Source organism: Companilactobacillus nuruki, assembly GCF_002872255.1.
Taxonomy (GTDB): domain Bacteria; phylum Bacillota; class Bacilli; order Lactobacillales; family Lactobacillaceae; genus Companilactobacillus; species Companilactobacillus nuruki.
In genome coordinates, this window is sequence record NZ_NIPR01000010.1 from 1 (window position 1) to 49248 (window position 49248).

The window sequence follows — 49248 nt, forward strand, 5'->3', positions numbered from 1 at the left end:
TAAAGATAATATTCTCATCTTTCATTTCAAGAGCGTTTCGTATAGACTTATTACTTAGGGACATCATTCAAATTCCTTTCATTGTGAAGCTGTAGAGGGTAGAACATCTAAAGGTATGGATGGTGTCTTTTTGATGTTCTAAAATAGTTTTATTAATAAATGGTATACAAAAATAGAGTTGATGGCAAAATGCCTATCAACTCTATTTATCGTACAGCCTGAATTTCAAATTTGTTCGGAAAGAACATTGTTGATATCAATACAGACTATTTTTATATATGTTTAAAAACGTAGAATAGAATCATTTACACTTGCCGTAATTTTAAGTAAGAATCCTAATATTCATTACGATTTCTGTTTTCTTTTAAATTCTTTAACCGTTCGATCAAATGACGATTATTATAATTGAAAATTAGTTTTGATGAGAAGTAATTGAACAATCCCACAATAACTTGATCAATTGCTTTAATAATTAAATTATTCCAAGGAAACACAAGAACAGCCACGATCATGAAAAAATCATCAAATACCAATGAGAATATTCGTGATATTAAGAATACTAAACCTTCACGGAAGAGCTTTTTCAAGTTTTCCATTTCGGATTTAAAAACGTATAACTTGGTAACAAAGAAAGAAAAGAAATTCGAGATGAACCAAGCAATAGTATTAGCTATCCACAACGTGATATGAAAATAATTATGTGATAAATCAAATATACCAATATTTATTAATGATGCCAAAAATCCAAAGAAACAATAAACTAAAAAATTACGATATTTTTTTAAAAAGTTCATCTTTAAAGGTCCATTTCTTGAGCCTTTTTATATATTTGCTCGGCCATATTATCAAGATGTTTAATATCTTCTTCTTCAGGATCTAATTCGATTTTTACTAGGTCGGCACCTTTAGTGGCACCAACGGCGTCAAATACCTTATCGAATTCTTCAACTGCACGACAGAAATCCTCATAAAATGTATCGCCAGAGCCACAAACACCATATACTTTTCCAGTCAAATCAAGGTCCTTCATATCATCGTAAAAGTCTAGAGCTTCATCAGGTACGATTCCTTGGTCATAAGTATAACTGGCAATTACACAGATATCGGAGCTTTCAAAATCTGCTGCATCAGTTTGAGATACTTCACTCATTTCGACATCACAGCCAAGGTCTTCAAATTTTTCTGTTAAAACGTATGCGATATCCTCATCATTACCAGTAATACTGGCATATACGATTTTTACTTTTGTCATATTAATATGTCGCCTCATTTATATATATCTTGAGATATTATAGCAAAAATTAATATGGTCGGCTATCTAATTCCAAAACTACTAGAATGTTATAATAGTATTAATATTTTTGAAGGGACATGTAAAAAAGTGATTACATTAAAATCTGCAAGAGAAATAGAAGGAATGCGTAAGTCCGGAGAATTATTAGCTAATACTCATATTGGTTTACGCGATATCATCAAACCAGGCATCTCTTCAATGGAAATTGAAAATTTTGCCAATGACTATATCGTATCTCATGGAGGACGTCCATCTGAAAAGGGGTTTGAAGGTTATAAATATGCCACTTGCGTTTGTGTCAACGATGAGGTCGCTCATGGTATTCCACGTAAAAATTTAATTCTAAAGAGTGGAGATGTCTTGAAAGTAGATATGACCGTCAACTTGGATGGTTATGAAAGTGACTCATGTTGGACTTATGCCGTAGGGGATATTTCTGATGAAGATCAAAAATTAATGGATGTTACTAAAAAAGCATTATATTTGGGCATTGATCAAGCGGTTGTTGGTAACCGTTTAGGTGATATTGGTTATGCAATTCAGCATTATGTTGAAGATGAGAATCATATGGGAGATGTCCGTGATTTGATTGGTCATGGTATTCAGCCAACAATGCATGAAGCACCAAATGTTCCTCATTATGGTGAAGCTGGTCAAGGTTTAAGATTACGTGAAGGTATGACGATTACAATTGAACCAATGGTTAACTTAGGTACATGGGAAATTAAAGATAAATTCGTTAAAGCTGATGGTTGGGAATATTTTGTATCCGCTGATGGAACAGATTCTGCACAATATGAACATACAATTGCTATCACTAAAGACGGCCCTAAGATTTTGACATCGCAGGACCCCGATTATGATGCAAAGTATTTACTATAATAATTGGTGTGAATAATGGAAAAAAATAAACAGCAGGTGCCACTATTTAAACAACCGATTTCTAGAAAAGAAAAGTTAACCGGTTTTGTAAAATCTGTTACTCAAGCCATGACGGATTCAAATGTTCCAATGGCTTCCAAAGCAATTACATATTATATTCTTTTGGCATTGTTTCCAGCAGTAATTGTTGTTGGTAACTTGATCCCATTATTACGTTTGGATAAACCAACTGTTATCAGCTATATTGAATTTATCTTACCTGATGATTTACATCATTATTTATTGCCAACTATTGTCAAAGTGCTATCAAACTCTAATAAAGGTATTTTGTCAGTAGGTATTATTGTGGCACTTTGGGCGATTTCTCGTGGGTTAAATATTACACAAATGACCTTGAATGAGGCTTATGGACTGGATGTTAATAGCCTGTTTGTTGAAAAAACTTTTTTGAACTATATCATTCGTCGTGGTTTAGCTTTTGTAACAACGGTGATGTTATTGATGATTGGTATGGCAGCAATTATAACGTTTACATTTGGCCAACTTTTTTTAAATTGGCTCATTCCATTGCTACGAGTGAATTCACGGATTTTAGATGAATTTACAAGATGGAAATGGCCGTTCGCAATTGTTATAATGTTTTTGATCGTTTTTGCTTTATTTTATTTTTTACCTAACGTTCATCTGAAATTTTATTACATAATAACGGGAACGATTATTACCAGTATTGGCCTTTTGGGTTTGTCACAGCTATTTTCATATTATTTGAAATACTTTGGCTCAGCTTGGGATAATTATGGTGCAATCGGCGCTATTATTGTGTTCTTATTGTGGATGAATATGTCAGTGACGATCTTTTTATTTGGAAATGCAATTAATGTGGCTTTTGCTGAATCGATTGGTGGTCCATATTTAAGGATAAGTACTGGTAGATTAACTAGTTATTTGCAGTCGCATGAAAAGGAGAATAATTAATGAAAGTCAGAAAAGCAATTATACCAGCAGCAGGATTAGGAACAAGATTTTTGCCAGCAACTAAGGCACTAGCAAAGGAAATGTTACCAATCGTTGATAAACCAACTATTCAATTTATCGTTGAAGAGGCCAAAGCTTCAGGTATTGAGGATATTTTGATTATCACTGGTAAAAACAAACGTTCAATTGAGGATCACTTTGATGCTGCACCTGAATTGGAACAAAACCTTGAATCAAAACATAAGACAGAACTACTAAAGGTTGTTCAAGATACAACTAATTTGGGTGTTAACTTGTATTACAGTCGCCAAGCTCATCCAAATGGGCTAGGAGATGCTGTTGCACAAGCTAAGTCATTTATTGCCGGCGAGCCATTTATTGTTATGCTAGGCGATGATTTGATGGAAGATAAGGTTCCATTGACAAAACAATTGATTAACGATTATGAAAAAACACATGCTTCAACAATTGCCGTTATGAAGGTTCCAGAAAAAGATGTTTCTAAATATGGTGTCATTGATCCAGAAGGTGAAAATGAACCAGGACTTTATAATGTTAAGAAATTTGTTGAAAAACCTAAAACTGAAGAAGCTCCAAGTAATTTAGCTATTATTGGTCGTTACTTGTTAACACCAGAAATTTTTGATTTATTAGAAACTCAAAAACCGGGTGCTGGTAATGAAATTCAATTAACTGATGCCATTGATCGTATGAATAAAACCCAACGTGTCTTTGCACATGAGTTTAAAGGTAAGAGATATGATGTCGGTAATAAGTTTGGTTATGTTAAGACTAATATTGAATACGGTTTAACTCATCCCGAGGTCAAAGATGAATTGAAAGATTATATTTTGGGTCTTGCTAAGGAATTACAAGCTGATGATAAAACTGCTAATAACAAAAAATCTTCAAAATAATTAACCGAGTAATAGGCAGTCATCAGTAACTCTGAAACCAAAGAGTTGCTGGTGGCTGTTTTTGTTATTAAAAAAAATGGGCATTTCATAATATTCTTTTTTATTCAAAAGAAGTAAAAATTCCCAATTTTTTAAACCACGCATTGAAGTTGAGGTTTTCAAAATGATTTCATCATCATTAACTTCTAGGTCAACGACAGCTAACCTGTTATTGTCGACTTCAATAAAGACACGATTATTTTTTTTGAAATCATTTAACAATAAGATTAAATCAATAGTACGCATAAGAATTCTCCACCGTTTTATTTGTTTTTATTGTTTAATTAAATTATCATTAAGGCTTAAGGATATTCTACCAAGTTTGAAGGGAAAAGGATTATGGATCCGATTGTAATTATTGATGCAAAGAGAACAGCTATTGGTAAATTTAGAGGTCAATTTGCTAACTTAACTGCTGTTCAATTAGGAACAAAGCTTGTTTCAGAAATATTGAACAATAACAAGATTGACCCCAAATTAATAGATCAGTTTATTTTTGGCAATGTATATCAAACTGGAATGGGCCAAAATACTGCTCGTCAAATTGAATTAGATGTTGGTGGTCGAGTGGATGCTACTGCTATGACAATCAATCAAGTTTGTGGATCGGGTATGAAAGCTATCTATGAAGGCATTTCCGCTATAACAATGGGAAATGCTGAAATTGTTATAGCCGGTGGTGCTGAAAGTATGTCTAATGCGCCTTTCTATGCCCCTAGAACTGGGAAAATGGAAGTCAGTCCTAAATTGTCAGATACTCTGTTTAATGATGGTCTAAATGATGCGTTTAATCATATGCCAATGGGTATTACAGCAGAGAATGTGGCCAAAAAATACCATATAACAAGAGAACAGCAAGATGAGTTTGCCTATAATTCACATCAAAAGGCACATCAAGCAAAAGAAAAATTGGCTCAAGAAATTTTACCAATTGAGGTTAATGGAGAACAAATAACAACTGATCAGTCGATCAGACCAACAACAACTTTAGAACAAATGGGTAATTTACGAACGGTTTTTGATAAAAAGGGAACCGTAACAGCCGGTAATTCTTCGCCAATCAATGACGGAGCGGCTGCACTTATTCTAATGCGTGCTAGTCGTGCTAAAGAATTGGGTCTTAATTATGTAGCTGAGATTACTGGATATACTGAAATTGGAATAGATCCTAATTATATGGGGTATGCCCCTTATTATGCGATAGAAAAGTATTTCAAACGCTATCAAGTTCAAAAAGATGATTTTGATTTGTTTGAAATAAATGAAGCTTTTGCTTCACAAGCGGTTGCAGTTAGTCGTGATTTGGAGATTCCAGCCAATCAATTAAACATCTACGGTGGAGCGATTGCATTAGGACATCCACTGGGAGCAACTGGTGCGCGAATGATTGCTACATTAATCAATTCATTACAGCAGGAAAATAAAAGAACCGGATTGGCCTCACTTTGTATTGGTGGTGGCATGGGTATGGCTATGGGTGTGAAATTAGTATGAAAATCTATGAATTGACTGATGAGCAAAGAATTAAATACCTGATAAAGAATGGTTATATAACAGAATCTCAAGCTGAATTGTTACGATGTCGGCAAACCATTTCGACCGATGTTGCTGATAGTCTTAGTGAGAACCAAATTGGCAGTTTCAGTTTACCTTATGGATTCGCAACAGATTTTTTAGTTGATGGAAATGAGTATTTGGTTCCAATGGTAATTGAAGAGCCGTCAGTGATTGCTGCCGCTTCAAATGCCGCAAAAAGAATAAAGAATAGTGGCGGATTTAGAACTTTTCCAACTGATAGGATTGTATATGGACAGATAGTTTTAGAAGATATATCCGATGAAATTGTTGCACAATTAGAAAAACAAGATTCTGAAATATTTGAATTTGCTCAAAAATCTCATCCAAGTTTGATTAAGCGTGGTGGCGGTGTAGTATCTTTGAAATTTAATCGCTATGACAGCTTTTTTGAAATTGAACTGGGAATTAATACTGTTGATGCCATGGGAGCTAATTTAGTTAATTCTATTCTGGAAAAAACAGCCCATAAAATATCTGATTTAGTTTCTGGGGATATTTTGTGTAGCATTTTATCTAATAGTGGTCAGGGGCAGGTTATTACAGTTGAAACAGACATAGATTTTGCCCAATTAGCTACAAAAACGATGTCAGGCGATGAAGTAGCGAATAGGATAGTCAAACTATCGGATTTTGCTAAAGAATCCGTTAAAAGGGCTATTACCCATAATAAAGGTATCATGAATGGAATTGATGCAGTTCTTCTGGCAACTGGAAATGATTTTCGGGCCCAGGAAGCGGCAGCACATAGCTTTGCCTATGAATCGGGGCATTATCAACCATTCAGTGAATGGCATTTAAAAAATAATAAGTTAATTGGAACTTTAAAGATGCCAATTGAATTGGGGAGCGTTGGTGGAGCCATCAAAGCCTTACCATTGGCGCAACTTAGCCTAGAAATTATGAAAATAAAAAATAGTAAGCAATTGCAGTCAATTGTTGGTGCAGTTGGATTAGCCAATAATTTGTCAGCACTAAGAGCCTTAGTAACAACTGGTATTCAAGCAGGGCACATGGGACTACAAAGCAAATCTTTAGCCGTTTCTGCGGGTGCAGTTGGTTCAGAGATCCAACAAGTCTCACAAATCTTGAATCAAACTAAGAATTATACGCTTGAAGATGCAAAAAATATTTTGTTGGAGTTGAGAAAAAAATAATGAGTATAGGTATTGATAAAATAGGCTTTTATGTACCAAAAGAATATATTGATATTGTGGAATTAGCTCAAGCCAGAGATGTTGATCCTAATAAATTCACCATAGGTATAGGTCAGGATAAACAAGCAGTGCCAGAACCTTACCAAGATGCAGTCACAATGGCAGCTAGTTCAGCTGATAGTATTCTAACTGCGGAGGATAAAAAAGATTTAGGACTTTTGATTGTTGGAACTGAAAGTAGTGTGGATGAATCTAAATCAACTGCCGCTTTCTTAATGGACCTTTTGGAATTGCCAGAGGATATTCGTTCGTATGAAATCAAACAAGCTTGTTTTGGTGCGACTGCTGGTCTACAGGCGGCTTATGATTTTGTTAGCTTGAATCCGGATAAAAAGGCTTTAGTTATCGCCTCAGATATTGCTCGCTATGGGATTAAAACTCCTGGAGAGGTAACACAGGGAGCTGGGTCAGTGGCAATGATTATTAGTCAAAATCCAAGAATTTTGAAATTAGATCATAAATCAGTTTATATGACACGTAATGTTGGCGACTTCTGGCGTCCAACTTTTTCTAAAACAGCGTTTGCTCGTGGAAAATATTCTAATGAGGTTTATGTAGAATTCTTTGAAACTCTTTGGAATAAATATCAAACTAAATATGATGTTACAGCTGACGATTTTTCGACGATGTTATTTCATATTCCTTATACGAAGATGGGAACTAAGGCCTTAAGAACAGTAGAGAAGAGTGTTTCTGCTGACAAATATAAAAAATTAACAAAGCATTATCAAGAGAGCATCAAATTTAGTCGTGAAATCGGTAACCTATATACGGGTTCACTTTATTTAGGATTATTGTCTTATTTAATAAATGCTGCTCAGGAGAATGAAAAAGTATTATTATTTAGCTATGGTTCGGGTGCTGTCGGAGAATTGTATAGTGCTGAGATTCAACCAGGCTTTGAGAAAATGATTGATAAAAATTTAATCCTGGATGAAATGAAAAGTCGTCAAAAATTGAGTATACCCGATTATGAAAAAATTTATCAAGTAGAGTACAAAAATGGCACAATGGTAGATCCAAGTGAGGTTGATACCAAATTTTATTTGAGTGCCATTAAGGAGAATGAACGTTTATATAAAAAGTTAAAATAAAATGTTGTAAGCGCTTACCGATTGTGATATATTAAAGACGTGGTAAGGATGAAGTGCTAGAACTGTAAAACTAAGAAAGGATTTTGATTAAGAAGATTTTATCGTTTCTAGGAGATGGTAGGATTAGAAATAAACAAAATAAGATTGAAGTATTACAGCTCAACGGCATTTGAGGGACTAGTGATAAAAGTTAACATAAGATCGACCTAATTAAGATAGTCGCACGAATATCAATACATAATTCATTAGGATCCTTTAGTTGAACGAATTATACAAAAGTACATAGTAAGATATGTTTCAGGTAGTAAGATTCATTTTATTAGATTCATTTAAACATTGATGAAACTGCAGTAATTTCATCTTGCCACTTATATCTAACTAGGGACCCTTCGGAAGAAGGGTTCTTTTTTATTGGATTTTTTAGGAGAGTTAATTATTGTAAACGCTTTCTAAAGATGCTATATTATAGATGTGGTAAAGATGAAATGTCATAAACTGTAGCCCTAAAAACATTTTGATTCAGAAAGTTTTATCGTTTCTGATGGTAAGATTAGTACAAAGCAAAGGAAAGTTAGAGTTTATACAGTTAAAGGACATTCTTGGAACTGGCGACAAAAGTTAACATAAGATCGACCTAATTATATAAGTAGTCGCGCAAACTCAATACATGATTCGCTAGGATCCATTAATTAAAGTACATGTTTATATAGAAAGATATGTTTTTCAAAGTAGTAAGATTCATTTAAAGTTTAGATTCATTTTAACGTTGATGAAACTACAGTAAATTTCATCTTACCACTCATATCTAACTAAGGGTCTCCTCATAATAGAGGGGGCTCTTTTTTTATAGGTAAATTTTTCAAGTTTATTTAATTTTATAATTATGACTTTTTAATGAATTTTTTATCAGAAAATTGTAACCGCTTCAGAAAAATGATATATTATAAATGTGGTAAAGATGAAGTGCCAGGAACAGTAGCTCGTAAGAGTTTGTACAGTTCAACGGCATTTTAGAAACTAGCGGCAAAAGTTAACATACGACAGATTATTATTTTAATAAATCTCACAATCTCAATACGTGTTTCGCTAGGATTCTTTAGTTGATTAAAAGATGCATATTTACAGAGAGATATGTTTTTAGTAGTAAGATTCTATTTGATGAAACTGCAGTAGATTTCATCTTACCACGCATATCTATGGAGGCCTTCGATGAGAGAGGGTCTCTTTTTTATACAAAAAAATCGATTTAACAACTATTTAATAGTTATTAAATCGATTTTTCATTTAATATTTTACGATTATCCGATTACTTGAACAGTAATGTTTTGACGACCAAATTGTAATGCTTGTGAGTTAGGCATAGCTATATCTAATTGATTAGGATTACTATAAGCAAAGAGGCCAGTATCATTAACAACACGATCATAAACTGTACCGTCGTTTGCTGTAATTCTTAAGTGTGTTCCCTTAGGGAATTTTGACAAGTTAGCTGCTACACCGCTGTAACCCATACTTGAGCCTAAAACAGCAGGGTCATAAGCAGTTGCTGACATTGTCAATGTTTCTTTAACGTTATCATTTGTAAGGAATTCAGCTTTAATCCAACAGTTTCCCAAGTTATACCATAAGTTTCCTGAAACATCAGTTTTACTTCCGGCAACTTTATAAGCACCACCATCGTTTACAGAACCTACATAATTTCCGTTAGGGGCATCATAGATATTAACGTTGCCACCATTACCTTTAACATACATGACAGTATCTAAGGGTGTTTCAACTGAATTGGTTGAAGAGTCATTTGATGAAATCCATTGATTTGTACTTACCTGATAGTAAGTAACGCCATCAACGGTTGCAGTTTGATTGAATTGCCATGAGGTTTGATTACCTAATGCTGAACCTGTAGCGGAAACATTTCCTTCGTTATCAGGTGTTGAATAAACTTGTGCGCCATTGGCATTTGAGACATAAACGACACCACTGGTATTTGATGTTGAAACAGTTGCAGCATCAACAGTTTGTGTTTGTACACTTACCCCAATCAATGCGAGTGTTGTTACTGTAAAAATAGATGCTACAAAATTTTTGATCTTCATTATAAAATGATTCCCCCGAATTAAAAACGTGAATTGTTTTACTAATTTTCTCAACGGAAATAATCATATAACGTCTGGACCATGAAATGTTGAATATTACCCAACTGTAAATTAGTTATAATGAGGCTGTAAAGACTATGTAATTGAATTGAAATACAAATATGTCAAAAAAATGAATTTATTTTTTAATATATTTACTTATACCATCTAACATATCATCGATGTTGTTAACCATGATACCGTTCATTTTAATTAAACCGACGGTATAATTGTTAATATAGGCAAAGGGATTTTCACCCAATCCCTTTACGGCTTCAAGCTTCTCAGGATTTTCAAAACCATGCTGACGTAAGTCAGTGTATACCCCGATAACAGGGATATCTTTACCAAATGCCAGGCCAATTTCTGAAGCAACGCCGTCGTCCATTGTGTCACCGTCTAAGATTGCTACTACCAAATCAGAGGAAAGTAATTCTTTATTATCTTCCTGAGCAATTTTGATTGAATCGGCATAGTTCATTTTGTCATTAATGTCACCATTTTCTTGAGGAAGATAAACCTCAATGCTTTTATCCATCTTTCTGATTTTGTCGACCACGAATTCATTGAACATACGATCTGCTAAAGCAAATAAACCATTGGCAAAATAAATTTTCATTTAATAATCCCTCTTTCTATTAATCGTTCTGTAATATCTTATCATTATTGATAATAATGATGGGAAAATTATATCGAAACATAACAGTAATTGAATAAGAAAATGTTTCGACTTTTGATAATATATTTTACATATAGGGAATTAATTCTATTGTTAAAACAATATACAATATCCAACGTAAGATTTAATTGGCATAAAGTCCTTTATTATATGAAAGAATGAAATCCAATAGAATTGGAATGATAACATTAATAATTCTGGGGACGGGTATTTTAATATTCAAAATAAAGGTGAGGGAACTGTCAATTAGATCCTGCTATTTCACAAATTCGTGTTTGCATTATCAATGAGACACTAATTTTTCAATAATATAATAAAAACGTCATGACATCCCCTTGTCATGGCGTTTTTAGTTAATTATTCAACAACTTGAATCCAACCCTCTGGAGCTTCAACGGTACCGAATTGAATACCAGTTAAGGTTTCATATAGTTTCTTGGTTACGGGACCAACTTCAGTTTCACTGTAGAAGACATGAAGGTTGCCATTATGTTCTAAACCACCAATTGGTGAAATAACAGCTGCGGTTCCACAAGCTCCAGCTTCCTTAAATTTGTCTAGTTGATCTACGTAGACGTCTCCTTCTTCGGCACCAAGTCCTAATCGGTTTTTGGCCAACCAGAGTAGGGAATATTTAGTAATACTTGGAAGAATTGAAGGTGATTTAGGAGTAACAAAAACATCATCCTTGGTAATTCCAAAGAAGTTAGCAGAACCAACTTCTTCAATTTTTTTATGTTCAATAGGGTCCAAGTAAACGCAGTCAGCAAAACCATTGTCATGTGCTTGAGCACCAGGATATAGGCTGGCAGCATAATTACCACCTACTTTGCTTTGACCAGTTCCCTTGTGGGCTGCACGATCATATTGAGAGGTAGTAAAGTTAACTGGTGTTAAACCACCCTTAAAGTAATTACCAACAGGCATTGCAAAAATAGTAAAGATATATTCTGGAGCGGCGTGAACTCCAATTTGTTCACCAGTACCAATAATTAATGGACGAAGATAAAGCGTAGCTCCGTTACCATAAGGAGGAACAAAATCAGCATTAGCCTTAACAACTGATTTCACAGCTTCAACGAATTTGTCTTCAGGAAAGACAGGCATCAAGAGACGTTCACAAGAATCTTTCATACGTTTTGCGTTACGGTCGGGACGGAATAATTGAATTTTGCCTTCAGGTGTTCGATATGCTTTCATACCTTCAAAAGCAGCCTGTCCGTAATGTAAGACTGGTGAAGCCTCACTGATATGTAGTGTACTGTCTTCAGTTAAACCAGCATTTTGCCATTCGCCGTCTTTCCAATAAGCAGTAAATCGATAAGGTAAATCCATATAATTGAAACCTAAATTGTTCCAATCAATTTTCTTTGCATCAGCTTTTGCCATTTTTTGTATCTCCTTTGTTAAAGTAAATCTAATAAATTAAAGAATTATTAAATTAATTAGATTCATCATAATTAACATGTTCCTTAGTGTCAACAACAAATTTAATTTCTTAAATAAATTATCAGAGGTTATTTTTGGTAACTTAATTAATTGATAGATACAATAGGCTTGAGGTTTAATATCAGAAGGTGAAGATATGACTAAAAAGAGGATTATTTGGATATCTATATTAAGTATATTAATTTTTATAGGGGGACTTCTAGGATTTAGTAAACATACTGAGGCAGTTAATAAAAGTAATTATATACAAAGTTCGACACCGACAATTTTTTTTCATGGTTATGGTAGTAGTTTTAATGCCGAAACTCAGATGACTGAGGCAATCAAAGATGCTGGAGCCACAAGTAAAATCGTTCGAATCAATGTTAGTCCTAATGGATATGCCAAATTGATAGGTACGATTCCTAAGGGAACAAAGAATTTGTTAGTTGAGGTCAATTACGACAATAATAAAATGACCAATTATCATACAGCAGGTCTATGGGCCAAAAACGTAATTAAATTATTGCAGGAGAATCTTAAGTTTAAGAGTGTTAATTTGGTAGGACACTCTATGGGAAATATGGCAATTAATTATTATATTTTGGATAATGCTGGGAAAAAAGGGTTTCCAAAAATTAATAAAGTAGTTGATATTGCTGGCCATTTCAATGGAATTTTAGGTATGAATGATAAGCCTAATCAGATGAAACTATCAAATAATGGAAAACCTAAGAAAATGGATAAGGACTACAAGGAATTATTAAAATTAAGAAAAATTTATCCTCAGAATATCGATGTATTGAATATTTATGGGGATAAAGGTGATGGAACTCATTCAGATGGAGCTGTTAGCAATGCTTCATCGAAGTCGTTAAAGTATTTAGTTAGTGGAAGAGCACGTTCGTATCACGAAAAGAAAATTGTTGGAAAGCAAGCTCAACATAGTAAATTGCATGAGAATAAACAAGTGGATAGGATATTGATTGATTTTTTGTTTAAAAAGTAGTTATTTATTTAAATATTTTTAAGAAAAGAAAGCTGTCACTAAACCACATAAATTTGCAGTAAAAATAGAAAAAAAACAGTCCCTAATAATCATATTTCGATTAATGAGGACTGTTTTCTTCTCTCTATTTTAAAATACATTTTTAATTATTATAATCATCTTGATAAATGTATTTATGCAATTTTAAATATTGTTCTTCTAATTTTTTCTCATTCTTATTATCTTTTGGATAGTAGTAGCGACGTCCGATTAATCCTTTGGGCATATAATTTTGTTGGGCAATTTGATGTGGAGATGCAAAGGGGGAATCTATTAAACCGCCACCAGTGATTTCTTCTGAATGTTTGTAATGCATGTCACGTAGTCCCCTTGGCATAGGGTGTTCATTGGGATGTTCAGTATCTTTATCCAATTTTTCCCAAATTTCATCAAATGATCCAGACTTTGGAGAAATACACATCAACATGGTGGCAAACATGAGCGGATACTTGGCCTTTGGCATTCCAACTTTTTCTGCCTGATTAGCGGCAATCACTATTTGGGTAACTTGTTGGGGATTAGCCAAACCGATGTAAGTATAAGGAATCTCGCGTAATCTACGAACGACCGATGGCAAATCATTATTCTTCAATAATACAGCTAAATAGTATAGAGCAGCATCGGTATCAGATCCCGCCATTGAATCGGAATAAGCAGAAAGATAATCATAATGCTTGGTAGCCTTTTTATCATAATTAAAGTGTTGTTGCTGAGCAAATTTTTTCACATTTTCAGAGGTTATATTGGGACTAATGGCATGAATTGTTTCTAAAGCATTCAAAGCAATTCTTAAATCACCATCAGCTGAAATAGCGATCAAATTCAATGCTTCAATTTCAAATTGTTCATCAGTTAGTTTATAGATATCAGTTACAGCCCGTTTCAGCATGGTTGTGATATCTGCATCGCTTAGAGATTTAAACTCAAAGATTTGTGAACGGGAACGAATAGCCGGAACAATCGACATGATTGGATTTTCAGTCGTCGACCCGATTAACATAACATGACCATTTTCTAAATAAGGTAGTAAAAAATCCTGTAAAGTTTTAGTCATTCTATGGATTTCGTCAATTAGCAAAACAAAAGAATCATCAGGATATTGATTGATTTGGTTAGTCAATTTGGCTTTATTATCGGTTGAAGCATTGAATGATTCAAAAGGATAATTATTTTGTTTGGCAATAATTTTAGCCAAAGTAGTTTTTCCAGTGCCAGGTGGCCCCCATAATAGTAGAGGAATATTTACATGTTGGTCAATTATCTGTCTTAATGGTTGTCCAGGACTTAACAGTTCCTGTTGACCGACCATCTGACTTAATTCCTGAGGTCTCATTTGATCAGCCAAGGGTGTTTTAAATGACAATTTTAATTCCTTTCTTGTGCGACTTTAAAACTATTGAACAAATGGATACCAACCTGCTAAAGCAAAACCTATCAAAGCTGTAACAAGGCAGAAGATAACCACCGTCCAAATTAGAGGTCGATTAATTGTTTTTTGAGATTTTCGTGCAAAGGCAATTTCAGTTAAAGCAATGAAAATAATTGCTACAATAATTTTAACTACCAAAAGAGTAGGCTCAACTGACCACGCTCTGAGAGCTAATTTGATACCAGTAGCAATAATTACTAAATAGCCAACTCGAGTAATCATTTCGTAAATCTTAGTATTTTTACTCGTAAATAAAGCCAAAAGAATCATTACAGCCATCACTAGCCAAGTTATTAAATGTGTCCACAACCAAATCATATAAAAGCCTCCTATAGTTATTACCATAGTAACATTAGAATTAGATGAAGAACCGTAATTGATCTTGAACTGTTGCTTCTTGTATAACATTTTTACTTAATTTTGTACCAATAATTGTTATGTTTTTCTGTGATTAAAATAAATAGTCTGTATTGATTATCAATCGTGTTTGAAAAAACAAGATTGATATCGATACAGACTACTTTTTTATCTATTTATGCTTGTTACAATTTCAAATAATTACCCCTTCAAATTATCTTTACGTTTCAAATAATCCTCATGAGTAATATTGCCCTTGGCATATTCTTTATCAAGTGTTTCTAAAGCAGTAACTTTATGAATATTATGGTTATTATTAATTAAATAAGCTATTAAAAGGACAATCAGCAGGAAGACGATACCATATAATCACATACCACCGCCCATGAAGTCCATGCCGAAAAGCCCATGGCAATCTGCATAGTTCATCATGATCTTTATCTCCTTTGAATGTTTATACATTTATTATAAGGAGGTTGGATTTGACTGGCAATTTAAATGATCTAAGTTAAATCGTACTTTGACGGAAAATCAAATTAGTAGCTAATTCCATTCTTTTGGCGACATGACGTGGATTATTCAAGAGGTCTTGCATCAAGTCAACTGCGGCAGCCCCCATTTGTATAGTAGCCACATCAACAGAGCTAAGCTCAGGATTGACGTAATTAGCAACAGAGGTGTTGTTAAAACTAAAGATACTTACACGCTCTGGAACATTGATATTGGCCTCTTGGAGAGCTTTTAATGCACCGGCCGCCATCGGATCATTAGAAATGAAAAATGCATGTGGTAAGTGATCTAACGATTGGATGGCTTTTTTCATTTGTTGATAACCTGAATCCTTACTGAAGTTTCCCTTAAGGCAGTACTCAGGATGAAATAATTTATACTTTTGTGTTGCTTCTTTAAAGCCAAAGTAACGAAAATCAGGAATGGTACGTAAGTTATCAGTCGATTTTTCCTCGCCATAGATCAAACCAATATCTGAAATGTCTTGTTCAATAAAGTAATCAATGACCTTTTTTATGCCATATTTGAAGTCGGTCACGATAGTGTCAAAACCCTCGGGAAATTGATCATCGTCAATAAAGACCAGGTTGGGACAGATACTTCGTAATTGATGGACTTGATTTTGACTGAATTTACCTACTGCAAGGATGCCATCAGTATCGGTAGGAATCTTATCCAGATCATTGTGAAAGATTCGAGTCACCTCAAAGCCGTACGTTGGAGCTTGTTGTTCGATACCTTCACGTACTGCCATATAGTAGATATCGTCCTGTTCTTTAGTTTCACTATACCATTGGACTAACGCAAGGTGTTTTACGAAGTGAGTGCTTTTATGACTGGCCTTTTGGTAATTCAGATTAGTTGCAATTTTAAGAATGTTGGATCTAGTTTGATCGGTAACGGATAAGGTCAAGTCATTGTTAAGGACCCTAGAAACGGTCGCTGGTGAGACATTAGCTTTCTTGGCAATATCGCGAATGGTTGCCATTAATCTAGACTCCTAATGAATTTGTCGAAAGCTTTTTGTCCTTGGTCATTCCATTTGAAGACACCAGCATCTTCAAGAACTCTTGCAAAAACTAAGCCCGTTTCTTTATCAACGATTTCAGTGACATTATTATCGTTAAATTCATATTTTTTCTTTAATTGATCAGCCCAGGTTTGGTGATATTCGGCCATTTTGTTAGGGCGATTTAGTAAGTATCTTTCAACCTCTTTAAGTTCAGTTTTTAAACGCGCTGGTAAGATGGCACGTCCCATAACTTCAATTAAACCGATATTTTCTTTTTTGATGTGTTGAACATCCTTATGAGGATGAAAAATTCCATCAGGATAGTCAGTTGAGGTTTGATTGTCACGTAAGACAATATCTAGGATATATTGATCACCTTTATGATAGGCGATAGGGGTCACAGTATGATGGCGAGTTTCATTGGTAAAAGCTCTGACATCAACGGATTCATCACTATAATTCATCCAATTTTCGTGAACTAAAGTAGCGGCTTTGACTAATTTATCGGGATCAGAACCTGTTAGACGAATGGTCGACATTGGCCACTTAACGATACCGGCTTTAACACCTTCAACGGGAATTTCAATTTCTCTAGCAATCGGTGCTTTCATCATTGGAAAATCGTGACGACCACCTTGGTAATGGTCATGCGATAACATTGATCCACCAACTATTGGTAAGTCAGCATTACTTCCAACAAAGTATTGTGGAAAAATCTTAGTGATTTCTATTAAGTTATTGAAGGTATGTTGATTGATGATCATTGGTTGATGAATTTTATTTAAGAAAATAGCATGTTCATTGAAGTAAGCGTAAGGAGAGTATTGAAAACCCCAAGTTTGTCCACCAAGTGTAAAACGGATAATTCGATGATTACTGCGAGCAGGATAACCTAGGCGACCTTGATAACCTTCGTTTTCTAGGCAGAGTTGGCATTTAGGATAGCCAGTCTGTATTTGTTTTCCAGCAAGCGCAATAGCCTTAGGATCTTTTTCAGGCTTAGATAAATTAATAGTAATTTCGAGATTTCCGTAATTGGTTGGGACTGTATAGGAAATATTCTTGGCGATTGCCTTAACTTTGATATAGTCATTAGTTTGACTCATTTGATAAAAGTAGCTAGTCGCATTTTCTGGATCTTTTTGGTAGAGATTCCAAAACTTTTCGTTTAGCTTGGAAGGTAGTGGAGTGATAAAGTCCATTAGTTGATCATTGAGAATTTCTTTAGCAGTTTGATCGTTTTCGATTTTATTATTTTTAATAGCTGTTTCGATCAATGCGGTTTTAAGATCATCATTTTCTTGATGATTATCATCTCCGACCAAAGCACAAACGCGATTATAAAGGTAAGTACGATCTAATTCTTGATAAGCATTATCAGCTAATACTATTTGATCGACAAATTTATCGACACAAGACATTATTTTTCCACCTCGGAGATTTTAATTTCTCTAGGTCCGTCGGAAATTTCAGCAATATAAAAATCACAGTCATAACCAATTTTATTTTTGTAAATTTTACCAACGTTTGTTTGAAAGTCATCTAAGTTATCTTTATTGACAAACGCGATTGCACAGCCACCAAATCCGGCACCAACCATTCTTGCTCCAAGGACTCCAGCTTGCTTCCAAGCTGCTTCAACGAGAGTATCGAGCTCAACACCAGTTACCTCATAATCGTAATGAAGTGAGATGTGAGAAGCATTAACTAGTTTACCGAATGCAATTAGATCGTTATTTTTAAGATACTTGATAGCCTTTAAAGTTCTTTGATTTTCAAAGACTGCATGGCGGGCACGACGAATCAAAATATCGTCATTAATTAAATATGAATTGCGGTCGAACTCATCAATTGATAATTCGCCAAGGGATTTGATATCTAGCTTTGTTTGAAGAAGTGCTAGAGCCTGTTCACATTGACTTCGACGTTCGTTATACTTGGAGTCTGCTAGAGCACGGTGTTTGTTAGTATTCATAATAACAATGACGTGATTGCCTAATTCGACAGGGGCATAGTGATATTCCATAGTATTAGTATCTAGCAAAATTGCTTGGTCCTTTTTGCCCATTCCTACAGCAAACTCATCCATAATACCAGAGTTTACGCCGATATAATTATTTTCATTTTGTTGTCCCATTTTAACAAGATCGAGTTGATCTATTCCTAGCTGATAAACATCATTTAAAATATTTCCCATCAGTAATTCGATTGAGGCAGATGACGATAATCCAGCTCCGTCGGGTAAGTTTCCTTGTATATAAAGATTGAATCCATAATCTAATTTATAACCGGCTTTGGCAATTAGGTAAATCATCCCTTTGGGATAGTTTGCCCAATCATCTTCTTTTTTATATTCAAGATTATCTAAAGAAACAGAAATAATACCAGTATCAGGTAGGTTTTCAGAATACAATTCGATGGTTCTGTCCTCGCGTTTTCCAAAGGCAGCATATGTACCTAAACTAATGGCACAAGGAAAGACGTTCCCACCATTATAATCAGTATGTTCGCCAATTAAATTAATTCTTCCGGGTGAGAAGAATAGCTTATCGGCCGTTTTTTTAAAAGTACTTTCGTAACCTTGCAAAATTTTATCAGTATCCATAATCAGTCTCCACTTTTACTAAATATTTACTTAACAAAATGATAACGCTTTCCAAATCTTGAAACAAGGAGATTTAATTTATTAATTCAAATAAAATGTTATGATTATATGCATGAATGCCCGTAATAGGGAAAAGAGGAGAAATTAATGAAAACGGCAGTGGTAACTGATACAGCGTCTTATTTAACACCTGAGCAGATCAAAAAATATAATATTACTGTCTTGCCAATCACGGTTATTTTGGGAGACAAGCAATACAAGGAAACTGAAGAGTTGACTGACCAAGATTTTTTTGATTATCTTAGAAACGAACCTGAATTGCCAACAACTGCCCAAGTATCAATGGGGCAGATTCAAGAGGCCTATGATCATCTAGTAGATGAGGGCTATGATACAATTATTTCTGTTCATTTATCCTTGGGAATCACGTCTTTTATGGATAATTTACGAATGTTTGTTAAAAGTTACGATAAGGCTAAAGTTTATCCATTTGATTCAATGGCTGCTAGTGCCGCGGAAGGTGATTTGGTAATGCTGGCAGGACTATTGGCTCAAAAAGGCACTGATCCAGAAGAAATTATGAATCAATTGACCGATTTGAGAGATTCTACTGATGTTTACTTTGCGGTTAATGATTTGAAACATTTAAGTAGAACCGGACGTTTGAGTAATCGTTCAGCTATTATTGGTAGTTTATTAGATGTCAAACCTTTATTGACCTTCAAAGATGGTAAGATCTTTGCTATTGGTAAAGAACGCACCATGAATCGAGCTTTTAAGACGATTTCTCTAGAAATTCAAAAATATATGCAAGAACACCCAGATTGGAAAGTACATATTACTGTTATTGATTCTAATAATCGAGAAACTCAAAAGAAATGGGCACTTAATTTCGGCAATAATTTTCCGCAAGCACGTATCTCGACAAGTCATTTAGGACCTGCTATTAGTGTTCATACAGGCGAAAAAACTATGGGTGTTGTTTGGGATAAGGACTTTGAAAATGAAGACTAGAATTATGATTTATGTTGATGATGTTGATATGAACGTAGAATTTTGGATTGATGAGTTTGGTGCTCAAATAGTAGCAAGACAGACTTTAAATGGTGGATATCAAAATGTAATCGTAGGGATATCAAATGAGGTTGAATTATCCATTTTTCCTAAAGACTATATTCGTATTTATTCACCGGAAGTATCGGAGAATGTACCTTCTTTAATGTTCTTCTCAAGTGATTTTGATAAATTACATGATAATTTATTAAGTGCAGGTGAGATAACTGAGGTCAATGGAGTTTTAACCTTTAATTTTATAGACCCAGAAGGTAATTATTTTGTAGTTGCTAAATCATAAAGCAATTTATATTCATAAGAGAATACTGTTACAAAGGGTTTAATGTTTAAAAAGACAAATCTAGTAGAAAATTAGATTTGCCTTTTTTGTGTTGGTATAGATTTCGAGGATCAGTCAGCAAAATTATTGCAAGATTTATTGCTGATTAATAAACTGATATTAGTGAAAATAGAGGGGATTTTTAAATGAAAATTAGTCTACAAGATAAATTAATAAATCAAATTACTAGTTATATTCAAATTTTGCCGGCTAATTATAAATTACCATCGGAGCGCCAATTAGCAGAAACGTATCAAGTTTCTAGAAATACTGTTCGATTAGCACTGTTAAATTTGGAAGAAACGGGATTAGTAAGACGGATTCATGGTAAAGGAACTTTTGTCAGTCGAATTAATCTTGAAAGTGATATAGAAAGTAGCTATAAGTTTGATCAACAAATGCGACTTCTAGGGAAAGTGCCTTCTACTAAAATAATTAATTTTAAGAAAAAGGAAGCCAATGAGTTTTTTGCCGAGAAATTGGATTTAAAGATTGGTGAGATGATGTTTCAAATTGATCGTTTAAGATTAGCCGATAATGAACCAATGATGTGTGATCGAAGTTTTTTACCGTTTAAATTATTTAAGGAGTTAACTAAAGAAATGCTAGAAAATAAATCAATGTATGATGTTTTTTCTAGCAAATTCAATCAAAAAGTAAATTATGCTGATGAATATTTTTCAGCTAGTTCAATTGGTAATTGTGATAGTAAAATTATGAAGTTGCCGCAGGGAACGTCCTGTTTAAGATTGAAAAGAAAGGCCTATAATTTGGACAATCAAATTATTGAATTTACTTTAAGCGTGGCTCGAAGTGATGAGTTTGCCTATCATGTGCGCCACCAGATTCAGGAGTAATCAGGGGCAGTTATTCCTATTCAAATTTATTGAGATACAAAATAAGCTACATTGACTTTATATTCAATTCAGTCAATATAGCTTATTTTACGTATTTATTTGATTCATGAAGGGTGGAAAACTTAAATATTAGCGGCTGCGGAATAATTAGGAGTTAGTTCAGTCAAAGCAACAATGTCATCGCCTGCTTTAACAGTATCCTTATTTAATTCGTCAACGTCACCATAGGACATGGTATTAGTAATTACAATCATAACAGTTGGATCATATCCAGCATCTTTAATCTGTTCAATATCAAAGGTACCGAGTAGATCACCTTTTTTAACTTTGTCTCCTTGTTTGACGTTTGTTGTGAAGTATTTACCCTTTAGGTTAACAGTATCAATACCTAGATGAATCAGAACCTCAGCACCATCAGTAGTTTTGATACCATAAGCATGTTTGGTTTCATAAGCAACGGTCAAAACTCCATCAGCTACGGCATAAACTTTACCGTCAGTTGGTTTAACAGCAGCACCTTTACCCATTATTTCGGCAGAGAAAACTTGATCATTAACATCTGATAATTTAATTAACTCTCCGTTTACAGGTGCGGCAACCATTTCATCGGCAACGGCAATAATTTTATCATCATTTTGAGGAGCCTTTTTTGTTGTAGTAACTTTATCAAATTTCATTCCATAAACGTAAGTTAAAATAAACCCTAAAGCAATACTGATAGCAATACTAATAAAGAATGGTAAATAATATTTTGGTGGGAAAGAAATGAATCCGATAATTCCGGCAGCACCAAGAGCACTTGAGAGAACATGGAAGATACCAATAAAGATACATGCAATTCCAGAAGCAATCATGGCACAAATAAATGGATAGCGGAGTTTTAAATTAACACCAAAGATAGCAGGTTCAGTGATACCTAGTAAAGCGGATAATCCAGCTGATGAAGCCAATCCCTTTTGTTTTTCGTCTTTAGAAATAAAGAAGATAGCCAAACATGCGGCACCTTGGGCTGCGTTAGCCATTGAAGCAATAGGGAAGAAGAAATCGCCACCGGTTTTGGCAATATTAGTTAACAATTGAGTTTCAATAGCAGGGAAACTTTGATGTAAACCAGTAACAACGATAGGTGAATAAAAAGTACCAAAGATAGCGGTACCAACAAATCCAGTTGTATTATATAACCAAACAATTCCATTGGTTAGTCCGTCAGAAATAATTCTCATAATTGGTCCAACACCAATAAATGTCAATAGTCCAGTAACGATGACGGCAATTAATGGAGTGAAAATAAAATCTAAAGTAGCAGGCATATGCTTATGAAGCCATTTTTCAATATTGGCTAAAATATAAGCGACTACCAAGACTGGTAGAACTTGACCTTGGTAACCTGCTTGAGCAACTTTAATTCCAAAAACATTCCAATAAGTCATCTTGCCAGCAGCCATAACGTTGGCTACATCGTAACCATTAACTAAGGCAGGCATAACCATTGCCATACCGATCGCAGCTCCTAGATAAGGGTTACCACCAAAACGTTTCGTGGCAGAGAAACCGATTAATACTGGCATGAAAGCAAAGGGAGCTGATGCTAATAGATTAATTAATTCCGCTACACCCTTTAGTCCAGGATACGTTTGAACAACTGATAAAGTGCCGAATAGATTAGGTGAGGTCAAGACATTGTTCAAGGCCATCAATAAACCACCAGCAACAAGAGCAGGAATTAAAGGAACAAAAATATCAGAAAGAACTTTTACGAATGCCATTATTGGGTTAGATTTTTTACCATTAGCAGCTAAGTTTTTTAAATCGTCCGGAGTAACACTTTTAAGTCCGGTTTTTTGAATTAAGAAATCATAGACTTTATCGACATCCCCAGGACCAATGATAATTTGGTATTGGCCGTTAATGCTAAAAGTACCTTTGACATCGTCATCGTTATCAAGCCCCTTTTGATCGATTTTTTTTTCATCTTTAACGACAAGGCGCAAACGAGTAGCACAATGAGCTGCGGCTACTAGATTGTCTTTGCCGACGTATTCTATTACCCGATCGGCAACTTTTTCATGATTCATAATAAATCCCTCCTAAAACAAATGTAAGCGTTTCGATAACTTAATAGTACTTGTTTTTTATAAAATGTCAAACGTTTAACAAAAATATATTATATTAAAATTAGTAACCGCTTAACAAATTGATATAATAGTAATTTAATATATGATATACGATTGACATTAAATAAAAAAGCAGGTTACAATGTAGCCAATTAAGGAAAGTATGAGAGAGAAAAATGATTACAAACTGGACAACAAAATTAAGATACTTACCATATAAAGAATGGCCAGATAGTCAAATTAAAGATATTAAACAAAAAATAGCTCAATCACATTGGCGACTAGGCTATCATATTCAACCAACAACTGGATTATTGAATGATCCAAATGGTTTTTCTTATTTTAATAATCAGTGGCATTTATTTTATCAATCATTTCCCTATGGCTCTGTTCATGGATTAAAAAACTGGACTCTTTTAACATCGAATGATTTAGTTCATTGGCAAGATCATGGTCCATTATTATTGCCAGGTGATAAACAAGATAGTCATGGGACGTATTCTGGTTCAGCAATCAATGTCGATGACAAGTTATTTTTGATGTATACCGGAAATGTTCGAGATAAAGACTGGGTTCGTCATCCAAAGCAAGATGGTGCTTGGATAGATAAGAATAATCAATTGACAAAGATCACCACACCATTGATTGACCAGCCTAGAGAGGGATTCACTGACCATTTTCGTGATCCACAGATTTTGAAACATGACAATAAATATTATTGTCTGATTGGTGCCAGAAGAAAAGATGATACAGGACATGTTTTGGTTTATCAGGCGGAGACCGTGACAGGTCCATGGACCTATAAAACTGAGCTAAAGTTCACAGATCAAAAAATGGGTTACATGGTTGAATGCCCTAATCTAGTCTTTGTTGATAAAAAACCGATTTTGATTTTTTGTCCCCAAGGGATTTCTCAGGATGTATTAAAACATGATAATATTTATCCAAATGCTTATATAATTGGGGATAGTTTTGATTGGGATGATTTTAGTTTCAAAAATCCTAGTCGAATTAAAAATCTGGATGATGGATTCGATGTGTACGCCACAGAGGGATTTAATGCTCCCGATGGTCGAACTTTGGCAATTAGTTGGATTGGATTGCCTGATACTACATATCCCTCAGATGTTGAAGGATGGGCTAATTGTTATAGTCTTGTTAAAGAATTGAAAATTAAGGATAATCAACTTTATCAAATACCAGTTAATGAAAATTCTAGTTTATTAAAGCAAAAAATTACAACTGACAAAATATCGCCGCAAACTAAAATATCTGGATTGATTGTGAATGATGAAGGTCTTTTAACTATCAAAACGGATCAGGCCGAAGAACTACAAATCTCATTTGATACTAACAATGGTAAAATAAAAGTTGATCGAACCAAAGCGGGTCTTCTTGTAGCAGCGGATCATGGTACTACTAGAGAATCCATTGTTGATCCCGGTAAAATTGAATTCGAACTTTATTTAGATAATACTGTTTTTGAATTGTATATAAACCAAGGTCAAAAAGTTTTAACGGGAAGAATTTTTCCAAAAGGACAACAATTTCGACTTGCTTCTAAGAGTGTTCAATTGCAGAAAGAACAATTAGAAAAGATTTATTAAGAGGTAAGTAATGGCAACATTAGATGATATTGCAAAAATGGCAGGAGTTTCGGCGACGACTGTTTCACGGGTTATTAATAACTATGGATCATTATCAGAGAAAACTAAAACGAAAGTTTTTGCAGCGATGAAGGAGTTAAATTATCAGCCTAACAGTCTCGCCCGATCATTAAAGGGAAAGAAGACACAGCTTATTGGGGTAATATTGCCAGGAGTAGGCAATCCATTTTTTGGACAAATGGTTGAAGAGATAGAGAATCAACTTTTTAATAAGGACTTTCGAATCATCCTTTGTAATGCTGGAAATGATGCTAAAAAAGAACGAGCTTATCTAAGAATGTTAATTGCTAATCGCGTTGATGGTATCATTGCTGGTTCCCATAATTTAAATATTGAAGAATATCAAAAGGCAGATTTGCCAATTATTTCATTTGATCGTTATTTATCGGAAAATATTCCTATTGTCAGTTCGGATAATTATCAGGGCGGACAATTGGCCGCACAGGCTCTTTTAGCTTCCGGCAGTAAGAAACTACAGATCATAACTGGTCGTAACCGTCCTAATAGTCCTACTAATGATCGATTAAATGGATTTAAGAATATTATCAAACAACATGATTTACAGCTTGATTTAACTGAAATTGACTTTTCAGCAACACCAAATATAAAAAGTCTAAAGATCAAGGAATTATTAGCTAAAAAAACTATTGATGGGATTTTTTGTACAGATGATTTAACCTCGCTATTGGTCATGCGACAAGCTAAGAATCTAAATATTAGTATTCCTAATGATTTACGCTTAGTTGGTTATGATGGAACCAATTTTATTCAGGACTATCATCCTGAATTGACGACTATCATGCAGCCAATATCTGATATTGTTACGATGATGATAGACTTGTTATTGAAGCGAATTGATGATCCAGAATGTCAATTGGAAAAAAACTATACACTGCCAGTTAAATTGATTGCTGGCACAAGTACTATTTAACAAAAAAATACCAATCCGGCAATTATTATAAATAATTGTTGAATTGGTATTTTTATAGGAGAGATTTTATTTAATCGTCTGTTACAAATAGGATTTTGGTTCTTATTTGTATTAACGTCTAACCATTTTAACAATGGTTTCAACATGTGGAGTTTGTGGGAACATGTCAACAGGCTGAAGATAAACTACTCGATATTCTTTAGTTAAACTAACCAAGTCTTTGGCTAAGGTTGATGGATTACATGAAACGTAAACTAATTTATTAACCGGATTGCGATTTAATGCTGAAATCAATTTGTTGTCAAGACCAGTACGTGGAGGATCAACAACTACCGCATTGACTTCTTTGCCATCCTTTAATAGTTGAGGATAAATTTCATCAGCTGATCCAACATAGTAGTCAGCGTTTTGAACGTCATTTAATTTGGCGTTTTCTTTGGCATCCTCGATAGCCTCAGGAATAATTTCGATTCCATAAACATGTTTTACCTTGTTAGCCATTGTGATACCGATTGTTCCGACACCGCAATAAGCATCAAGTAGAACATCGCGAGAATTTGGTTCTAAAGCCTGATTTACAAGATCATACAGTTTATCAGTTTGAAGAGAGTTAAGTTGCAAGAAAGCGCGAGGTGAGAAGTTAAATAAATAACCATTAATATCTTCTTGAAGATATTGGTCACCCCAGAGCAACTTAGTTTCATTACCCCAAACGCCAGCCTTGTCCTCTTTGTTGATATTTTGAGAGATCGAACTAATCTCAGGTATTTCCTTTTGAATTCTTTCAATTAATTGGCGCTCTTTAATGAATTTAGGAGAACGGGTAATGAAAGTTAATTGTAACTGGTTGAATTCAACTGATTCTCTAATTACAATCATACTTAAGATACCAGATTTAGTTTCAGGATTGAAAACAGGAATTTCTAAATCTTTGATCATTTGGACGATTTTTCGCATAGCGGACATAGTTAGATCCATTTGTGTTGGCATTTCGGTTAGATCTACTAATTCCTGGGTACCTGTTTTGTAAAGTCCACAGCGAATCTCGCCATTGATTTCTTGAATTGGAAATTGGGCCTTGTTACGATATTTCTCTTGTTGAACTGAGGCTGCTGTTGGTTTGATCATATATTTATCATGAGCATATGGCTTATATTTATCAAGTGATTCACGAAGAATATTAGATTTGAAATTAAGTTGATCCTTATAATTGATATGTGCAAACTCTAAACCACCAACTGAATCTGCTAGTTCTGGTGTATTAGGATTTCTAAAGGGACTGGCTTTTCTAATTTTGTGGATACGTCCGTTCAAGAAGCGATCATGAATATCAGTGATCTCACAGACGATAACATCTTCAGGAACAGCCCTTGGTACGAAGACGATGACGTGTTTGAAGAAACCAATTCCTTCGCCATTGATTCCGATACGTTTGATTGTCAACGGAAATCTGTCACCGACTTTTAATTCTTGTGTAATATTATTTGTGTTCATAATTTTTCCTTTGGATAGTTTTGAGATAAACTTACTCTTGAGAGTATAACATGGTGAGGTAAGAATATATTGGCAAAAGTTACGAAAATCCAAGCACAGAAACGAAAGGGACGTTATAATGTTTATCTTGACGGAAAATATGCGTTCCCAGTAGCAGAAACAACTTTGATTGAATTTCGTCTAATGAATGGTACGGAATTGACTGATTCACAGATCAAAGAGATTCAAGATCGGGAAAATATTAATAAAGCATATGGCGATGCAGTAAATTATTTGAGTTATCAATTGCGGACTAAAAAAGAAATTAAAGATTATCTATATAAGAAAGAATATCATCGAGATGCTGTAGATTTGGTTATAAAAAAACTTGAAGAATTACGTTATTTAGATGATGAATCTTATGCAACTAGTTATATTAATACTCAATTAAAAACGACCTCAAATGGTCCTAAAATAATTGAACAAAAATTAGTTCAAAAGGGTGTTCCAGATAATTTAATTCAAGATAAACTATTTGAAATCAATCAAGATACATTATTAGAAAATGCAATTGAATTTGCCAAGAAACAAGTTCGTAAACAAAAAAGAGCATCATTTCAACAAATGCTGACAAAAATTCGTCAAAGCCTTTATCAAAAGGGATTTAGTAAAGAAATTATTGAAGAAACGATCAATGATTTGGAACTTGAACCAGACGAAGATGAGGAACTAGATAAATTAAAAGCTTTGGTTCAAAAGGTTAGACATCGGTATGATAAACCTGAAAAACTGATTCATTATTTAATGACTAAGGGTTATCACTTTGATGAAATTAAACGTGTCTTGTCTGATAATTAAGAATGTTATCTTTAAATAGTTTCACAGCTCTGTTATAATTTTTTTGGATAAGATTTAGATTTTAGAAAGCTGGTAAGTTATGCAGATTCCTAGAGAAGGGGATTACGTAGCAATCCAGAGTTATAAGCATGATGGTCACCTACATCGTACTTGGCGTGAAACAATGGTGTTAAAGACAAGTGAAAACGAAATTATTGGTTGTAATGAGAATACTCTTGTCACAGAAGCAGATGGACGTCGTTGGGTAACAAGAGAACCCGCATTAGTCTACTTTCATAAGAAATATTGGTTCAATATTATTACTATGATAAGGGATAGTGGCGTATCTTATTACTGCAATTTGGCGACACCATTTGCTTTGGATAAAGAGGCCATCAAATATATTGATTATGATTTAGATGTTAAGGTCTTTCCAGATGGGGAGAAACGTTTATTGGATGTGGATGAATATGCCGCACACAGTAAAATGTGGAATTATCCACCAGAAATAGATACTATTTTACATGATAATGTCGACGTTTTAATTGATTGGATCGATAAGGGCAAAGGACCATTTTCACAGGCTTATGTTGATCTTTGGATGCAAAGATATAAGGAACTGTCACACCATTAGGATTGCTATATCCTATTAGACTACCGAATGGTAGTCTTTTTTTTTACACTAAATTAATTATAAATTTATAAACAATTGTTAAAATAAGAACAATATATCTGTAAGGGGAAAACTGAGGAAGTATTGTCGCTTTAGCAATAATGGTCTTAAGTGTGGGTTATAGCTATCCAATTTGGGTTAATATTGGCTTTTTAGGATTATTCTTTTTGGGATTTTTTATCATTAGTTTAATTAGACGAAAAAAGAGCTAATCGATTTAAACATTGATTAGCTCTTTTAGGTTTTATTTCAACTTTTTACTATCATCAAAAGTAATACCAGATAAGAAGTCTTTAATTCTAGTAGTAGGGTGCTCAAAGAAATCTTTGGGAGAACCATCAAAGAGAATTTCACCATCTTCAACGAAGACAATTTTGTCAGCAACCGAACGCGCAAACTGCATATTGTGAGTCACAATAATCATTGACTGATCCATTTTACTTAGTTCCTCTAGAATTAACAAAACCTGAGTCTCTAGCTCAGGATCTAAAGCACTAGTTGGTTCGTCCAAGAGAATGTATTCTGGGTTCATAGCCAAAGCTCGACAAATTGATATACGTTGTTGTTGACCACCAGATAATTGACTAGGATAACGATCAGCGTATTCGGCTAATCCTACTTGACTTAGTAATTGACGAGCACGTTTTTCAGTTTCTTCTTTGGATTGTTTCAAAACCGTAATTGGTGCCGTTGTGATGTTTTCAATAACGGTTAAATTAGGAAAGAGATTCCAATTTTGAAAGACCATACTGGTTTTCTTACGGATATCAAAACTCTTTTTCTTAGTGACTGGTTGAGCGTAGTCTAGAGAAATATCAGAAAAACTCAAAGTTCCGCTATCAGGTCTGACTAATAAATCTAATGACCTTAACAAGGTAGATTTACCAGAACCAGAAGGTCCCAAGATGACCGTTGTTTTGCCATCAGGGAAATCGACAGAAATATTTTTCAGAACTTCTTTACCATCGTATGTTTTAATAACATTTTTTAATGAGATCATTAGGCTTCACTTCCTTTAACGTATCTTGAGGTTCTGCGTTCGAGATAATGTTGTAGGAAAGTAAGCAATGTGCAGACGACAGCATATAAGAAAGCGGCTAACGAGTACATTAGTAATGGTTGGTAATTTTTAGCAGTGATCTGTTGACTGACCTGGAACATTTCCAAGATAGTAATTGAACTAGCCAAAGAGGTATCCTTTACCAAACCAATAAAAGAGTTTGATAGTGGAGGTAGAGCAATTCTGACGGCTTGTGGCAAAACAATCTTCATCAGAGTTTGTTTGGTTGTAAAGTTCAAAGTAAAAGCAGCATCCCACTGATCTTGAGGTACTGACATCAAAGCTGAACGAATTGTTTCAGAAGCATAAGCTCCAGTATTTAGTGAGAAACCAATTACTGCAGCGATGAAAGGTGATAATTCGACTCCAGCACTTGGTAATCCAAAAAAGATAATAAACAATTGAACTAATAGCGGAGTAGAACGGAACAACCAAACATAGAAATCGGCAATTGCTCGTAAAACTAGCCAAGGATATTTAACCAACTTATTTTCGCTTGGTTGGATGAATTTAATCAGAGCAGTTAGGACCGCTAAGATTAACCCTAGAATAAAGGAAATGATGGCTAATGGAATGGTGTATTGCAACATTGCCGAGATCATTTCTGGTAATGACGTAATGATGATATGCCACATGAAATAAAGAACCTCCTAGTAAAATTTAATACTTATTTTTTAGTAATATCTTCGCCAAAGTACTTAACTGAAAGTTTCTTCATTGTACCATCTTTGAATAATTCATTTGTTGCTTTAGTTACTTGTTTGCTTAATTTAGTTGATTTCTTGTTAAAGATAGGTGCAATTTTTGAAGCTGGTAGTTTACTTTCAGGAATAACGATGTATTTAAGATCGGTATTCTTGTGATCTTTTTTCCATGTTAGAAAGGCTTCTTTAGAATTAAATGCGCCCTTAACACGTCCCTGATCGATCATTGACATTGATGTTTGGAAATCACTTGAAGGTACTACATCAGCACCGAATTTTTTAGCATGATTATAGTTATCAGTACCAGTTCCGGCAGCAATTTTTTGTCCCTTAATATCATCAACAGAATTGATACCTGAACCATCCTTAGTGATAATTACTGATCTTGAGTAGATATAAGGTGTTGAGAAAAGATATTGTTTTTCACGTGATGGATTCTCAGCAACATTATTGATAACTACATCAAAAGTGTTTGAGTTTAAACCAGCAATCAATGAATCCCACTTAGTAGGTACAAATTTAGCTTTCATACCTAGTTTCTTGGCTACGGCTTTGCCATAATCAACTTCAAATCCTTTGAGTTTACCATTTTCACGGTATGAATATGGTGCATATGTTCCTTCAAGTCCAATTGTTAAAGTTCCAGGTGTCTTAGTATCGCTGGACTCTTTTTTACCACAGCCAGTTAAAACCAAAACTAAGGCCACAATTGTAGTTAATATTAAAGCAATACGCTTTTTCATTAGTTAAATCCCCCTATTAAATTAAAAAATCATCATTTACTATTTTCGCATAGATTAAAGATTGTTAGAAAGAAAATGTCTCCTAAAAATTAAATAAATCGGTAGAAAGATATCTCTCTCCATTATCTGGTGCTACGGTAACAACTTTTTTGCCCTTGCCGAGCTTCTTAGCTATTTCAATGGCACCAAAAATGTTTGCTCCAGCAGAGATACCAGGTAGAAAACCTTCATTTTGACTAACTTTTTGTGCCATCTTGATAGCTTGATCACTGGTTACTTCTATAATATCGGAATAAGCATTTTGATCAAGTGTGTCTGGTATAAAACCAGCGCTGATTCCCTGAATTTTGTGTGAACCAGTTTTACTGTCTTTTAGAAGTGGTGATTCAGCTGCTTCCAGTGCATAAATCTTTACATTGGGATATTTCTTAGTTAATGCGTGACTAACACCGGAAAGAGTACCACCAGTACCAACTCCTGCAACAAAAGCATCAATTTGTTCATTATCAAAAGCACTAATAATTTCTTTACCAGTGGTTGCTTCATGAATAGCAGGATTAGCAGGATTTTGGAATTGCATAGGCATAAAGTAACCATTTTCGTTAGCTAAATCAGTAGCTTTCTTAATAGCCCCCTTCATACCTTCAGATCCTGGTGTCAAAATAAGTTCAGTTCCATATCCTTGCATCAACTTACGACGTTCGATGCTCATTGTTTCAGGCATTGTAATGATTAAATGATATCCCTTGGCAGCTGCAACTAATGAAAGACCTATTCCAGTGTTTCCAGATGTTGGTTCCACCAAAGTATCTCCAGGTTTTATCTTTCCAGCTTGTTCAGCTGCTTCAAGCATTGATAAAGCAATTCGATCTTTTATGGAACTGCCAGGATTAAAGAATTCTAATTTAACATAAACATCTCCAGCGTCCTCTGGAGTAACATTATTTAGTTTAACTATTGGAGTATTTCCAATAAGCTCAGTAATATTTTTAGCAATTTTTGTCATAATTATATCTCCCTTAACAAGTAGTTAATTTGTGTTCAGTAACGGTTTTTAACCAGTTATTGTAAAAATTTTGTTGCGTCTGTTTCCATGAAAAAATAGGTTTGTGATCAAGTGGTGAATAGTAGTTATTAGCTGGTAAAGGATGTTTAATTTTTTCACTGGCTAATTCACGATGATATTCTTTATCCAAACTATCTTTTTGATATTCTAAGTGTGAAAAAAGAAAAGTTTGATGCTTAATAGTTGATTCAACTAAAGTAAATAATCCGTTCTCGCTGATTGCATCAATCTGTAGAGTCGATTCATTATTTATTTGTTCATGATTCATTTCTGCATAACGAGCATGGGGAGCAGGAAAATTATTACTAATATTATCTAATAGTGTGGTCGATGTAATAATTTGATTTTGAAATACTCCGAATGTTTTATGGGGAAGAATCATTTTATCTATGTCGTATAAACGATTAAGGGCAGCCATGGCGCCCCAACAGACATACAATTGAGGAATATTCATTCGATTTAATAAATCGATCAATTGATTGATTTCATCTGAATATGAAAGTTTGGAAAAATCTAATTTCTCAACTGGAGCACCTGTAATAATAAAACCATCTAAAGTTGATATATCTTCTAAATTTAATGGCTTCATATTTTTTGTTATATTTAAATCTAGTTTGCGATTAATATAGCGGGTGGCAGAATAATAGAATTTCAAATCGACATCCTTTCCCAAAGCTGATTGGAAGTTAATCATTGTTTCAAATTTATTTTGCATCAAATTTAAAACACCAACTTTAATTTGTTCCAAAAGTAACTCCTTTCTAAGCAGTTAAGAATACAAAAAAAGCGGAGCTGACTAATGTCAACTCCGCTTGATAATTTAGTTTTCACTACTTGTTTATCAATTGAGTGGTATTAGACATGTTGAAAAAGTATAGTAATGTTCATTCATTACTACACAACAACATGCTTTAACTTGTTTTTGATTAAAATTCAACATGTCCAATTCCTCCTACAATTAAGATGTCTCAAACTTACAATTAAAAAAATAATAAGTCAAGTATTATTTTTTCTTTTCAGTATAAATTGATAATGATTCAAATTCCAAATATGAGGCCAGAGTTAGTGATATAACTAGGGCTAAGACCAGCCAACCAAGGGTTCTACCCAGGATTATTGTTAATGGCATAAATTTTGCTATTAGATAAATGCTGGCAATAGATAAACAAAAATCAACTGCTAAATTTGCACTGATAACGAATTTACTACGTTCTAGGATGAAAAAGTTCAATAGTTCCTTAAGAATTTTGCGAGTGGAACTACGATACATTATCAAAACAGGACGCTGTGCAATAACTTTTACAGCAAACATACCGAAGGCACCAACAAAGCCACCAACGACTATGCGCCAAGATAATGCATGTAAAACGAGGGAATTATATGACACCCCAATAATTGATAAACACAAAACGTAGGGGATGATGAAAAAGAACAAATAGATTATGGCAATTTTTTTATTAGACATTTTTGAAGACTCCCTATATACTAATGGTCTTATTTTATCATTAAAAAGGAACATTGTTGAATACATTAACACCTGTTATAATTGTTTTGTTTCTATTCTAAATTTTTCAAATGAAAGAGAGTGCGAGTTAAATGAGTGGTGACTCTTCTGGAGCGTCGCTTTCCGGGCAGCTGATTTTAATAATTGTATTAACAATTTTAAATGCTTTTTTTGCAGCAGGCGAGATGGCGATTGTATCCGTTAATAAAGCGTCTGTGGAGGAAAAATCCAAAGAGGGAAATCGAAAAGCTAAGAGAATTTTTCAACTAGTTAGTGAACCGAATACCTTTTTGTCAACTATCCAGGTTGTGATTACTTTGGCTGGTTTTATATCATCTGCAAGTGCAGCAACAACCTTTACATCGAGAATGCAATCTTTACTAGGAGATTTTCCCGGTAGTCGAGAGCTTTCAATAGTAATTATAACGGTTATTCTATCGTTTATTATTCTTATTTTGGGAGAAATGTATCCCAAACGTATAGCGTTACAACGGCCATACCAAACTCTTAGTTTCACTGAACCGTTGATAAGTTTCTTCAATATGATCCTGAAACCTTTTAATTGGCTATTGAATGCTACAAATAATGTACTATTAAAAATAACGCCAATTGATTTTAGTAAAAAGCAGGAACCGATTTCTCGTGATGAAATGGTTGCAACGCTTAGAAGTTCACGTAATAGCGGTACGATTAATCCTGACGAGTATCAAATGTTACAAGGAATTATTCGTTTTGGCGATAAGACAGCTAGGGAGATTATGGTACCAAGGACTGATACTTTTATGATTGATATTAATGATTCAGTCGATGAGAATATTGATGCTATCTTGAGTCAGCCGTATTCAAGAATTCCGGTTTATGGTGCAGATAAAGACAATGTGATTGGAATAATCCATATTAAAGACCTATTGAAGAGATCTCGTGAAGTTGGTTTTGATAAAATTAGTCTAAAAGCAATTATGAAGGAACCATTGTTTGTTCCTGAAGCAACTAATATAGATAGTTTGCTGGTTAAGATGCGGAGTACTCAAACTCAAATTGCCATGGTTGTCGATGAATATGGTGGAATTGTTGGATTAGCAACAATTGAAGATATTTTGGAAGAAATTGTTGGAGAAATTGATGATGAATATGACCCAATTACAAAAAACTTTCAAAGATTAGGTGCTAATAAGTTTTCAGTAGTTGGATTAATGACGATTGAGGATTTTGATGAACTATTTGATGAAGAGATTCATGTCGATGATGTTGATACAATTGCTGGTTATCTGATTATGAATATCGGAGAAATACCAGATGCTAAACATCCTAAATCATTTACACTAGATGATGGTCTGATAATTACGTCTGGTGAACTCAATGGTTCAAGAATTGAGAATGTTATCGTTACTGTTCCCGATAATAAAATTAAGAATGTAACTACAAACATGTACAAAGAGAAATACTAACTTGTATTTCTTTTTTTTGAGTAAAAATATGTTGTAACATATATAGATGAATAATAGATTTAAATAAAATTATTAATGTATAGGAAGGAAACGCGAAAATGAGTAACCTTTTCTGGTTAACTGTCCAATTTTCGCTCTAAAATAATGGATCAAAAACAATTACAACAAGAAGTCAACAAGCGTAGAACTTTTGCCATTATCTCTCACCCGGATGCTGGTAAAACTACTATTACTGAGCAAATGCTTTACTTTGGTGGGGTTATTCGATCTGCTGGTACTGTTAAAGCTAAAAAGTCTGGTCAATTTGCAACTAGTGATTGGATGGAAATTGAAAAGAAACGTGGTATTTCTGTTACTAGTTCAGTTATGCAATTTCATTATCATGACAAAGATATTAATATCTTGGATACTCCAGGACATGAGGACTTTTCAGAAGATACTTATCGAACTTTGATGGCGGTTGATGCTGCAGTTATGGTTATTGACTCTGCTAAGGGTATTGAACCACAGACTAAAAAGTTATTTAAAGTTGTAAAAAAACGTGGTATTCCCATTTTTACCTTTATGAACAAACTAGACCGTGATGGTCGTGATCCTTTGGATTTGATTGCTGAATTGGAAGAATTACTTAATATTGAAGGTTGTGCTATGAATTGGCCTATTGGTATGGGTAAGGAATTAAAGGGACTATATGATATTCGTAACAGTCGCCTTGAACTTTATCGAAAAGATGGGGATGATCGATTCCTGCCATTAAACGATGAAGGAAAATTGGCAGAACCTAATCCAATTGAGGGAGAAGGCGTTTATGAACAAGCTCTTGGCGAAGTGGATTTGATCAAAGAAGCTGGTAATGAGTTTGATCTTGAGAAGATTAAAGCTGGTAATCAAACTCCAGTCTTCTTTGGCTCAGCTTTAACAAACTTTGGTGTTGAAACATTCTTAGATACATTCTTGGATATGGCACCAGCACCAGCAGCACATAAAGAACAAGATAGTGAAGAGATTGTTAAGCCTGATGATCCTGAATTTTCAGGCTTTGTTTTTAAAATTCAAGCTAATATGAATCCTAACCATCGTGATAGAATTGCCTTCGTTAGAATTTGTTCAGGGGAATTCGTTCGTGGTATGGACGTTACTTTGAACCGTACTGGTAAAGTGATGCGTTTAAATAATGCGACTGAATTTATGTCTGATCAAAGAGAAACAGTCAAGACAGCTGTAGCTGGAGATATTGTGGGATTATACGATACTGGTAATTTCCAGATTGGCGATACAATTTATTCGGGTAAAAAAGCAGTTCAGTTTGAAGATTTGCCACAATTTACACCGGAAATGTTTATGGAAGTTCAAGCTAAGAATGTTATGAAGCAAAAATCATTCCATAAAGGTATGCAACAGTTGGTTCAAGAAGGTGCAGTTCAACTTTATAAAAAATATACAACTAATGATTATATCCTAGGTGCCGTTGGTCAACTTCAATTTGAGGTTTTCCAATTTAGAATGAAGAATGAATATAATTGTGATGTTGTAATGAAACCAATTGGTTCTAGAATTGCTCGTTGGATTGATCCTGAGCAATTAGACCAATCAATGTCATCTACTAGAAATATGCTAGTGAAAGATTTAGATGATCAACCATTGTTCTTATTTGAGAATAAGTTTGCTGAAAATTGGTTTGTTAATAAATATCCAGATATTAAGTTAACTTCAAAATTATAGAAAATCGCTGAATAGCGGTTTTTTTTATTGTAAAATTTTAATGGTAGTGTAAAAACTCACAATAAAAAAGGAGGCTTAATATACGTTCAATAAACTTGAATAGCGTGATATCGGGGGAAACTATTCGATAGCTTAAAAATACGATTCTAACTACCAATTATATTTTTAAACAATAAATGAAATTTAATTGTATTTTTTTCTGGAAATTTCTCTTTGTTGAGAGTAAATTTTGCAATCAAGTATAAGAAACCTTTAGAATCTTAATGATATTTCTTTAAGTCAAGTAGCAAAAAATTACAATTTATTTTCGAATGTTTAATTCTTGTTACAAAATCCAAGTTTTATTGAAACTACTTTTTTTAAATAGTAGTCTATAACTAGATTATTTATTAAGGGGAAACCATTCTATGTCTAAAAAAAATCTACTCACTAGTGCTTTAGTACTTGGCACATTAGCTGCAACTGCTACACCTTCTGTAGTATCTGCTGCAACAACAAACGATGCAGATTCTGCAACATCTCAAACAAGTACAGAACAAGTAAATAACAAATCACAAGATAATAGTTCAAACGTCATTGCTGGATCAAGCGTTAAAAAAGCTGATACAACAGTTGCTACATCAGCTGTTGTTCAAGCCGCCAGTGAATCAGCATCTGCCGCTTCAAATACTACTGCAATTATTCAAGCCGCTTCTGGTGTAACAGCAGCTCAACAACAAGCTTTCTTAGCTCAAGCTGTTCCAATGGCTCAAAAGGCTGCTTCTCAATATGGTCTTTATACATCAGTTATGTTGGCACAAGCTATTCTTGAAAGTGCATGGGGTACCTCAACTTTAGCTACTCAAGGTTATAATTTGTTTGGTATTAAGGGTGACTATAATGGCGCTTATGTAACAATGCCAACATCAGAATGGAGTGCTTCACAAGGCTGGTATACGATTTATGCTAACTTTAGAAAGTACCCAAGTTATTATGAATCATTTGCTGACAATGGTAACAAGCTACGTAATGGTGTTTCATGGAACTCAAGTTATTACAGTGGTACATGGAAAGAAAATACTAGCTCATATAAGGATGCAACTGCATGGTTACAAGGTAGATATGCAACTGCTCCTAACTATGCTTCATCATTGAATAATTTGATTTCTACTTATAATTTGACTCAATATGATGGAACTCCAGAAACAAATGGTGGTTCACAAACTGATAATAATGTTATTAGTGTTAATAATAAAAATGGTGGCTTTGTCTCACTAGTTGCTTTTGATAGCAATGGAACTGCTTCAAAAATAACTAATCGTGGTTTAGCTAATAATACACCTTGGTATACTGATCAAACTAGATCATACAATGGTCATACATATTATCGTGTTGCTACAAATGAATGGGTAGAAGATACATATTTAGCTTAATGAATCAAAAGTCTCTATAATTAATAGATTAATTCTATTTAATTATAGGGATTTTTTTACTGTATTTTACGACAGAAGTTGCTCTCAAATAAATACTCGCTTATTATATTTAGATGAACTTATTGAGAAGAGTGGATTAAATGAATGAAAAATTAACTTGGAAAAATTTATTTTTTATCGGTTCAATGTTATTTGGACTTTTCTTTGGAGCTGGTAATTTAATTTTCCCAGTTTTCTTAGGACAACAAGCAGGGAAGAACGTATTTTATGCAATTATTGGTTTACTTATCACTGGTGTTGGGTTGCCACTTTTGGGAGTGGCAAGTATGGGGATGACTGGCAGTAACAGTGTCTTCGATTTAGCAGAGAAAGTAAATCGCCCATATGCTTATATTTTTACTATTTTATTGTATTTAACTATGGGACCATTTTTTGCAATCCCACGCCTGGCTACTATTTCTTATCAATTGGGAATTGCTCCCTTTGTTAGTAAAAATCAGCAAAGTTTGTTTTTATTAATATTCTCGGCAATTTTCTTTATTGGAACTTTTTTATTATCAAGAAAACCTAGTAAATTAATGACCTATGTTGGTAAATGGTTAACACCGATATTTTTAATTCTATTGGGAGTTTTGGTTGTGACGGCATTCGCTAAACCAATGGGTGGGCTAGACTCGTTGCCTCAAGGACATTATGCTAGTGATCCTATTCTAACTGGTTTTACAGAAGGTTATAATACTATGGATGCATTGGCATCATTGGCCTTTGGAGTGGTAGTAATTGATACTATCAAGTCACTAGGGGTGAAGCATCCAGGACAAATTGCTAAAGATACTATTAAATCTGGCTTGATAAGCGTCGTTTTGATGGGAATTATTTATATGTTTTTAGCTTTAATTGGAACGATGAGTGTGAATAAGTTACCATTAGCACCAAATGGTGGAGTTACATTAGCCCAAGTCTTCAATTATTATTTTGGATCATTTGGGAGTTTACTGTTAGCATTAATTGCCATCATTGCCTGTTTGAAGACCTCGATAGGCTTAACGTCGGCCTTTGGAGAAACAGCCAAGGAAATGTTTCCAAGGTTCAATTATCAAGCAATTTTGATTGTGGCTATCGGGTTGTCGTTCATAGTTGCTAATATTGGGTTAACACGTCTGATCAATTACTCGACGCCAGTATTAATGTTTTTGTATCCATTGGCAATGGTATTGATTCTTATTTCTGTATTTACACCTTTAATTGGTGATTCAAAATGGATCTTTGGAATGACAACGTTATTCACTATGATTCCAGCTCTTTTTGCTGGAATTAATGCTTTGCCAAAAAATTTGAAGAACAATGAATTTGTAAGTTGGATTTTAAATTTGAATAATCATCTACCATTAGCAACTATGAGTTTGGGTTGGGTAGTTCCAGCATTGATAGGATTAATCATCGGTTGGTTGTTTAGTCGTTTTTCAAGAAAATGAATCATGAAATATATTTTAGCTGTTGTATATTTTGTTATTCAAATAGTTTTAATTATTCAAAATAAATAGTCTATATTGATTTTCAACAATGTTTACGAAAGAACATTGATTGATATCAATATAGACTATTTTTGAATATTTAAGAATTCAGAATTGAAAATTTTAGATTTACTGCAATGTCTAATTTCAAGCTAACTAGTCTTAAATTTCTCTGATTATCATAACTCTGCCAACATTTTATTAGCAGTTGGTTCGTTTAAAATTACATCGGTAAAATAATTTCCAATGAGGGCAGCATTTAAAGAAGCTGATTTGAACTTGTCGTTAACGATGGCAACTCTAGTAGGAACCTTCAGAACTTTTTTAAAGCTGATTCCAAAGACTTTATCATCCTCCTCATTGACCAATAACTTACCATTTTTATCAATTGGACGACCATAAACCAAAGCAGCAACCGTATTGGAGTTAACATTTGGGAAAAGAATATTTTTGCTGTCATGCCAAGAATCAATACTGTTGATCGAATCCAAAGTTCCGACACTAGTAAAAATTAAGTCCAATTGTTGTGCTGTAGCGAGGCTAGGCTGAATTGCTGGTTCCAAGGCCAGCAATCTACGAACATCCTTATTAATAATATAAAGTGGAGCATCAATTGTTAGATATTTACCATTGTATCTTGTGGCCACTTTTTGAACCATTCGCATAGTCCCAGCCAAAGAATTATGTTTGCCATTTTCACCAATAAATTGAGTGAAGACCATATTGTCTTTTGACAAGGTTTGAAATGAATCAATTACGTGATAAATCGTGTCTCCCCAAGTGAGGCCGATTATTTTTTTGCCTTCAATTAAGTTCTGTAAGTACTTAGCGGCAAATGAATAAAAACGATCGTTTTCATGTGCAATGTCTTCAGTGTTTTTTAGGACATAGAAATTTGAATTAGGGAATTTGTTTTGAAGCTGATTTTCTAAGTCAGAACTTCGTGAAAAGGGTGAACTAATATTAATTGTTACGATTTTTTTATCCACTGCTTCGGATAAGTATTTTGAAATTTTATAACGACTAATATTATATTTTTTAGAAATGTCACCCAAGTTTAAATGGTTTAAATAGTAGTCTTGAGCCAAATCTACCAATAGTGAAGTGTTTTCTTCCTGAGCCATATGTGAATCTCCTTTGCATATATAAGTTACCTTATTTAACCAATGATTTCAATTTTAAAAGTTTGTGAAACTTGTGAAATTATTTACATTTTTTAAAAAATAGAGTAGTATTAGAGTTGAAAAATATTAAAAAATAATAATATTTTTTAAATATTTAAAAAGAGGCGACACCTATGAATATGGAATTAGTAAAAAAAATACATAAGGCACATACAGGTGTTCTCCAAATTGATGGGGAATTACCAGTTTCAACTATGGAAGAACTCGGTGAAGCATATACTCCTGGCGTTGCTGAAATCAGTAAGATAATTGCTAAGGATCACAATTTAGCACATGAATATACTGTTAGTGGTAAATTGGTTGCTATTGTAACAGATGGTTCAGCGGTATTGGGTCTAGGTGACATCGGACCTCAAGGTGGCTTGCCTGTAATTGAAGGGAAGGCATTATTATATAAGCGTTTAGCTAATGTCAATGCAATTCCACTTGCTTTGGATCAAGTGGATATTGATGAATTTGTCCAAACCATTGTTAATATCAGTAAAAGTTTTGCTGGTATCCATTTGGAAGATATTGCTGCTCCAAGGTGTTTCGAGATTGAACAAAAGCTTGCAGAGAGACTTGATATTCCGGTTTATCATGATGACCAAGAAGGAACAGCTATCGTTGTTTTGGCTGGTTTAATCAATGCTGCTAAAGTTGTCAATAAGAATTTACAAGATCTAAAAGTGGTTATTAATGGTGTCGGTGCTTCAGGTCTTGCTACAGCAGAATTACTACTTGAAAGTGGTATTAAAAAGATCATTCTTGTTGATAAGAAGGGTGTTATCAACAGTACAGAGACAAGTTTGAATGATTATCAATATGATTTAATGAAAAAAATTGATTTCCAAACTGATGCTACAACTTTGGCTGAAGCTATGGACGGTGCTGATGCATTTGTTGGATTATCAGTTGGCGGTTTGGTAACTAAGGAAATGGTTGAATCAATGAATGATGGAATTGTTTTTGCACTTGCTAATCCTCAACCAGAAATTGAACCTGATTTAGCTAAAGCCGCTGGTGCCAAAATTATTGCTACTGGTAGTTCACAGCATCCTAATCAAGTTAATAATATTTTGGCTTTCCCAGGATTGTTTAGAGGTTTATTGGAGAATCATGTGGAACACTTCAGCCCTGCAATGGAAGCTAGCGTGGCAAAGGGATTGGCAGAAATGATTTCTGACCCCAAACCTGAGAAGATTATTCCGGGAGTATTTGATAAGAACGTTGTTAAAACAGTTTCAGATGCAGTTACAAAATTTGTAAAAGGGGAATAAATTATGCAATTAAACTCTGTTCCTGATGAAAATCAACATAAAAATATTTTTCAGAAATTTATGGCTCTAAATGTCGGCATTGTACCAATGCCACTATATATATTATTATTGATTGCTTATACATTACTAACTGTTACTAATCAAATGCCTAATGACATGATTGGTGCAATTGGAATTATGACGCTATTTTCATTCATTCTTGAGGAAATTGGTAAACACATTCCTATTTTAAATTCTCTTGGTGGAAAAGTTTTGGTTGTTACGTTTCTACCATCTTTTCTGGTTTATATGAGTTGGTTACCAAAGAGCACAACCAAAGTTGTAACTGATTTTATGAACAACAATAACTTCTTAGCTGTCTTTATTGCATTATTGATCGTTGGTAGTATCTCAGCTATGAATCGTAAGACTCTAATTCAAGCTAGTATGAGAATTATCGTTGTTCTTTTGATCTGTGAGGTTGTTGGACCACTTGTTGGTATGGGAGTCGGAATGTTATTAGGGCTCTCTGCATACAAGTCATATTTCTTCATTGTTGCTCCAATCATGGCCGGTGGTGTTGGTGAAGGTGCCTTGCCATTATCACTTGGATATGCCGCAATTATTTCAATGGGGCAACAGAATATTTTTGCTCAAATTTTGCCATGTGTTATGTTAGGTAGTCTGGTAGCTGTTATTGAAGCTGGTATTCTACGTAAAATTGGTGAGGTTAAGCCTTCATTGACTGGTAATGGTCGTCTTGTTGAATCAGATGATGGTGGCGATCTTGGCAGTCTATCTTCAAAATCAGATACAGCTAATATTACTAAGATGTTAGTTTCAGGTATCTTAGCCATCACACTTTACCTATTAGGTGTATATATTAATTCTATTATTCATTTGCCAGCTCCAATTGTTTTGTTAATTGTAGTCATGGTTGCTAAAATGCTTGGTTGGATTCCTGATTCAGTTCAAGAAGGTGGTAAATCACTTTACAGTTTGACTGTTAAGGGTATCTCTCCATTATTACTATTTGGTGTTGGTGTTGCGATGACACCTTGGAAGTCTTTGGTGACAGTCTTCACTAATATTCCAATGTTAATTACTATTTTTATTACAGTTACAGCCATTGTTGCAGCAGCGTTCTTCAGTGCTAAATTCTTGGGAATGTATCCAGTTGACACAGCCATTGCCGTTTCTTGTTGTTCAGGTCAGGGTGGTACAGGTGCCCTAGCAATTCTAGCTGCAGGGGATCGAATGAACTTAATGCCATTTGCTCAAGTTGCTGTACGTCTTGGTGGAGCCATTACTGTTACTCTTTCAATCTTTTTAATGAGATTCTTTGCTTAGGAGATAATCTTGGATATAACTACATTAAATTTAAAAGATAACTATTATTATCAACAATGGCAGAATTTGGTTCAAAATGAAGGTCTAGTCATTGAGAATTTGGCAGATATTACTGAGACTTTAGGTATTTATGATGGTGATAAATTGATTGCAACCGGATCATATTTCGAGAATGTTTTGAAATATTTAGCAATTGATCCAGATTATCAAGGTGGAAATACCTTCAACAAAATAGTTTCCACTTTGATCAATGAACTAGCAGCTCAAAATGTCTTCCATATATTTGTCTTCACTAAACCAAAATATAAGAAGAGTTTTGAATATTTGGGTTTTCAGATTATTGCTGAAACCGAATTCTCAGCCTTACTTGAAACAGGTGACTATTCGATTGGTCAATATATAAAATCTCTTCCCAAAGTCACTGGACAAAATATTTCGGCGATAGTTATGAATGCCAATCCGTTTACTTTAGGACATCGTTATTTAGTAGAACAAGCATCTAAACAAAGTGATTATGTTTATCTATTTGTTGTTAATCAAGATGCATCTTTGTTTACTACTCAAGAAAGAATTGATTTGATCAAGCAAGGGGTTGCGGATTTAGGTAATGTAATCGTCGTTAGTGGTGATCAATACATGGTAAGTTTCGTAACTTTCCCAGCCTATTTTATTAAGAGCCGTGCAGATGTTGCCAAGTATCAAACACAGTTGGATGCCAAGGTGTTCAAGCGTGTTGCCTCTGCTCTACATATTAATAGAAGATTTGTAGGCAATGAGCCATACTCGCCAACAACGGAAATATATAATCGATCAATGAAACAGATTTTACCTCCAGAAATTTCTTTAGATATTTTGGATCGTAAAGCGATTGATAACGATATTATTAGTGCCACTAAAGTAAGAAAAGCCATTCAAGAAAGTAATTTGGAAGCAGTTCAAAAATACGTTCCAGAAACAACATTCAAATTCATTAAAAATAATTTACCAGTATTATTAAGGAGGATTCATAATGGAAATTAAGCATACTGCATTAGCAGGTACCCTTGAATCAAGTGATATTCAATTCACTCTTTCGAAGGGTACGGGAGTTGAGATTAATCTTGATTCACAAGTTGAAAAACAATTTGGCAAACAAATTAAAAAAGTCATTACTGATTTATTGTCAGAATATGGTATTGAAAATGTTAATGTTCGTGCAGTCGATAAGGGTGCTTTGGATTGTACAATTAAAGCACGTTTGATTGCTGCAATTCAGCGAGCTACAGATACACAAAATCAGCCAAATTGGGAGGTACTTGGATAATGGAACGTTTAAGAAGAACTATGATGTTTGTTCCAGGTAACAATCCAGCCATGATCAAAGATGCTGGTATCTATGGAGCAGATTCAATTATGTTTGATCTAGAAGATTCAGTTTCTTTGACAGAAAAAGATACAGCAAGAATGTTAGTTTTTGAAGCTTTGCAAAATGTTGATTATGGTAATTCAGAATTAGTAGTTAGAATCAATGGTTTAGATACTGATATGGGTAGAGCCGATATCTTTGCAATGGTCAAAGCTGGTGTAGAGGTAATTCGTTTACCTAAGACCGAGACTCCTGAAGATGTTATTGAAACTGAAAAAGTTATTGCTGAAGCAGAGAAATTCTTTGGTATTGAAAATGGACGTACTCATATGATGGCAGCCATTGAAAGTGCTGAAGGTGTTTTGAATGCTCCACTTATTGCTAAAGCATCAGATCGTTTGATCGGTATTGCTTTAGGTGCTGAGGATTATGTGACAATGATGAAGACACATAGATATCCAGATGGAGCTGAATTATCATTTGCTCGAAATATGATTCTTCATGGTGCCCGTGCTGCTGGAATTGCAGCCTTTGATACAGTTTATTCAGATGTTGATAATACTGAAGGTTTCAATCATGAAGTTGAAATTATTCATGAACTAGGATTTGACGGTAAATCAGTTATTAATCCTCGTCAAATTCCATTAGTTAATGCTATTTATGCACCTAGTGAAAAAGAAATTAGAAATGCTAAAGATGTTCTAAATGCAATCGAAGAAGCTCATAAAAAGGGCTCAGGAGTTATTTCTTTACGTGGTAAGATGGTTGATAAACCAGTTGTTGCTCGTGCACAAAGAACTATGGCTTTAGCAAAAGCATCACATTTAGTTGATGAGGAGGGTAATCTTTATGCTGAATAAAGTAAATCGTGAGATTCCTGATGATATTTTAAAAGAGAAGAATTATAAACCATTTGAAACTACTGAAATTGGTAATCCTGAAACTACTTATGTTGCACATCAAGTTAGAGTTTCTCAAGGGGATGACAAATTAGTTGATTCAATTCCTGAAGTTATTGAAAAAACTGGTTTGAAGAATGGAATGACTATTTCGTTCCATCATCATTTCCGTGAAGGTGACTTTGTATTTAACATGGTCATGCAAGAAATTATTAATGAAGGTTTCCAAGACTTAACACTTGCCCCAAGTTCATTGACTAATGTTATGAATGATATGGTTATTAAAGCTATAAAAGCAGGTACTATTACTCATATCACAAGTTCAGGTATGCGTGGTAGCTTAGGAGATTTTATTTCACATGGTGGTTTAAAGGATCCGGTTGTTCTACGTTCTCATGGTAATCGTGCTCGTTCAATCGAAAATGGCGATATTAAAATTGATGTTGCCTTCCTAGGTGTTCCTAATTCAGATCCAGTTGGAAATGCTAATGCCATTCATGGTGATGCTGTTTTTGGTTCAATGGGTTATTCATTGATGGATGCTAAGTATGCAGATAAGGTCGTTCTTTTGACTGATACGATCATGCCATATCCCAATACACCAGCAAGTATTGAACAAACACAGGTAGATTATGTAGTTAAGGTTGCTAAAGTTGGTGATCCCGATAAGATTGGTTCAGGTGCCACAAGATTTACCAAAGATCCTAAGGAATTAAAGATTGCTGAAATGGTAAATCAAGTAATCACTCATTCACAATATTTCAAAGATGGATTCAGTTTCCAAACTGGTTCTGGTGGTGCAGCACTAGCTGTTAGCCGTTATCTTAGAAAATCAATGATTGAAAAAAATATTAAAGCATCATTCGCTCTGGGTGGAATTACTAAACCAACAGTTGATTTACTTGAAGAAGGCCTTGTTAACAAAATTTTGGATGTTCAAGATTTTGATAAGGGCGCCGCAGCAAGTATGGCAAATAATGAGAATCAACAAGAAATTGATTCTTCATGGTACGCCGATCCATATAATAAAGGTGCTGCCGTTAATCAATTGGACGTTTGTATCCTTTCAGCACTAGAAATCGATACTAAGTTTAACGTTAACGTTATGACTGGTTCAGATGGCGTTTTGCGTGGTGCTATTGGTGGACATCAAGATGCAGCTAATGCTAAGTTGACTATTATTTCAGCTCCATTGGTTCGTGGTAGAATTGCTACAGTGGTAAATGACGTAACTACTGTTGTTACTCCTGGGGATAGCATTGATGTATTGGTAACTGAAATTGGAGTTGCTATCAATCCTAAGAGAAAAGATTTAATTGAAGCTTTGAAGAATGTACCAGGTGTTCCAGTTTATACAATTGAAGAATTACAAAAGCGTGCCGAAGCAATCGTTGGAAAACCAGAACCACTTGAGTTCACGGATAGACCAGTTGCTTTAATTGAATACCGCGATGGTAGTTTGATCGACACTGTTTATCAAGTTAAAGATTAGGAGTTGGGCGAATGGTTGATGTATTTTCAGAGGGAATTAAGCAAGATATTGTTCATGTCTTGAAGAACCGTGATAGCCGAGTAATGGAGCAACAAATGCTTTTTAGAAATCTGAATAAACATCAATCTTTGGTAAGTGCCAAACTCAATATTCCAGGTCCAGTCAAAAATAATATTTATTTGGCAGAAATGTTTAGTATTGGCCTTAAAGAATTTTTAAAGGGAATGGATATTGACTATCAATTAATCAGGGATGTTGCCACAGGTCCTGAAGCTTTTGTAATAATTGAAGGTAATGCCAGTAGTGTCAAAAAGACTGCTATCAAATTTGAGGATAATAATGAACTAGGTAGATTATTTGATATTGACGTTCTAATCTCTGAAGGTGATGCTTTGAAGCCATTGAGTCGTAGCAATTTCAATGAACCAGAACGTAAATGTTTGTTGTGTGGTAAGCCGGCAAAAGTATGTGCTCGAAGTCGGAATCATAGTGTTGAAGAGATGCAATTATTTATAAACAAATTAATTAATAGAAAATTGGAGTTTTCATGGAATTAAAGACACAATTAGCAAATAAAGCATTGAAAGCTCTGTTGTACGAAGTAGACGTTCAACCTAAACCAGGGTTAGTTGATCCAGTGGATCATTCAACCCATTTAGATATGGACGTTTTTACTTTTATTGACAGTGCGGTTTCATTACGTCCATATTTAGAAGAATTTGCTCAAGCAGGAATTGATTTTAAAGGCAATGATTTGACCGAGTTGTTTAAGTCAATTCGTCCAATAGGTATTAAGGCTGAGAAAACAATGTTTGCTGCAACTGGTGGAATTAACACACATAAAGGAGCAATCTTTTCTTTAGGGATTTTGTTAGCCGCTGCCGGCTATGATGTTGATGATATTCAACAGACTACTAAGAAAATGCTTAAAGGATTGACCGAAAATGATTTCAAGGATTTGGATACTAAAAAGAATTTAACCAATGGTGAGAAGATGTATCTCAAATATGGGATTACAGGTATCCGTGGTGAAGCTGAAAAAGGTTATCCAGTAGTGTTTGAAAAGTCGTTGCCATATTTGAAAAATCATTTTGGAAATGATTTTGGGATGAGTTTATTGGATACGTTAATGATGATTGTTTCTGAGTCATATGATTCTAATGTAGTGAAACGAGGAAATTTAGATTCACTTAAAAACGTTCAGAAGTATGCTCAAGATATATTGTCTAAGGGCGGATGCAGTAGTTCAGAAGGACATGAATTGTTAGCAGATATGAATAGTTATTGCACAGAGAATAATTTAAGTCTTGGTGGCAGTGCCGATTTGTTAATAATTACCATTTTTTTGTTTCTTTTATGAGGTGGTTTTTAAATTTGAATAGTCGAGATCCGTTCAGAGAGCATTAAAACAAATGGAGACCTAGTA

General features: G+C 34.3%; 46 protein-coding genes. 26 read left to right on the forward strand and 20 right to left on the reverse strand.

The genetic code is table 11. From position 1 onward, the window contains the following. Positions 1 to 335: 335 nt before the first annotated feature. Positions 336 to 794: a GtrA family protein gene (locus CBP76_RS04670; RefSeq protein WP_102195783.1), complete on the reverse strand. Its 459-nt coding sequence runs from the start codon at positions 792 to 794 to the stop codon at positions 336 to 338. A gap of 2 nt (positions 795 to 796) precedes the next feature. Continuing rightward, positions 797 to 1252: a flavodoxin gene (locus CBP76_RS04675; RefSeq protein ID WP_102195784.1), complete on the reverse strand. Its 456-nt coding sequence runs from the start codon at positions 1250 to 1252 to the stop codon at positions 797 to 799. Positions 1253 to 1381: 129 nt separating this feature from the next. Between CBP76_RS04675 and map the strand changes: the two genes are divergently transcribed. The 3 genes from map to galU are packed head-to-tail and all read left to right on the forward strand — an operon-like array spanning position 1382 to position 4068. Further along, positions 1382 to 2176 (forward strand): type I methionyl aminopeptidase, encoded by a 795-nt coding sequence (gene map, locus CBP76_RS04680; RefSeq protein ID WP_102195785.1) that lies wholly within the window; start codon positions 1382 to 1384, stop codon positions 2174 to 2176. Between the two features lie 15 nt (positions 2177 to 2191). After that, on the forward strand, positions 2192 to 3151 hold the full coding sequence (locus tag CBP76_RS04685) for a YihY/virulence factor BrkB family protein (RefSeq protein ID WP_245865599.1): 960 nt from the start codon (positions 2192 to 2194) through the stop codon (positions 3149 to 3151). Further along, on the forward strand, positions 3151 to 4068 hold the full coding sequence (gene galU / locus CBP76_RS04690; protein WP_102195787.1) for a UTP--glucose-1-phosphate uridylyltransferase GalU: 918 nt from the start codon (positions 3151 to 3153) through the stop codon (positions 4066 to 4068). The genes CBP76_RS04685 and galU overlap by 1 nt, the downstream gene beginning before the upstream one ends. Here galU and CBP76_RS04695 read toward each other — a convergent pair whose 3' ends face one another. Then, complete coding sequence (locus tag CBP76_RS04695; protein ID WP_102195788.1) at positions 4069 to 4353, reverse strand: hypothetical protein; 285 nt, start codon at positions 4351 to 4353, stop codon at positions 4069 to 4071. It lies immediately after the preceding gene. Between the two features lie 93 nt (positions 4354 to 4446). Here CBP76_RS04695 and CBP76_RS04700 point away from each other — a divergent pair, with 93 nt between their 5' ends. Genes CBP76_RS04700 through CBP76_RS04710 form a run of 3 tightly spaced genes read left to right on the forward strand, consistent with a single transcriptional unit; the run spans position 4447 to position 7993 of the window. Then, positions 4447 to 5601: a thiolase family protein gene (locus tag CBP76_RS04700; protein WP_102195789.1), complete on the forward strand. Its 1155-nt coding sequence runs from the start codon at positions 4447 to 4449 to the stop codon at positions 5599 to 5601. Next, positions 5598 to 6839: a hydroxymethylglutaryl-CoA reductase, degradative gene (locus CBP76_RS04705; RefSeq protein WP_102195790.1), complete on the forward strand. Its 1242-nt coding sequence runs from the start codon at positions 5598 to 5600 to the stop codon at positions 6837 to 6839. The genes CBP76_RS04700 and CBP76_RS04705 overlap by 4 nt, the downstream gene beginning before the upstream one ends. After that, positions 6839 to 7993: a hydroxymethylglutaryl-CoA synthase gene (locus CBP76_RS04710; RefSeq protein WP_102195791.1), complete on the forward strand. Its 1155-nt coding sequence runs from the start codon at positions 6839 to 6841 to the stop codon at positions 7991 to 7993. Before CBP76_RS04705 ends, CBP76_RS04710 begins: the two co-directional genes overlap by 1 nt. A gap of 1298 nt (positions 7994 to 9291) precedes the next feature. On the opposite strand, the gene CBP76_RS04715 is transcribed toward CBP76_RS04710, so the two are convergent. The 3 genes from CBP76_RS04715 to CBP76_RS04725 all read right to left on the reverse strand — a co-directional run bounded on the left by CBP76_RS04715 (position 9292) and on the right by CBP76_RS04725 (position 12196). Beyond that, on the reverse strand, positions 9292 to 10089 hold the full coding sequence (locus CBP76_RS04715; protein WP_102195792.1) for an RlpA-like double-psi beta-barrel domain-containing protein: 798 nt from the start codon (positions 10087 to 10089) through the stop codon (positions 9292 to 9294). A gap of 178 nt (positions 10090 to 10267) precedes the next feature. Continuing rightward, positions 10268 to 10747 carry a nucleoside 2-deoxyribosyltransferase gene (locus tag CBP76_RS04720; protein ID WP_102195793.1) on the reverse strand — a complete coding sequence of 160 codons (480 nt, stop codon included), beginning with the start codon at positions 10745 to 10747 and terminating at the stop codon, positions 10268 to 10270. Between the two features lie 417 nt (positions 10748 to 11164). Beyond that, the gene (locus CBP76_RS04725; protein WP_102195794.1) at positions 11165 to 12196 is read right to left on the reverse strand and encodes a branched-chain amino acid aminotransferase; all 1032 of its coding nucleotides are present in this window, start codon (positions 12194 to 12196) and stop codon (positions 11165 to 11167) included. A gap of 196 nt (positions 12197 to 12392) precedes the next feature. Here CBP76_RS04725 and CBP76_RS04730 point away from each other — a divergent pair, with 196 nt between their 5' ends. After that, positions 12393 to 13244 carry an alpha/beta hydrolase gene (locus tag CBP76_RS04730; RefSeq protein WP_102195795.1) on the forward strand — a complete coding sequence of 284 codons (852 nt, stop codon included), beginning with the start codon at positions 12393 to 12395 and terminating at the stop codon, positions 13242 to 13244. A gap of 142 nt (positions 13245 to 13386) precedes the next feature. On the opposite strand, the gene CBP76_RS04735 is transcribed toward CBP76_RS04730, so the two are convergent. From CBP76_RS04735 to CBP76_RS04755, 5 genes are all read right to left on the reverse strand, one after another. Continuing rightward, positions 13387 to 14646: a replication-associated recombination protein A gene (locus CBP76_RS04735; RefSeq protein WP_102195796.1), complete on the reverse strand. Its 1260-nt coding sequence runs from the start codon at positions 14644 to 14646 to the stop codon at positions 13387 to 13389. Between the two features lie 30 nt (positions 14647 to 14676). Then, positions 14677 to 15030, reverse strand: a complete 354-nt coding sequence (locus CBP76_RS04740; protein ID WP_102195797.1) for a YisL family protein — start codon at positions 15028 to 15030, stop codon at positions 14677 to 14679. Positions 15031 to 15577: 547 nt separating this feature from the next. Continuing rightward, the gene (locus CBP76_RS04745) at positions 15578 to 16567 is read right to left on the reverse strand and encodes a LacI family DNA-binding transcriptional regulator (RefSeq protein WP_102195798.1); all 990 of its coding nucleotides are present in this window, start codon (positions 16565 to 16567) and stop codon (positions 15578 to 15580) included. Then, positions 16567 to 18012 carry a UDP-glucose--hexose-1-phosphate uridylyltransferase gene (locus CBP76_RS04750; RefSeq protein WP_102195799.1) on the reverse strand — a complete coding sequence of 482 codons (1446 nt, stop codon included), beginning with the start codon at positions 18010 to 18012 and terminating at the stop codon, positions 16567 to 16569. The genes CBP76_RS04745 and CBP76_RS04750 overlap by 1 nt, the downstream gene beginning before the upstream one ends. Then, complete coding sequence (locus CBP76_RS04755) at positions 18012 to 19196, reverse strand: galactokinase (RefSeq protein WP_102195800.1); 1185 nt, start codon at positions 19194 to 19196, stop codon at positions 18012 to 18014. The genes CBP76_RS04750 and CBP76_RS04755 overlap by 1 nt, the downstream gene beginning before the upstream one ends. Before the next feature lie 147 nt (positions 19197 to 19343). Between CBP76_RS04755 and CBP76_RS04760 the strand changes: the two genes are divergently transcribed. The 3 genes from CBP76_RS04760 to CBP76_RS04770 all read left to right on the forward strand — a co-directional run bounded on the left by CBP76_RS04760 (position 19344) and on the right by CBP76_RS04770 (position 21446). Continuing rightward, positions 19344 to 20210: a DegV family protein gene (locus CBP76_RS04760; protein ID WP_102195801.1), complete on the forward strand. Its 867-nt coding sequence runs from the start codon at positions 19344 to 19346 to the stop codon at positions 20208 to 20210. Continuing rightward, the gene (locus CBP76_RS04765; protein ID WP_245865601.1) at positions 20200 to 20550 is read left to right on the forward strand and encodes a VOC family protein; all 351 of its coding nucleotides are present in this window, start codon (positions 20200 to 20202) and stop codon (positions 20548 to 20550) included. The genes CBP76_RS04760 and CBP76_RS04765 overlap by 11 nt, the downstream gene beginning before the upstream one ends. A gap of 185 nt (positions 20551 to 20735) precedes the next feature. Next, on the forward strand, positions 20736 to 21446 hold the full coding sequence (locus CBP76_RS04770) for a GntR family transcriptional regulator (protein WP_102195803.1): 711 nt from the start codon (positions 20736 to 20738) through the stop codon (positions 21444 to 21446). 122 nt (positions 21447 to 21568) lie between these two features. Here CBP76_RS04770 and CBP76_RS04775 read toward each other — a convergent pair whose 3' ends face one another. Then, positions 21569 to 23521: a sucrose-specific PTS transporter subunit IIBC gene (locus CBP76_RS04775; protein ID WP_102195804.1), complete on the reverse strand. Its 1953-nt coding sequence runs from the start codon at positions 23519 to 23521 to the stop codon at positions 21569 to 21571. 215 nt (positions 23522 to 23736) lie between these two features. On the opposite strand from CBP76_RS04775, the gene CBP76_RS04780 reads away from it, so the two are divergent. Both CBP76_RS04780 and CBP76_RS04785 read left to right on the forward strand, forming a co-directional pair. Next, positions 23737 to 25167 (forward strand): sucrose-6-phosphate hydrolase, encoded by a 1431-nt coding sequence (locus CBP76_RS04780; protein WP_102195805.1) that lies wholly within the window; start codon positions 23737 to 23739, stop codon positions 25165 to 25167. Between the two features lie 10 nt (positions 25168 to 25177). Continuing rightward, positions 25178 to 26158 (forward strand): LacI family DNA-binding transcriptional regulator, encoded by a 981-nt coding sequence (locus tag CBP76_RS04785; protein ID WP_102195806.1) that lies wholly within the window; start codon positions 25178 to 25180, stop codon positions 26156 to 26158. Positions 26159 to 26269: 111 nt separating this feature from the next. On the opposite strand, the gene rlmD is transcribed toward CBP76_RS04785, so the two are convergent. Beyond that, on the reverse strand, positions 26270 to 27652 hold the full coding sequence (gene rlmD, locus CBP76_RS04790; RefSeq protein WP_102195807.1) for a 23S rRNA (uracil(1939)-C(5))-methyltransferase RlmD: 1383 nt from the start codon (positions 27650 to 27652) through the stop codon (positions 26270 to 26272). A gap of 69 nt (positions 27653 to 27721) precedes the next feature. On the opposite strand from rlmD, the gene recX reads away from it, so the two are divergent. Together recX and ntdP are read left to right on the forward strand one after the other, a co-directional pair. Then, positions 27722 to 28489, forward strand: coding sequence for a recombination regulator RecX (gene recX / locus CBP76_RS04795; protein WP_102195808.1), 768 nt, complete (start codon positions 27722 to 27724; stop codon positions 28487 to 28489). Positions 28490 to 28568: 79 nt separating this feature from the next. Beyond that, the gene (gene ntdP, locus CBP76_RS04800; RefSeq protein ID WP_102195809.1) at positions 28569 to 29102 is read left to right on the forward strand and encodes a nucleoside tri-diphosphate phosphatase; all 534 of its coding nucleotides are present in this window, start codon (positions 28569 to 28571) and stop codon (positions 29100 to 29102) included. A gap of 283 nt (positions 29103 to 29385) precedes the next feature. Here the strand turns inward: ntdP and CBP76_RS04805 are convergent, their stop codons facing one another. The 6 genes from CBP76_RS04805 to CBP76_RS04830 all read right to left on the reverse strand — a co-directional run bounded on the left by CBP76_RS04805 (position 29386) and on the right by CBP76_RS04830 (position 34179). Continuing rightward, positions 29386 to 30141 (reverse strand): amino acid ABC transporter ATP-binding protein, encoded by a 756-nt coding sequence (locus tag CBP76_RS04805; protein WP_102195810.1) that lies wholly within the window; start codon positions 30139 to 30141, stop codon positions 29386 to 29388. Beyond that, positions 30141 to 30836 carry an amino acid ABC transporter permease gene (locus tag CBP76_RS04810; RefSeq protein WP_102195811.1) on the reverse strand — a complete coding sequence of 232 codons (696 nt, stop codon included), beginning with the start codon at positions 30834 to 30836 and terminating at the stop codon, positions 30141 to 30143. Before CBP76_RS04810 ends, CBP76_RS04805 begins: the two co-directional genes overlap by 1 nt. A 32-nt stretch (positions 30837 to 30868) precedes the next feature. After that, on the reverse strand, positions 30869 to 31648 hold the full coding sequence (locus tag CBP76_RS04815; RefSeq protein WP_102195812.1) for a transporter substrate-binding domain-containing protein: 780 nt from the start codon (positions 31646 to 31648) through the stop codon (positions 30869 to 30871). Between the two features lie 82 nt (positions 31649 to 31730). Further along, positions 31731 to 32654: a cysteine synthase A gene (gene cysK, locus CBP76_RS04820; RefSeq protein WP_102195813.1), complete on the reverse strand. Its 924-nt coding sequence runs from the start codon at positions 32652 to 32654 to the stop codon at positions 31731 to 31733. 13 nt (positions 32655 to 32667) lie between these two features. After that, entirely contained in the window at positions 32668 to 33462 is a 795-nt protein-coding gene (locus tag CBP76_RS04825) for a homoserine O-acetyltransferase/O-succinyltransferase family protein (protein WP_102195814.1), read from the reverse strand. Positions 33463 to 33717: 255 nt separating this feature from the next. Beyond that, positions 33718 to 34179, reverse strand: a complete 462-nt coding sequence (locus tag CBP76_RS04830) for a hypothetical protein (protein ID WP_102195815.1) — start codon at positions 34177 to 34179, stop codon at positions 33718 to 33720. Between the two features lie 131 nt (positions 34180 to 34310). Between CBP76_RS04830 and CBP76_RS04835 the strand changes: the two genes are divergently transcribed. The 4 genes from CBP76_RS04835 to brnQ all read left to right on the forward strand — a co-directional run bounded on the left by CBP76_RS04835 (position 34311) and on the right by brnQ (position 40275). After that, positions 34311 to 35666 (forward strand): hemolysin family protein, encoded by a 1356-nt coding sequence (locus tag CBP76_RS04835; RefSeq protein ID WP_102195816.1) that lies wholly within the window; start codon positions 34311 to 34313, stop codon positions 35664 to 35666. Positions 35667 to 35810: 144 nt separating this feature from the next. Further along, entirely contained in the window at positions 35811 to 37388 is a 1578-nt protein-coding gene (locus CBP76_RS04840; protein WP_102195817.1) for a peptide chain release factor 3, read from the forward strand. 407 nt (positions 37389 to 37795) lie between these two features. Further along, entirely contained in the window at positions 37796 to 38800 is a 1005-nt protein-coding gene (locus CBP76_RS13465; RefSeq protein ID WP_102195818.1) for a glycoside hydrolase family 73 protein, read from the forward strand. Positions 38801 to 38940: 140 nt separating this feature from the next. Beyond that, positions 38941 to 40275, forward strand: coding sequence for a branched-chain amino acid transport system II carrier protein (brnQ, locus tag CBP76_RS04850; protein WP_102195819.1), 1335 nt, complete (start codon positions 38941 to 38943; stop codon positions 40273 to 40275). Between the two features lie 218 nt (positions 40276 to 40493). On the opposite strand, the gene CBP76_RS04855 is transcribed toward brnQ, so the two are convergent. Beyond that, the gene (locus tag CBP76_RS04855; RefSeq protein WP_102195820.1) at positions 40494 to 41438 is read right to left on the reverse strand and encodes a sugar-binding transcriptional regulator; all 945 of its coding nucleotides are present in this window, start codon (positions 41436 to 41438) and stop codon (positions 40494 to 40496) included. A 173-nt stretch (positions 41439 to 41611) separates the two neighbouring features. On the opposite strand from CBP76_RS04855, the gene CBP76_RS04860 reads away from it, so the two are divergent. The 8 genes from CBP76_RS04860 to citG are packed head-to-tail and all read left to right on the forward strand — an operon-like array spanning position 41612 to position 49182. After that, positions 41612 to 42757, forward strand: a complete 1146-nt coding sequence (locus tag CBP76_RS04860) for an NAD(P)-dependent malic enzyme (protein ID WP_102195821.1) — start codon at positions 41612 to 41614, stop codon at positions 42755 to 42757. Positions 42758 to 42802: 45 nt separating this feature from the next. Beyond that, positions 42803 to 44086: a 2-hydroxycarboxylate transporter family protein gene (locus tag CBP76_RS04865; RefSeq protein WP_425430297.1), complete on the forward strand. Its 1284-nt coding sequence runs from the start codon at positions 42803 to 42805 to the stop codon at positions 44084 to 44086. Between the two features lie 9 nt (positions 44087 to 44095). Then, positions 44096 to 45106: a [citrate (pro-3S)-lyase] ligase gene (gene citC / locus CBP76_RS04870; protein ID WP_166667182.1), complete on the forward strand. Its 1011-nt coding sequence runs from the start codon at positions 44096 to 44098 to the stop codon at positions 45104 to 45106. Further along, positions 45096 to 45389: a citrate lyase acyl carrier protein gene (gene citD, locus CBP76_RS04875; protein ID WP_102195823.1), complete on the forward strand. Its 294-nt coding sequence runs from the start codon at positions 45096 to 45098 to the stop codon at positions 45387 to 45389. Before citC ends, citD begins: the two co-directional genes overlap by 11 nt. Continuing rightward, positions 45389 to 46291 carry a citrate (pro-3S)-lyase subunit beta gene (gene citE / locus CBP76_RS04880; protein WP_102195824.1) on the forward strand — a complete coding sequence of 301 codons (903 nt, stop codon included), beginning with the start codon at positions 45389 to 45391 and terminating at the stop codon, positions 46289 to 46291. Before citD ends, citE begins: the two co-directional genes overlap by 1 nt. Continuing rightward, positions 46281 to 47822, forward strand: coding sequence for a citrate lyase subunit alpha (gene citF, locus CBP76_RS04885; RefSeq protein ID WP_102195825.1), 1542 nt, complete (start codon positions 46281 to 46283; stop codon positions 47820 to 47822). Before citE ends, citF begins: the two co-directional genes overlap by 11 nt. Before the next feature lie 11 nt (positions 47823 to 47833). Then, positions 47834 to 48379, forward strand: coding sequence for a citrate lyase holo-[acyl-carrier protein] synthase (gene citX / locus CBP76_RS04890; RefSeq protein ID WP_102195826.1), 546 nt, complete (start codon positions 47834 to 47836; stop codon positions 48377 to 48379). Next, the gene (gene citG / locus CBP76_RS04895) at positions 48370 to 49182 is read left to right on the forward strand and encodes a triphosphoribosyl-dephospho-CoA synthase CitG (RefSeq protein ID WP_102195827.1); all 813 of its coding nucleotides are present in this window, start codon (positions 48370 to 48372) and stop codon (positions 49180 to 49182) included. The genes citX and citG overlap by 10 nt, the downstream gene beginning before the upstream one ends. The last annotated feature ends 66 nt before the right edge of the window (positions 49183 to 49248 follow it).

Excerpts from the sequence above, each read along its gene's own strand:
- CBP76_RS04670 (WP_102195783.1), bottom strand. The coding sequence starts at position 794 with ATGAACTTTTTAAAAAAATATCGTAATTTTTTAGTTTATTGTTTCTTT.
- CBP76_RS04675 (WP_102195784.1), bottom strand. The coding sequence starts at position 1,252 with ATGACAAAAGTAAAAATCGTATATGCCAGTATTACTGGTAATGATGAG.
- CBP76_RS04685 (WP_245865599.1), top strand. The coding sequence starts at position 2,192 with ATGGAAAAAAATAAACAGCAGGTGCCACTATTTAAACAACCGATTTCT.
- galU (WP_102195787.1), top strand. The coding sequence starts at position 3,151 with ATGAAAGTCAGAAAAGCAATTATACCAGCAGCAGGATTAGGAACAAGA.
- CBP76_RS04695 (WP_102195788.1), bottom strand. The coding sequence starts at position 4,353 with ATGCGTACTATTGATTTAATCTTATTGTTAAATGATTTCAAAAAAAAT.
- CBP76_RS04700 (WP_102195789.1), top strand. The coding sequence starts at position 4,447 with ATGGATCCGATTGTAATTATTGATGCAAAGAGAACAGCTATTGGTAAA.
- CBP76_RS04705 (WP_102195790.1), top strand. The coding sequence starts at position 5,598 with ATGAAAATCTATGAATTGACTGATGAGCAAAGAATTAAATACCTGATA.
- CBP76_RS04710 (WP_102195791.1), top strand. The coding sequence starts at position 6,839 with ATGAGTATAGGTATTGATAAAATAGGCTTTTATGTACCAAAAGAATAT.
- CBP76_RS04715 (WP_102195792.1), bottom strand. The coding sequence starts at position 10,089 with ATGAAGATCAAAAATTTTGTAGCATCTATTTTTACAGTAACAACACTC.
- CBP76_RS04720 (WP_102195793.1), bottom strand. The coding sequence starts at position 10,747 with ATGAAAATTTATTTTGCCAATGGTTTATTTGCTTTAGCAGATCGTATG.
- CBP76_RS04725 (WP_102195794.1), bottom strand. The coding sequence starts at position 12,196 with ATGGCAAAAGCTGATGCAAAGAAAATTGATTGGAACAATTTAGGTTTC.
- CBP76_RS04730 (WP_102195795.1), top strand. The coding sequence starts at position 12,393 with ATGACTAAAAAGAGGATTATTTGGATATCTATATTAAGTATATTAATT.
- CBP76_RS04740 (WP_102195797.1), bottom strand. The coding sequence starts at position 15,030 with ATGATTTGGTTGTGGACACATTTAATAACTTGGCTAGTGATGGCTGTA.
- CBP76_RS04745 (WP_102195798.1), bottom strand. The coding sequence starts at position 16,567 with ATGGCAACCATTCGCGATATTGCCAAGAAAGCTAATGTCTCACCAGCG.
- CBP76_RS04750 (WP_102195799.1), bottom strand. The coding sequence starts at position 18,012 with ATGTCTTGTGTCGATAAATTTGTCGATCAAATAGTATTAGCTGATAAT.
- CBP76_RS04755 (WP_102195800.1), bottom strand. The coding sequence starts at position 19,196 with ATGGATACTGATAAAATTTTGCAAGGTTACGAAAGTACTTTTAAAAAA.
- CBP76_RS04760 (WP_102195801.1), top strand. The coding sequence starts at position 19,344 with ATGAAAACGGCAGTGGTAACTGATACAGCGTCTTATTTAACACCTGAG.
- CBP76_RS04765 (WP_245865601.1), top strand. The coding sequence starts at position 20,200 with ATGAAGACTAGAATTATGATTTATGTTGATGATGTTGATATGAACGTA.
- CBP76_RS04770 (WP_102195803.1), top strand. The coding sequence starts at position 20,736 with ATGAAAATTAGTCTACAAGATAAATTAATAAATCAAATTACTAGTTAT.
- CBP76_RS04775 (WP_102195804.1), bottom strand. The coding sequence starts at position 23,521 with ATGAATCATGAAAAAGTTGCCGATCGGGTAATAGAATACGTCGGCAAA.
- CBP76_RS04780 (WP_102195805.1), top strand. The coding sequence starts at position 23,737 with ATGATTACAAACTGGACAACAAAATTAAGATACTTACCATATAAAGAA.
- CBP76_RS04785 (WP_102195806.1), top strand. The coding sequence starts at position 25,178 with ATGGCAACATTAGATGATATTGCAAAAATGGCAGGAGTTTCGGCGACG.
- rlmD (WP_102195807.1), bottom strand. The coding sequence starts at position 27,652 with ATGAACACAAATAATATTACACAAGAATTAAAAGTCGGTGACAGATTT.
- ntdP (WP_102195809.1), top strand. The coding sequence starts at position 28,569 with ATGCAGATTCCTAGAGAAGGGGATTACGTAGCAATCCAGAGTTATAAG.
- CBP76_RS04805 (WP_102195810.1), bottom strand. The coding sequence starts at position 30,141 with ATGATCTCATTAAAAAATGTTATTAAAACATACGATGGTAAAGAAGTT.
- CBP76_RS04810 (WP_102195811.1), bottom strand. The coding sequence starts at position 30,836 with ATGTGGCATATCATCATTACGTCATTACCAGAAATGATCTCGGCAATG.
- CBP76_RS04815 (WP_102195812.1), bottom strand. The coding sequence starts at position 31,648 with ATGAAAAAGCGTATTGCTTTAATATTAACTACAATTGTGGCCTTAGTT.
- cysK (WP_102195813.1), bottom strand. The coding sequence starts at position 32,654 with ATGACAAAAATTGCTAAAAATATTACTGAGCTTATTGGAAATACTCCA.
- CBP76_RS04830 (WP_102195815.1), bottom strand. The coding sequence starts at position 34,179 with ATGTCTAATAAAAAAATTGCCATAATCTATTTGTTCTTTTTCATCATC.
- CBP76_RS04835 (WP_102195816.1), top strand. The coding sequence starts at position 34,311 with ATGAGTGGTGACTCTTCTGGAGCGTCGCTTTCCGGGCAGCTGATTTTA.
- CBP76_RS04840 (WP_102195817.1), top strand. The coding sequence starts at position 35,811 with ATGGATCAAAAACAATTACAACAAGAAGTCAACAAGCGTAGAACTTTT.
- CBP76_RS13465 (WP_102195818.1), top strand. The coding sequence starts at position 37,796 with ATGTCTAAAAAAAATCTACTCACTAGTGCTTTAGTACTTGGCACATTA.
- brnQ (WP_102195819.1), top strand. The coding sequence starts at position 38,941 with ATGAATGAAAAATTAACTTGGAAAAATTTATTTTTTATCGGTTCAATG.
- CBP76_RS04855 (WP_102195820.1), bottom strand. The coding sequence starts at position 41,438 with ATGGCTCAGGAAGAAAACACTTCACTATTGGTAGATTTGGCTCAAGAC.
- CBP76_RS04860 (WP_102195821.1), top strand. The coding sequence starts at position 41,612 with ATGAATATGGAATTAGTAAAAAAAATACATAAGGCACATACAGGTGTT.
- citD (WP_102195823.1), top strand. The coding sequence starts at position 45,096 with ATGGAAATTAAGCATACTGCATTAGCAGGTACCCTTGAATCAAGTGAT.
- citE (WP_102195824.1), top strand. The coding sequence starts at position 45,389 with ATGGAACGTTTAAGAAGAACTATGATGTTTGTTCCAGGTAACAATCCA.
- citF (WP_102195825.1), top strand. The coding sequence starts at position 46,281 with ATGCTGAATAAAGTAAATCGTGAGATTCCTGATGATATTTTAAAAGAG.
- citX (WP_102195826.1), top strand. The coding sequence starts at position 47,834 with ATGGTTGATGTATTTTCAGAGGGAATTAAGCAAGATATTGTTCATGTC.
- citG (WP_102195827.1), top strand. The coding sequence starts at position 48,370 with ATGGAATTAAAGACACAATTAGCAAATAAAGCATTGAAAGCTCTGTTG.